This window comes from Pseudoalteromonas sp. NZS37 (genome assembly GCF_015864265.1).
Lineage (GTDB): Bacteria > Pseudomonadota > Gammaproteobacteria > Enterobacterales > Alteromonadaceae > Pseudoalteromonas > Pseudoalteromonas arctica.
Window position 1 is genome coordinate 1 of record NZ_JADYXL010000011.1, and the last position, 57,671, is coordinate 57,671.

The window sequence follows — 57,671 nt, forward strand, 5'->3', positions numbered from 1 at the left end:
TCCCTATTAAAAATAAGTAAGTGGCGTCCCCAAGGGGATTCGAACCCCTGTTACCGCCGTGAAAGGGCGGTGTCCTAGGCCTCTAGACGATGGGGACACATAAATGTGTCACTAGGACAGTTGATAAGTTTAACTCACATCATGAGCTTTAAGGTAATTGCGTTTAATACAAGTAAAGACTCGAGCTTTAATTGTGACGCTATTTTCTCGGTAAAACCGCCTTTAACTAATAAAAGTTAAGTGGCGTCCCCAAGGGGATTCGAACCCCTGTTACCGCCGTGAAAGGGCGGTGTCCTAGGCCTCTAGACGATGGGGACACAGAAAACTGCTACCCTAGGACAAAACACTAATTTTTGGTGGAGCCATGCGGGATCGAACCGCAGACCTCTTCACTGCCAGCGAAGCGCTCTCCCAGCTGAGCTATGGCCCCAACTTAATCAATACCCGCCGTGATAAACACATCGTGTATCGCTTAGTGCGGGGCGCATTCTATGCACCACCCAAAATAAAGTCAACAGTTTTTTACCTAGCTTTATTTAAATGGTTTAATTTTCAACAAACTGGCTATCAAGCGTGCTAAAAAATACAATTTGAATAAGATTCTAGCCCTACTGCTTATAATAACATCACTATATCGCAGCGAATACTTAACAACACCCTACTCCCCTATTTAATGCAACAAAATTGCATCAAAGCAAAGGTATACATTTATATGCAAATTGAACTTATCTAAAAACTACCAATTAAGGCCCCGCCAATCGCCTTAATCTTTTAAAAGTTACAATTGCTTATAATAACCAAAACTTAAATGTGGATTTGAGAGTGCCCACTGCCTTTACTTGCTTAATAACCAGCGTAACTCGTACTCAAAAACTCGATTATTGTTTGAAGAACATTTTTTAAAGAGCATTGTAGCTTCGTAATGCTATGTACAAAACTTTAGGGCGTGTTGATCTTTGGTGGGTGAATTTGCAGCAGTATGTTTGGTTTTTAGGCAAGGCAGAGCCTATGTAGTTTGGTTATTACCCATGAATAGGCGATAACGCCGCATAAAGTCCAAACATACGCTGCCCTTTGGGTTCAATCCACAAAGGTCAACACGCACTAGTTATATGTGATCTATTTAGTCTTAATCCGAAGGCTATTAGTGAAGTATGAGTATTTACGATTTGGCTAGGTTGGCTTATAAAAATAAAGTAAGTACAAAAATAGAGTTTAGAATGCTGAAAATAGCATTTGTTTTGGGGAGTTTAGATTAAATTCATTTTTAAAGGACCGCTCTATTCACTAAATAACTCGCCCTAATATTAATCCATCTTGCTCATAATCATAAAAACGACTCCAGTAAAAAAAACAATAAGTATCGTGAAGCTAAATTTAAGATTAATAAAATACAATTCCCTACTCACTTTTAGGAGCTTATTAGGTGCTTAATTGAACTGCAATATCAAATTTGATGATAAAATAGACTTCAACCATATCCTATTGTTTATAAAACCTTCATTCAGCACATTTTTATCATTCAAGTGTTGACACATTTCCAACTCTATCTATAATAGCGCCCCACAACAACGCAGCAATGCAATGTTGTTTAGATGTGGGTGATTAGCTCAGTTGGGAGAGCATCGCCCTTACAAGGCGAGGGTCACTGGTTCAAGTCCAGTATCACCCACCACTTTTTAGTTAAAGTGTTCACATCTAAATTCTATATGGGTCATAAGCTCAGTTAGAGAATAGAGAGCATTACCGCTACTTACAAGTAACGGCAAAGTTCACTGGTTAAAGTCCAGTACTATTTATTTAATAGTAGCGTTTTAATTTATATGTGGGTGATTAGCTCAGTTGGGAGAGCATCGCCCTTACAAGGCGAGGGTCACTGGTTCAAGTCCAGTATCACCCACCACATATAAAACCTATTACTATATTAATAGTCGTGTTTTAAAATTGTAATATGGGTCGTTAGCTCAGTTACAAGAAAAGAGAGCATCACCGCCTTTTATAAAAGATGGCGAAGTTCACTGGTTAAAGTCCAGTACTATCTATATCGGTAGTAGCATGTAATATGGGTCGTTAGCTCAGTTGGGAGAGCATCGCCCTTACAAGGCGAGGGTCACTGGTTCAAGTCCAGTACGACCCACCATTCTTAGAATGGTGCATATTACAAGAAAATCTAAATGGGTCGTTAGCTCAGTTAGAAAAAAGAGAACATTACCGCTATTTACAAGTAACGGCGAGGTTCACTGGTTAAAGTCCAGTACTATTTATTTCAATAGTAGCGTTTTAATTTATATGTGGGTGATTAGCTCAGTTGGGAGAGCATCGCCCTTACAAGGCGAGGGTCACTGGTTCAAGTCCAGTATCACCCACCACATATAAAGCCTATTATTATGTTAATAGTCGCGTTTTAAAATTTAATATGGGTCGTTAGCTCAGTTGGGAGAGCATCGCCCTTACAAGGCGAGGGTCACTGGTTCAAGTCCAGTACGACCCACCATTCCTAGAATGGTGCATATTAAAATGTAATTTGGGTGATTAGCTCAGTTGGGAGAGCATCGCCCTTACAAGGCGAGGGTCACTGGTTCAAGTCCAGTATCACCCACCAAATTACATCAAGCGGTTTATTGATAATAAAGAATTAAATAACAAGCATACCTATTATATGTGGGTGATTAGCTCAGTTGGGAGAGCATCGCCCTTACAAGGCGAGGGTCACTGGTTCAAGTCCAGTATCACCCACCACATATAAGCACTTCTACATCATCTAATATTAATTCCTCTGATTATTTATCGTAAAAAGCCTATTTGGGTAATTAACTCAGTTGTAAGAAAAGAGAGCATCGCCTCCCTTTACAAATAATGGCGAGGATCACTGGTTCAAGTCCAGTATCACCCACCACATATAAATATCATTCAGTAGCTCTACTAGTAATAATTCCTCTTTCTTGCTTTAAATATATTTTATACTTTTATTCAAATCTAAGCTTCCATATCAAAGCACTCATCAAATATAGCGTTATCAATTTTACTTATTTAGTTTTTAATTATGTTATTCGGCTCAGTAGCTTCGTAGTTAGATAAACGTATTAGGCAAAGTTAAGTACCTAATAAATACAGCTATCATTTAAATTCCCTTGTAAGGAGTTAAACTGTTGATTATAGTCTGTGTTAAATACAATTACGCTTAAGCCAATGCCAACTAAGATCTATTCAAAAGCCAAAATACTTATAGTAGAGGAGCAGCCACTTGCTCAAAGCTATATGAAACAATCGTTAGAAAGGCTTGGCTTTCGGCAGTTGCGCTTTGCTGATCATGCAAATTCTGCAAAAGAGCAGTGTTTAAGTGAAGAATTTGATCTAATCGTTTGCTCATTCAACTTAAATAAACACCAAGATGGCTACCAGCTTTATGAAGAGCTACGTGTAAAGCAACTCATAAAAAGCTCGACAGGCTTTATTTTTATATCAGCAGAAACAAGTGGCTCACTCGTTCATAGTGTTCTTGAGCTGCAACCTGATGACTTTTTAGTTAAACCTTTTACAGTACAAGAGCTTAAAATACGCATTGAACGAATCTTAAAGCGTAAACACGACTTACAAACAGTGTATTCATTAATTGATGATGGTAACGATTCAAAAGCTATTAAGTTTATTGATACCGCTCTGGATAAAAAAAATAATAATTACAGCCCTATCCTACTTCGCTTAAAAGGTGATGCCTTACTTCGCTTAAAGCGCGCTCAAGATGCAAAAGACTTTTTTAAGTCTGTTCTCGACATTCAAAAATTTGCTTGGGCAAAAGTAGGCTTAGTAGAAGCACTTATAGCGAATAACGAACATATTTTGGCGCAGCGAATGCTTAAAACAATGTTAGAGCGCCAAGAAACTCGTTTAGTAGCCCTTGATTTGTTGGGCAGATTAGAAATAAAGCTAAATCAATTTGAGCTAGCACAAAGCTTTTTAAGCCAAGCTGCAGAAATTGCACCGCGAAATATCACACGCCAAAAATCGCTAAGTAATGTGTCGCTAATTAATCACGACTACGAAAAAAGCTATTTAACTCAAAAAGATATAGCCACCTTTGCAAAACACTCAATACACGACCACCCCGATGTATATTTGAATGCAGCACGTGCAGGTATCGACTTTGCGCTAACGACTGATCAAACCGATCAAATTCAACGAATTTCTAGGCAAACCAATCAGTACATTAATGATTTAAAAAAACAGTTTCCTAATAATACAAATCAAGCTCAAATTGATGTACTTAATGCACGACTCCATTACTTAAAAGACGAGCATCAAAAAGCGAAAAAGCTAATTGAACAACTTGATGATGACGATACTCATATCCGATCGGTTGATGGCGCACTTGATAAAGCAAAAGCATTTCATGAACTGGGGTTTCATCAAAAGGCGCAAACCTTATTCACACAAATAATTAGCCACTGTGAAAGACATCCCGCAGTTAGCGACACAACTTACTTACGTTATATTCAGCAGCAACAAAGTGAGCGACGCGATATTAAAATGGGTCCAAAAGAGCTTAACAACCATGCCGTTAGTCAATTTAATAAAGGCCAATTAAATACTGCGTTGGAAGCTTTTACACAAGCGTTTAGAGTCATGCCTCGTAATCAAAGTATCGCACTTAATTTATTACAGTGCCTATTTGATTCAACTAAGCAATCTGGCAGCTCATTTAATATGGATCTTGCTAGAAGGTGCTACGCCCTTCTTGATAAAACTAAATTACAAGCAGATCAGACGCAGCGTTTAGATAAGATTTTGCACATAGCAAAAGAAATGAATTTAGATATTCAAAGCGCTAGTAAATAAAATATTAGAGCTTTTTCATTGATGCGGCATTAACGCAATAACGTAAACCCGTTGGTAATGGACCATCTGGAAAAATATGGCCTAAGTGCGAATCGCACACGTTACAAACCACCTCTATGCGCTCCACACCATGACTTGTATCGCTTACATAGCCAATCGCTTCAATTGTCGCAGGTTGCGTAAATGACGGCCAACCAGTACCACTATCAAACTTCTCATCAGCATCAAACAATAGATTATCACAGCAAATACACACATACTTGCCAGGTTCGAGTAATGTACAACTACCCGAGCTACCTGGGCGCTCTGTTCCCTTTTTACGTGTTACGTAATATTCATCTTCTGATAGTTGCATCCGCCACTGCTCGTCAGTTTTGACTACTTTTTTACTTGGGGTAGGATTGCCATTGGTGGCAAAGTTAATAACATCATTCCACTTCAACATAATAGCCTCATTGAATAGTTGATTAGCTATACTTTATAAAGTCATAAAAAGTACGGCTAATTATTACGTTATTTAATACACTAAAGATCAGCTAAGGAGTGTTGACCGTTTAAGACTAAAACTCGTTCAATCTTAAAGGTAATTTTCTTAGCTAAAGGTAATATTTTGTTTTTCTGAGTCGGTAAGTATTCGTTTAATAAAACTATCTAGCTCTGCTTTTTTTACAGGTAAACTAACACTCATTTGGCGCTCGTTATTACTGTAAATTATTAGCTCATCATCTTTTGTCGTTATACGTTCAATACTCTCAATAACTAACCAATCTGGACCGTGCTTTTTATCAAAAAATCCCATCAAACTAAAAAGTAATAAGTGTTGGGCGTCTCGCTGAATAAAATCCTCCAACCTGTTTCTTGATTTAAATAAAGGCGTTAACCTATAAACGCTTGAGCAAAAAACAAATACCCATAACCCAAATAACGCTTTAAACCACATAAACTCTAAAAGCTCAGTGCTAATCATTAAAATAATAAGCACAAAGCCTATTATCGATATAGCTATCGCTATTTTTTTATTTACGGCGTCCACAACTAATCCCTTTTAAGTCGCTTTTTTTCTTCTGATGCCTTTTCTGTCGGCTCAGGCCAATCATTAAAGAAAACAGTTAAATAGCGGCTTTTCACCAAATACCATAATACCCATAAAACAATCATCATTTGTACTGCTAAAAATGATGAAAATCGATAATGGCTATGCGCTGCTTGAACACTTAACCATGTTAAATCAACAACTGCACATAAAATAAGAGGCCAGCGCATATGTCGCCATATTCTTGCTAACCTGTTGCTTGCACTGTGTGAATCTCGTGGTCTGCGTAAACAAAATAAAATAGTCGGTATTATTGCAATACTTCCAATCGTTATTGCGATAAAAAAATCATTTTTATTTTTAAAAAATAACGACATTAAATCTAGTTCAGGCCTGCGGCTTAAAGCCGCAATAACCCAAATAAAATAACTACGTAATAGCACAAGCACACTTAAATGAAATGCAATAGGCGTACGGTAACTTCCGTACTTATCCCAGTATTCTGGCCCATATCGGCTCATTGTCATTTTCCTAACCGTTATGCTTTATAAGCAACTCAATTAATTCATCTTCAGTTAGTATGTCTATGCCTAGGTCTTGTGCTTTTGTTAGTTTTGAACCTGCTTTTTCACCCGCCACTAACGCATCTGTTTTAGCCGATACGCTACCAGACACCTTGGCACCAAGTTGTTGTAATCGTGCTTTTGCATCATTGCGATTAAGTGTATTAAGCGTACCTGTAAGTACATATGTAAGCCCAGCGAGCGGCTGTTCTTCCTCAGAAGGTGCGCTCAACGCTGGCCAGTTTACACCTTGATCTATCAGCGCATTAACAACTGCTAAATTATGCTCTTCATCAAAAAAGCCACGAACATGAGCAGCTACTATTTCGCCTACATCACTTACTTGCGTTAAACTATCAATGCTGGCATTTATTACATTTTCAAGGGTTAGAAAGTGATTAGCTAAATTTTGTGCTGTCGCCTCCCCGGCTTCTCGAATACCTAATGAATATAAAAACTTAGCAAGCGTAGTGCCTTTAGCCTCTTCAAGTGCTGTTACTAAGTTTTTAGCTGACTTAGGTCCCATACGTTCAAGTGACTCAAAATGCCCCTGTTTTAAAATAAACAAATCAGCAGGCGTTTTTATAAGTTCTCTATCGACTAACTGATCAACAATCTTATCGCCAAGACCATCTATATCCAGCGCTTTGCGCGAAGCAAAGTGCTTAATAGCTTGCTTACGCTGTGCAGGACATACAAGTCCACCCGTACAACGGGCTACAGCTTCGCCTTCAACCTTTTCAACATGAGAATCACAGATTGGGCAAGTCGTCGGGAATTCAATATCTCTGGCATCATCAGGTCTGCGTTCAAGTACAACTTGAGTTATTTGTGGGATTACGTCTCCAGCACGGCGAATAATAACTGTATCGCCTACTTTTACGCCTAAACGTGCAACTTCATCACTGTTATGAAGCGTTGCATTTGATACGGTAACGCCACCCACAAAAACAGGCTTCAAACGTGCAACAGGTGTAATGGCGCCAGTACGACCGACTTGAAAATCAACATCAAGTAGTTGGGTTATTTCCTCTTGCGCCGGAAACTTATACGCAATAGCCCAACGAGGAGCACGTGCCACAAAGCCTAAACGCTCTTGTAAGGTCTTTTTATTTATTTTTATTACTACGCCATCAATTTCATATTTAAGCTCACCACGGCGCGTTAAAATATCGCTGTAGTACTCGAGCGCGGCTTTTGGACCTTCAACTAATTTTGTTTCTGGGCACAAAGGTAGCCCCCAATCAGTCAGCTTTTCTAATTGCTGATAGTGATCCTCAGGAATGCTGCCATCAGCAACAAGCCCGGTGCTGTACGCATAAAACATGAGTGGGCGTTTAGCGGTAATTTTAGAGTCGAGTTGACGCAAACTCCCCGCCGCTGCATTACGCGGGTTAACAAATACTTTTTCACCGCGTTTTTCTGCTTCAGTATTCAATTTATTAAAGCCAGCGCTGTCCATAAATACTTCGCCGCGAACTTCAAGCTCTTTTGGGTAATCACCACGTAGCTTGAGCGGTACATTACGAATGGTTTTAACATTTTGAGTAATGTTTTCACCGGTAAAACCATCACCTCGAGTAGCCGCTTGTACAAGCACACCATCGCGATAAATAATTGATACAGCTAAACCATCAAGTTTTGGTTCACAACAAAAAGTAAGCTCATCAGTACTCATTAAACGCTCTTTTATACGGCGATTAAACGCAGTGAATTCTTCTTCACTAAAGGCGTTATCAAGCGATAACATGGGTACTTGGTGCGCTACTTGTTCAAATTTACTAAGTGCTGCACCGCCTACTTTTTGTGTAGGTGAGTCGGCGGTTAAAAATTCAGGATGCTCGGTTTCAAGTGCGCTTAGTTCGCGTAATAACCTATCGTATTCAGAATCAGGAATACTGGGGGTGTCGAGCACATAATAATTATAGTTGTGTTGCTCTAATGTAGTACGAAGATGATTAACTTGCTCACTAATGCTGCTAGACATTTAAACCTCAATAAACATAAAAAAAGCCACTTTGACGATTCACCGTCCAGTGGCTTATAAAAATATAATGTATGCGTTATTTACGCTGAAAAAGAACGAACCTGCTCAACATATTGTCTTACGCGATCTACTGTCATTTCATTTCGCTCAGCATCTAAAATTTGCGCACCAAATTCATCCGCTAACTTTTTAGCTGCGCTGTGCAACATATTAAATGCAGCTAGACCATCGCCGTCGCACGGTAACGTCATAAATAAGCTTACCCCTGCGGTACTAAACTGTTCCATATTATCAATATCAAACGTACCTGGGTTGTACATATTTACTAATCTAAATAAAACAGGGCCTTGACCAGCCGGATCTAAATGGCGATTAAAAAAGCCTTCCTCAGAATATTTAAAACCTAAAGTGTTAACTGCTGGCAATAATTTACTGCCCTGCATACTAAGCTCTTCCGGCATTTGAATATGTACAATAACAAAGTCAGACATTTGGGCAGGTGCTTCTTCAGCGCTTTGCTCTTTTGCGTCTAGGTCATCAACTATTTCTAGGTCATCTTCAATCGGCACTTCAGGCACGCTTGTATCTATTTGCGGCTCATTTGCATCAAAGTTAAGCTCACCAAACTGTGGCTCATCACGTTCGTTTTGCATTAGCTCTTTTGGTTCAGCCTCAGTTCGAAACGGTTTAGATGAAGCTGATGCGCTTTCTTGTAATGGTTCAACCCGCTCGTTATCAGATACTTCTGGGCGGTCTTTTTTTCTCACAGACCACAATCCATGTATTAATAAACCACCAATGACAACTACACTGATAATGATTAAAACCCATCTTAATTGTTCGGCCATCCCCTCACCTTTTATTATTTGATATGCCTAAAACCTGTATATTAATTAAAAATAATACACTTGTTATAAAAATTTATGCATGTGCAAGTTGCACAGCCTGCTCTATATCTACAGCAACCATACGCGATACGCCAGGTTCTGCCATAGTAACACCTGTTAATCTACCAGCCATTTCCATCGCAATTTTATTATGACTAATATAAATAAACTGCACTGATTGTGACATTTCTTCAACCAAACGGCAAAAACGCACAACGTTGGCATCATCTAATGGTGCATCTACTTCGTCCAGCATACAGAAAGGAGCTGGATTGAGCCTGAATATAGAAAACACTAATGATAATGCGGTCAGCGCTTTTTCTCCACCACTTAACAAATGAATTGTTGAATTTTTCTTACCCGGTGGTCGTGCCATTATACTAACACCACTTTCGAGTAAATCGTCACTGGTTAATTCTAAATACGCACTACCACCACCAAAAACCTTAGGAAATAGCTCTGCAAAGTCTTCGTTAACTTGATCGAACGTCGCTTTAAAGCGTGTTTTGGTCTCACTATCAATTTTACGAATTGCACCTTCAAGGGTACTTAACGCTTTTGTTAAATCATCTAATTGATTATCAAGATAGTCACTACGAGCTTTAGCTAAATCAAACTCTTCTATTGCCGCTAAGTTTACTGCACCTAATTTATCTAACTGATTAGTAAATCCGGTTAACTGATTTTGCGCTGCACTTAAATTCAATGAATCAGGTAATTCATCAAGTATTGCTTTTAAGCTTTGCTTTAGCTCTTCTAATGGTTCGAGCGCAACTTGCGCTTTTATTAGTAAGCTTTGCTCTTCAATTGTTAGCTTTTGATGCTGCTCTTGCAAGCCCACCAGCTCACCTTGTGAGTTTTTAAGACTTGCTTGCTTGGTGTTTAAACTTTCTTTAGCGTGAGATAATTCTTTTTGTAGCACTACCAGTGCCTGCTCGCCTTTTTGATGCTGCGCTAAAAACTGCGTTATTTTATCGCTAAGCTCTTGCTCTGGGATCAGCAGCTCTTCTATTTCATTGAGTAGTTCTTGCGCACCTTCAGATGCACTAACGTGCTCCTGCTCTGCATGGCTCAATTTGGTTTGGCTTAACTGCCATTCACTGCGTGCCTTTTGCTCTGAGAGCGTTGCCTTATGCGCTTGCGTTTTATATTGCTCAAGCATGCTTAATGCTTCGCTATAACTTTTATCACTTTGTGAGCGCAGGCTATTTGCAGCGTCTACCTCATCCGCTAAGTTAAGTTGCTGCTCATTTAACACTTCAAATTGCTCTGTTTGCTCATCAAGCACGTTATTTAATTGCAAAAGCGCAGTGGTTAATTGCTGTTTTTGTTTCTGTAGCTTTTCTAGTTGAAGCTTAAAGTGCGCTACTTGCTGTTTGAGCATATCGCTGCGTGTACCGGCTACTGCTATATTTTGCGCAAGCTCATGTATGGCTTCTTTTAGCTCGCTTTGCTCGTTAATTAACTTTACTTGCTCGGCTGTATGCTCATCACGAGTGCGTGTTACTTGTTTTAGCTCATCCTCGGCATCAATTAACTGCTGAGCTTTATCCTGCAATTGCTTATGTTTTAAAAGTAATGAGTTTTCGGCATTTCGATCAGCACTTACATGCCAGTTACGACCATATAAAGCACCGTTTTTATCCATAACGGCTGTATAATAAGCATCTTTTAACAGCGTTAGATCACCGCTCTCGCTATAAGCAATGCGCGTTAAATGATCTGGGTACACGCCGCTTGTTATGAATGCCGCTAAGCTATTTTCAGCAATGTGCTTACCACTAATTGGCCACACACTATTATCAGCTTGCTGCTCACTTACGTTTAAGTGCTCTAGCGATTTAAGTGCTTGCTCTATTAAGGGCTCAAAGCCTTCTTTAACACTTAGCTGATTAAACAAACCATTAGTACTTTCACTTTCTTCATCAAACCCTAATGTACTTTTAAGCCCCGTTATACTGGCTTTTAACTCATTTATTGTTTGAGTAAGCGTCGAATATTGCTTTTGTGAGTTATTAACACGCTCATTTTGCACTTCAAGCTGAGCACTGCACTGCGTGTGCGCTGTTTGTTTAGCGGCAAGTTCTTGGGTTAATGTTTGTGTTTGCTGTGTTTGCTGCGTTAATTGTTGTTCTACATCGCTACTTTGTAAGTCAGTAAGCTGCGCATTTAACTGATCAATTTGCTCGTTAACGTGGCTTATTTGCTGCTGAGTTTGTTTAATGTGACTGCTATGCAGTTGCGCATTATTATTAAGTTGCTGCTGTTGCTCACACAAAGTTTGCCAGTGTGTATTGTGGCGCTGCTTCAGTGCTAATAATTCCTCAAGCTCATGCGTTAACTTCCTTACTTGCTCTTCGCACATTAACGCGTTTTCACTTGCCTCTTGCAGGGTTTCATTTAGTTGCTCGCACACAATTTGCTGCTGCGTTTTAACTTCAGTGCTATGGGTTTGGCGTTGCTGTAATTTAATTAAATTTTGTTTAAGCGTTTGAGTTTGTTGCTTTACATTTATTTGCTGTTGCTCAGCGCGGGTAAGCTCGGTGTGTATTACATGTTGCTGATGTTGTGCATCGCTTAGTTTATCTTGCTGAGCTTGTACTTGCCCTTCTAAGCTTGCAAGTACATCGTCATGCCCTGAGTTAGCAGTTTTAAAAAACGAAATTTGATCGTTCAGTTTTTTAATTAGAGTACTTTTTTCAAGTTGTTGCTGATGTAACTTTTGCCATTTTAAAACCGCAATTTGCCCTTTTAACGTTCGCTCTTGCGCTTTTAACTCGCGGTATTTTTTTGCATCAACCGACTGCACAGCCAATTTATCTAACTGGCTTTGCAGCTCTTTACGCACATCTAACAAACGCTCAAGGTTTTCGCGGGTGCTTTTAATGCGTGTTTGTGTTTCGCGGCGGCGCTCTTTGTATTTAGAAACACCAGCAGCTTCTTCTAAAAATACGCGTAATTCTTGTGGTTTACTTTCTATTAAGCGCGAGATCATCCCTTGCTCAATAATTGCGTAACTACGCGGACCAAGACCTGTACCTAAAAATATATCGGTAATATCACGCTTACGGCATTTACTGCCATTTAAAAAGTACAGCGATAGCCCGTCGCGCGTTACTAAGCGTTTAATGGCAATTTGGTTTCTGTCGGCAAATGTGTTTGAAGGACTACCTTTATCGTTATCAAAAACAAGCTCTACAGAAGCTTGTGATATGGCTTTACGATTAGTTGAGCCATTAAAAATAACGTCGGTCATGGCATCGCCACGCAGGTTTTTAGCAGAGCTTTCACCTAGCACCCATCGTACTGCATCAATAACGTTAGATTTGCCACAGCCATTAGGGCCTACAACACACGTCATTTGATCAGGAAATGGAATTTTAGTGGGCTCTACAAACGATTTAAAGCCCGCTAATTTAATAGTGCTTAAGCGCATCTTATTGTTATTACCAATTTATTATTGTTATTTGTCATAAACAATTTAACCCATAATTTACTAATAGATTAAGCTTGTCGTTTAAAGTTATCTAAAATAATACCGGTCGCCATTGCAACATTAAGTGACTCTGCACCACCAAAAGCGGGAATGGTTATTTTATTGGTCACTAACTTTGCACATGTCTCGCGTATACCATGCGACTCACTGCCCATTAGCAAAACGCCTGAGCCCGTAAATTGGGTTTTATGTACACTTTGTCCATCTAAAAAAGCACCGTAAACAGGTAAATTTAAAGACTGTAAGTAATCAGGTAAATCTACTTGGCTTACCGATACCCTTACAAACGAGCCCATTGTGGCGCTAATTGTTTTAGGGTTGTAAGCGTCTGCGCTGTCGGTGCTAGTTACTATATGTTTAATACCGTACCAATCGGCTACTCTAATTATAGTGCCTAAATTACCAGGGTCTGATACGCCATCAAGCGCGAGTATTAAGCCATTTGCTTGTGGTAAAGCCGCCTTTGGCATATCAACAATAGCAATGGCTGCATTATTGCTAACTAATGTGCTCGCTTTAGTGAGGGTTTCTTCATCCGCTTCAATAAAATTAGCGTGCTGATACTCACTTTGGTACGCATTTATAAATTCGTTTGTAGCAAAAATATTAACCGCATTTAATGGGCTGTTTAATAACTCAAGTACGTTTTTTTCACCTTGTACAAGGTATTGATTATATTGCTTTCGGTACTTTTTTTGGCCAAGTTGGCGAATAAGTTTGAGTTGGTTTTTTGAAATCATAACAGCCCCATAAAATTGTCCATCAAGTATAACAGATTTCGTTATAACATCTGAACTCGAAAGCAGCGAATGGGGTTAATTTATCTTGCTGGCACTTCTTTCAAAGGTCAGATTAATGCGAATAAACATCCCTTTTATCGCTTCTAATTGATTTGAATCACCAACAGATGCGGCTAATTCGTTATAAAGATTATCAGACGCTTGCTTAAAGTTTTCATCAAACTTACCTTTGGTAGCCAGCATAAATGCATCAGCCAACGTGCGTTGCCACTCATTTAAGTATTTTAGCTTTGTGTCACCAGCAAGGTTTTCGCAAATTGAGTTTAATCGCACTGAAGCATGCCCTAAGTTTAGACCGGTAAGAGCCATATCGGTAATAGCGCGTGAGTGTGAGCCCTGATCGTAATTAGTTAAGCGGATTAACCTATCTGCCATGCGGCGGTTGTACCAAATACTCGGAGTTTGATGGGTATTTATTTCGAGTAAATCTTTATAGGTAGCCTTAAAAACACGATGAACAAGTAACTGAACACTTGGTCCTGTAAATAACTGAAAAATCCAAAATAAAATACTCACGCCAGCAAAAATAGCGATTGCAGAGCTGAGTGTATAATCAATTGAAAATGCTAGGCTCATATCCATGCTGGGTCTAACCAAAATAGTAAATGGAATACAAAACCCTAAGCCGTATGGCAGCGTTTGTTGATCAGCGAGTAACAGCAAACCCAAAAAATACGGACCAGCTAATACAAGCAATAATATTTCTAATTGCCCTCCACTTTGCGACAGTAAATTTAACGCATAAAAAATAGTTACAAAAGTGGCAACAATTATACCTGCCAATAAACGTTTAATTACAACCTGTAAAATAGCCAAGGGTATTCTCGCCAGCATTATCGAAAATATGACCGGTAATATCATAATTAATAATGCAGCTGAAGAACCAGTATTAATCCAAATAAATGCGCCGATAGAAAACACCAAAGCAGTTCTAAATCCAACAATAATGCCAGCTAATGGGTCACGATATGTAAGCATACTGGGTGCATTTAATAATGTTTTATCGCGTTGTTCTAAAGCTCTGTATGCGCGTAGTAAAATTGTTAAGTCGGCTGCGACTTCTAAGCTCACATTGAGCATGTGAGATTCAAATGGCGAATCACACACCGTATTTGCTCTATAGTCGGTTAGCTCTTTACGCAGTGTTTTAACTTGTTCGGCGCAGTAATCAAAATCGTCAGATTCTTTAATTTGCGCGAATACGTGTTTAAGTTTACTTATTAATTTGTCTAATGTGGGAGTAATAAGGTCTGCGTGGTTTCGTTGCAGGCGACCAATTATTTGAATTGAAGCCAGTAAAGAAAGCACTTTTTGCGACAATTGATTTGCAGCACGTGAGCGTCCTGGACCTTTTGGTCCTTCGTACCTTACTGCGCTGGAGTCTTCGTTTATAGATCCTAATGTTGCCATAATGCCATCAATTTGCTGATGGCGATTTTCGTGCGAGCCTTTAGAATCAAGCTCAGTTACTAAATAATCTAACGTTTGGTTTATAACCGATCGAGCTTGTACTTGCAGTAAGTGTTTAACTTTTACAGGCCAAAACAAATGGCTCACAAGGCCTGCACATATTGAGCCTATTACTATTTCACTCACGCGCGCTTGTGCAATATCAAATATGCTTTGACTGCTTACCATTGCCGGAGTAACCATGACTAAAAGTACAATAATAGCGGCTGTTACACCTGCCATAGCAAACGCATAAACAAAGTTTGCTTGGCGTACCATTGCCGATAACGCAGAGTTTACCCCCAACCATAATGCAAGTGCACCGAGCGCTAAATAAGGGTAGAGAATTAGCTGAGTTAAAAGCAATATGCCAAATAAACCACCCACTATGGTGCCTATTATTTGGCAAATTGCTTTTTCAATAACTAATCCGCTTTGCGGGCGTAATTGCAAAAATATAGCCGAGACTAACGCCCAATAAGGTCTTTCAAGATTAAGCCACATAGCAATAGTAAGCGCCATTACCATGGCTATAACGCCCTTAGTCGCAAAAATAATTGCCTGTTTTTTAGGAAAAAACAAATTTTGTAATACAACGCCCACTGTCTTCCCCTTAACGTGTAGCGAGATGTATTGTGGCGGTCATTCCTGCGCTTAACTGTGTATCTTCGGGCAATGAATCTAATTTAATATCAACAGGAATACGTTGCGATAAACGTACCCAATTAAATGTTTGTTGTACTTGTGGTAAAAGCTGTCCGTTACTTTGTGTATTCGTATTTGCAATTGCTTTACCTACACTCACTACATGCCCCGTTAATTGCTTACCACCGCTTAGAAGCGCTATTTTAGCTTTTTGATCAGGATAAATAAGCGGTATTTTACTCTCTTCAAAGTAACCTGTTACGTAAAACGAATCTAACCGCACAATAGCAAACACAGGGGTGCCTTGAGCTACATAGTTACCTTGGCGTAAATTCAGATTAATTATTTGCCCCGATGCAGGTGCAACAATTTTAGTTCTATCAACATTTAATTGCGCAATTGTTTGCTCTGTTTTAGCTAGGTTATAATTTGCCTCAGCAATTTTAGTATTGATACGTGTTGATTCTAGCGTTTCTTCACTTATTGCCTGTTGAGTGTTTAGCTCAACACGTCTTTCGTATTTATGTTTAGCAAGCTCCCATGTATATAGCGTATTTTCTGTATTGGCTTTACTTTTATCAAGCGCTGCTTGGTAACGCTTTTGATCGACATTAAAAAGTACTTCGCCTTTTTGTACGTTTTGACCATCTTTAATGTTTAAAGCAGTCACCCAACCCGATACGTCTGGAGCAACTGTAACTATGTCTGCTCGAATGCGACCATCGCGCGTCCAAGGAGTATGCATGTAGTCAGTCCATACCCAACGCCCAGCAAAAACCGCAGCTATAACAACCAAGATAGTAAAAGTAATACGCAGATATTTAATCATTCAATTTATCTTCCACTTAGTAAATAGACGGCCAGTGCCAAGTAACAAACAAATAGTGACACTTCAAACCAAGCCACTTTCCAAATACGGTCATGCCAATCTAGTCGATGCAAAGCAAAACGAGTCAGCGCTGTTAAAATAAACGCAATTGGGAAATAAACAATCAGCGGGCTAAATTCTAATCCCCCTAGCACGACTGCTTGAAACATAATAAATATCCTAATGTTATTTAAAGCGGTGATAAAAGCTGTAAAACCTAAATAAATTTACATCCCTACTACTCTTACAATCTATTATTTTGGCATATAAATCAATTAGCTTAATTGTACGTAGGTGTGCTTAATACATAATTAATGCCATTACATTTAAGCAGCATTAACTATGTATAGTAGCTAAATCGTATATTAAAAAGCTAAAGATCCCAGTTACCAGCCAAATAAATAAAACCAGCGAGGTTTATTTATAAAAAAGTATTAGAGTATTTAACTCAATACTTAAAACGCCTATTTATAGCTGTTTACAGAAGGGTGAGATAATTATAAACATTGAATTTTGCACTAAAAATGGGTAAATTAACAAAAAAACAACATGGATATAATTTTAATGGAATCAATACACCCTACCCCATCTGAAACAACCCCACCAATAAATGAGCCTGCTGAACCAATTTTTAGCGGAAAAGTGCAGTTTAGTGGTAAAGGCGGTGAGTTTTTTGGAATTTGGATCGTAAATATATTACTTAGCGTTATTACGCTTGGCATATACTCAGCATGGGCTAAAGTACGTACGCATCGCTATTTTTACGGCCACACCCGTATAAATGGTCATAGCTTTGACTACCTAGCAACGCCAATACAAATTTTAAAAGGTCGGATTTTAGCGGTTATTGTATTTTTTATTTATACATTTTCTATTAGCTTTATGCCTATTTTAGGCCTGTTTATTGCTCTTGGTTTTATCTTTTTAATGCCATGGATTATTAACCAAGGTTTACGTTTTAATCTGCGTATGACCCGCCATCGTAATGTTCGCTTTGCTTTTAAAGGCAGCTATGGCGAAGCCTTTGTTAACTTTATACTTTTACCTATTGCCAGCATATTTACGCTTTATTTATTAATGCCTTACGTTATAAAACGTATTGATAGCTATATCCATAGCAATATTAGTTATGGCGACAAACCGCTTACTGTAAATCTAAAAGGCGAAACCTATTACTTAACAGCGCTTATTTGCTTTGTAGTGAGCTCTATCACCATGGTGGTATTTATGGGGATTTTAGGATTATTTGGCCTCAACTTAGTAGATATTGAAAATCAACAAAATTTAGAAAACTCTGCAGCTATGGTTATGCTTCCTATCTTTATGATGATTGCCTATGTGCTAATGATTGCCATTGTTTCTGCTGTATGGCACGCCGCTATTAGAAATCACATTTTTGATAACAGCTATTTTGAAGGCGTTGCTACATTTAAATCAGAGCTAAAACCAATTCCTTTCGCTGTTTTACTATTAACTAATATGTTGGCTATTGTATTTTCTTTAGGCCTTGCATACCCATGGACAAAAGTACGTACATCAAAAATGCTCGCTGATGTAACTAACGTCACTATTTATCCTGGTGCATTAAACCTAATTGATACCGCGCAAGAACAGCAATCATCATTTGCTGAGGAAGCTGCAAACGTATTTGATATTGACCTTTCTCTAACTTAAGAGCTCACTATGCATGTAAAGGGACATTTTTTCCCCATCGCATCGAGTAACTATCAAGTGTGTGTTGCAACTATTAGCGACACACACATTGAAGTTATCAACGATGAACACGTTATAGCTCGCCACGCAATCTCAAGTCTAAAATTAAGTTCGGGGATGGCAGGACTTGCCGACGAACTAAACTTTGAAGATGGCAGTCGTTTTATTCCTCAAGATGTAAGTTACAGATGGCCATTTAAAGAAAATAACCATCACATAATGGAGCGCCTTGAAAAAAGTAAATGGGCAATTTTAGCTGCAGTCATATTTACACCGCTTTTTATGTGGTTAGTACTTTATAAAGCGGTACCGGCCATTGCTGTTTACAGTGTTGATACCTTGCCACGAAATGTTGTGGAACAAATGGGGGAGCAAAGCTTTACACTAATTAAAAAGATTGCGCTTGACCCAAGCGAGCTGCCCGCAGAGCAACAAGCTAAAGTACAAGCGCATTTTACAAGTATGCTTAATGCGTTATCGCTTGATCAATCGATTTATAGATTATCGTTTTATAAATCAGACAGCTTTGGTGCTAACGCGTTTGCACTACCCCATGGTCGTATCGTGGTCACAGATGATTTAGCAAATTTACTTGCCGATAAACCCAATGCACTAAAAGCGGTATTGCTACACGAGATGGGCCATGTAGTCCACCAGCATAGCGTACGTATTACAGCACAATCTGCCGCAAGTACGATTGTGCTAGCGGTTGTATTTGGTGATTTAGAAGGGGTTGCAGAGGTTGCATTAGGTACGGGTGCATCGTTTGCTCAGCAAGGGTTTTCACGAGATATGGAACGCGAGGCAGATACCTTTGCACTCATTCAATTAGAGTCGCTTGGGTATTCGAGTAATGATTTTGCTGATGCAATAGAAGCGCTGCAAGAAAGCCATACCAGCGAAAACGAACACCTAGAAAAAGTAAATGACTTTTTAGAGTACTTATCTAGCCACCCAAGTGCACAAGAGCGTATTGACAATGCTAGGAAATAATCGCGGTTATATTCAACTTGCTCGCTACATAGTGAGTTTAAGTTGGATATATCATGGCTTTTTTCCAAAGCTTTATCATATAGCACCTCTTGAAAAATTAATGACTGGCAGTGCTGGTTTTTCAGCAGAAGTGTCTGACTTAATTACACGTTCGGCGGGTGTTGGCGAAATTATATTTGGATTGTGTTTATTTGTGTTTTATAAAAATAAACACCTAGTAATTTTAAATATTTTAGCATTAATTGGCCTTTTACTCGCTGTAGTTGCAATGCAGCCACAATTACTTATTGAAGCATTTAACCCTGTTACTACTAACCTGCCTCTTATTGGGCTAAGCGTTATTTGGTTAAAGGAAATTAAGCTGCTGAATAATCGATACCTCTAACTAAAAAAGGGTATGCCTGCGCATACCCTTTTTTGTAGTATTTAATTTGTAAAATTAGTACTTATTTTTATGCGTCCACAAATGCAGTAATTCGCTCGCAATGGTTGCTGCGGCAATAGCGGTAAGCTCACTTTGGTCGTACGAAGGTGATACTTCTACCACATCCATACCTACCATGTTTATGCCTTTTAGCGCACGCAGTACTTTAAGTACTTTATCTGACGTTAAACCACCGCACACAGGAGTGCCTGTACCAGGCGCAAACGCAGGGTCTAAACAATCAATATCAAACGTTAAGTAAACAGGTAGGTCACCTACTCGTTCAAGTATTTGCGCTGCAATATCATTTGCATGTAAATCGTTGGCTTGCATTGCATCAATCACAGCAAACTCATGTTTGCTTTGATCAAAGTCGGTACGAATACCTATTTGTATACTGTGTTCAACATCAATTAGCCCTTCCATTGGCGCATGATAAAACATAGTGCCGTGATCAAATCGCGAGCCGTTGCTATAGGTATCTGTGTGCGCATCAAAGTGCACTAACGCCATTTTGCCATGTATTTTTGCGTGAGCGCGTAACAGCGGAAGCGTCACAAAGTGATCGCCCCCTAAACCTAATAGCGTTTTACCTTGGCGAAGTATTTGCTCAGCAGCCATTTCAAGTTGCGCAGTAAAATATTCAGGGTCGCCAACAGGGTAAGTAAAATCCCCTGCGTCTGCCACTTTTAAGCGCTCAAACAACGGGAACGTCCACGGGTACTTAGTGTCTTCCCATGCTAAATGAACCGACGCACGACGAATCGCATCAGGACCTAAACGTGCACCAGGGCGACCCGATGTCGCTAAATCAAACGGTAAGCCTAAAACGACTACGTCTGCATCAATTGCATTAATATTTTGCACCATAGGACGACGTAAAAACGTCATCCCATTTGAGTACAATGAGTGATCTGCGTGACCAAACAAAGTCGACATTGCTTATAACTCTTCTAAATAAGTGTAGCCATCAAGGCCGCTTTGCAACTCGTCTAAAACGCTTTGCTGTTCGTGTTTTTCAATTTTAGTGCTTACTAACTGCTCGTATGATTGCTGAAAACTTTCAACATCTAAATGTACATAGCGCATCATATCGGCAACAGTGTCACCTTGGTTTATCTCGGTAATACTTGCAACGCCTTGCTCATCCATATTAACAATTGCGCTGTGCGTATCGCCAAACAAGTTATGCATGTCACCTAAAATTTCTTGATAAGCACCCACCAAGAAAAAGCCCATTAAATAAGGTTTATCAGCGCTAAACTCTGGTACAGGTAGTGTGCTTTCAATGCCTTGTCCATCTACGTAATGCTCAAGTGCACCGTCTGAATCACAGGTTATATCAAGTAATACAGCACGTTTTTTTGGTGCTTCAGTTAAGCCACTTAATGGCAATACCGGAAACACTTGATCAATGCCCCATGCATCTGGAAGCGATTGAAATAACGAGAAGTTTACAAAAAACTTATCGGCTAAACGTACGTTTAACTCGTCAATAATAGGACGATGAAAACGGTTTTTGTTATCCATGTGCTTGTTAAGTTCATAACAAATACGAATATTAATTTGTTCAGCCCACGCACGTTGCGATAAGTCTAATAAACCGAGTGCAAATTGGTTATGCGCTTCAGCTAAGTCACCTTGGCTGTCGTGATAAATTTCAATTAATGCACGGTCATCCGTCAAATCAGTTAACTGTACAAACGATGCCCACATATTTTTTAATAAAAGTGGTGCATCTGCCGCTGGCGCTACTAATTCTTCTGGCGTGTAACTTTCAGTACCAATAACATTGGAAATAAGCACAGCATGATGCGCTGTAAGCGCACGACCCGACTCAGAAATAATAGTCGGCATTGGTTGCTCATATTGCTTACATGTATCACCAATGGTGTACACAATGTTATTTGCATACTCAGCCAAACTGTAATTCATAGAGTTATGCGATTGGCTACGTGTGCCGTCGTAATCAACAGCTAAGCCACCACCTACATCAAGGCAGTCAATTTCTGCGCCTAATTTGCGTAACTCACAGTAAAAACGCGCAGCTTCGCTTACACCTAAACGTACGTCACGAATGTTCGCCATTTGCGACCCTAAGTGAAAATGTACTAGCTGTAATAAATCAAGCTGGTTTGCGTCTTTTAAACGATTAACTACATGTAAAACTTGCGATGCAGATAAACCAAATTTTGATTTTTCGCCGCCACTCGCTTGCCATTTACCTTTACCTTGCGACGCTAAACGTACACGAATACCAATGCGTGGTTTTACGTTAAGCTCTTTTGCTTGGCTAAGTACCATGTCTAGCTCAGAAAGCTTTTCAAGTACGATATACACTTTATGACCTAGCTTTTCGCCAATAAGTGCTAAACGTACGTATTCTTTATCTTTGTAGCCATTACATACAATAACAGCGCTGGTTTTTTCAGCCAGTGCTAATACCGTAAGTAGTTCAGGCTTGCTGCCTGCTTCTAAACCAAGTTGCTTTTTTTCTACTTGTGCTTGGCTTGCTACTATTTCTTCAACCACTTCACGTTGTTGGTTTACTTTTATTGGGTAAACTAATAAGTAGTCTTTAGGGTAACCATAGTTTTCAATCGCTGTATTAAATGCGCCGCATAAGCTGTGTACACGATGGTGTAAAATTTGCGGAAAACGAACTAAAGCAGGTAAGCTTAAACCTTTATCTTGTAGTTGCTTTGCGATATCTGTTAATGCAATAGTTTGCTCTGGTGCATGAGCCTTGGGCGCAACATACACATCACCTTGATCATTAATACCAAAAAAACCTTGGCTCCAATGACGAACATTGTAGCTCGTACGAGCTTGTTCTAGTGATGTTGTTTCTTTCATTTATCTTTCTCTTTTATTTAATTAATGCCGACTCGGCTAGTGCCGCGCATTAAAAGAAAAATAGACATTCAAGTCCAACAAGTATTTTTACTCGTAACGAGTGATTTTTAATGTTGATAAAACGACCAATCACGTATTGCTCTCTAGCGTATATAAAATAGGACTTTGATGATTATTAAAGATAAGAAAAGCTGTAAAAAATGGCTGTTTTTAAATGACTCATTATAAATTTTATTAGCAAAAATGAGTTGGCTCATTCACTAAAATTAATCTTGAGTTACTTTTTTATAGAATTTACTTTTGATGGATTAGAGCAAGGCATTCTCAACACCTCAATTACTTACAGTTTAGCCAACGTGTTGTGACCAAGTAATACCCATGTATTTTTAATTTAATATAATTTGCACTTCTAAAACGCTCAGCATAACATCCACCAGCTTCAATAGTTGCTTGGCGCATATGTAGCGTTAGGTACTACCTGTCGTAGTGAAGTTGTTATATTTTATTGGCAGTTTGAAAATAATCGAGGTAGGACTTTAAATGGCACTAGGGTGTGTTTATCTTTGGAGGTAGAAATTGCAGCTGTGCCTTTGGTTTTTAGCCAAGGCAGGGCCTATATGTGTTTCCCCCTATAAATAGGCGCTTTTTATTTATTGAGTATGAGCCAGCTATGCACTTTTTGGTGCGAACATAATTATAGCCATACCTAGCAGTGCAACTAAACCACCAATAATATCCCACATAGTAAGCTTTACGCCATCAACAACCCATAACCATAATAGCGCAACACAAATATATACGCCGCCATAAGCTGCATACACGCGCCCTGCTGCAGTAGGATGTAAAGATAGCAACCATGCAAATAGTGCCAAACTTAAAGCCGCAGGAATTAAAAGTAAAATACTTTTATCTTGCTTAAGCCAAAGGTAAGGCAAATAACAACCCACTATTTCTGCTAAGGCTGTAATAGTAAAAAGTGCGATTGTTTTTAGTTCAAACATAATGCTCCACGCTAAGATAACAAGCATAACAATCTATATAAATTGTTATGCTTAGTATTCGTTATGAATCTGCGTTGTTATTCGCTAAGCGCCATAGTGGCAAGCTTCATTGTGCTTTCAAACGACTTAGTGCCCGCTATAAATAAGCCATTGTGACAGAACACAGCGTCATCAATACCGGTTTCATCTACAAACGCTTGATCAGATAAACCTGACCATGCTTTAGGAAGCGGTTTTCTATCTTCAAACGAGCCAGGCTCAACGGGTACTGTTTGTAATATCCATTGCCCAGAATGCGATGGGTAAACCATGTATAGCGCATCGCTTGATAAGATATGCACTGTTTTTTTCCACGGTGTGTATTTTTCAAGCACTATAACTCTGGCATCTTCTGCATTTTCAATTGCTTTAGCAACAATCGCCTTTGCATTTACACTACCGTGAGCTGAGGCGATAAAACGAATGAGCATGCGAGCTGCAAATTCAACAGCTTCATCAAAACAGGTATCAAAGTTACTCTCTTCTTCCCACGTAGGGTTAAACATTGAGATTGTTTGGCTCAAGCTTATTCCCTTTGATACACCTTCAACATGACCACAATCAATGGCATCAATGGTTGAAACTAAGCCCGAATCGACTCTGTCAGCCACGGCTTGGTTATCATCACACAGCGCTAAGCCGTATTTTTTCCACACTAAACCAAATGATGAAAAAGGAATGCCATTTTCTCGCTCGCCTGCACCACCGCGTTGATGATGATCAAAGCGATTAGTTTCAGGATCGTATTCGCCACCTACATCAATTACAAAGTCGGCACTCTCTATAAGCGCTTTATCGCGAGTACGTACCAGTTTAAACGTTGGCAAAACATGTTTAAGTACCGCAATACTAAAAACGTCATCTGCATGAAAATTACCATTGTGGGTTACTACTGTTATTTCGCTCATTTGTTTATTGCTACTTTTAGAAAAGATAAAAATTCTCGCTTTGTAAGTTAGTCACTAATTATCGAGGCAGATTTTATACGAAGACAGGTGTTAAAAACAGTGAAGTATTTTTTGCATCACTATAAAAGCTGCTTTTATAGTTAATAGTTTGAGTATGACTTTTATTACAAGGTAATAATGAGGCCAGATATTTACGACATATTAAGCTTTAACATGTCGTAGCGTTAATAAGCTTATTGGCTAAGCCCTAACTCCATAAATACACTTTGTGGATTATCTACATATGAGCCAAAACTGCTACAGCGTTTAAAGCCTAAATTTTCATATAAATTGATTGATTTTATTTGTTTTGGACCTGTTTCTAAACGTATTAACGGGATTTGCTTTTCGCCAGCTTGATGTAATAAAATCTGCATAATGCGTCTTGATAGCCCTTTACCACGATGACTTGGTTTTACATATAAACGTCTTATTTCGCCATAAGGCTGAGTATCAAATTTCTCTACAATCGCACCACAGGCAATAATACCTTCATCAGTTTTTAAACCAATAGCATACACATTAGGTAAGGTTAATTCGTTTAACTCCAGAGACTGCGCTGTAGCAACAGGGTATAAAGAATTTATAAGTCGGTCTATATCGTCAAATACATTTACTACATCGGGATCATTAGGGTTCAAATCGACTAACTGCATAAAGCTTCCATTCATTGTTATAAGTTTATTAAGCTTTAAATAATATATTCAAGCGGGCATAGCTTAGCATTGTTTAACCAAAAAATCTTTAGTCCTTATTTAGCATATAGTTTGGGGAATTTTAGCAGCTAGAAAAAGTAAAATGACTTTGCATATGGGGAGTTTTTGTTAGGTTATTACCAATTAGTAAATATTGGCCTTTAGGTAATTAAGCTCTAAGAGCATTTCGTACCAATTTGCTCAATTAAATGATCTATTTTGAGATAAGAAAATCGTGTCGATAACAAGGCAGAATTTTTTAACACAGTTACCACCAGATTTAATCCCTCTAATTGATTAAGTATTATTGCGGATTGCTATTAGCACTATGCCATTTTAAATAACGTTCTTTATCCATCGGCTTTGCAACTAAGTAGCCTTGCATAGTGTCAATATTCATTTTTTTAAGTAAGTCATACTGCTCTGTTGTTTCTACGCCTTCTGCAACGACCACTAAGTTTAAGCTTTTTCCTAAACTGATAATTGTTTGCGCGATATTAAAGCCAATCTCATTATCTAAAATTTTATCAATAAAGCTTTTATCTATTTTTAATTCTTTAACAGGAAACGCACTTAAGTAAGCTAAGCAAGAGTATCCAGTTCCAAAATCGTCAATCGAAAATAAAAAGCCAGCCGCAATGAGCTCTTTCATTTGCCTAATTGTATAATCTATATCACTAGAGAGCATTGACTCGGTTATTTCTAACTTAATTTGTAATGCTCGAATATCAAATTCATTGATAGTGTTGAACAGCTCACCTTTTAAATTTGATGAATTGAACTGACTTTGACTAATATTAATTGAAACACTAAACGAGTCGTCAATGATAGCGCTTGCTTTAAGCTCATTAATTAAAATACATATATCATGCAAAACAATATTTTGTAGTTTTTGAATAAGTCCGTATTGCTCTGCAATAGGTATAAATTCGTTTGCTGTTATCAGCCCTCTTTGAGGATGGTTCCACCTAATAAGTGCTTCAGCACCTACAACATCACCCTGCGTATTAACTTGTGGCTGAAAGTAAGCACAAAACTCATTAGACGCAATTGCTCTCACTATGTCGGTTTCTAGCTCTGTTTGCTTTTCAAGTAGTGTTTGCAAGGCTGGGTCGTAAAAGCTGCTGCTATTACCCCCTTTATTTTTAGAACAATACATAGCAGTATCTGCAAATTTTAATATATTGTCAGCCTGTGCGTTTACGCTATCAATTAGGCAAATGCCGATGCTACAGCTTACTTGAAATGCAAGGTTGCCCACTTCAAACTTATCATGAAAAGCTCTTTGAATTTCTTTAGCAACGGCTTTACATTCTAGAATTGCCTGCTTTGTATTTTGGCCTATGTGTTTAAGCAAAATAATAAATTCATCACCACCCGCTCTGGCCAGTGTATCTGAGCCTTTTATTATTGCGCTTAACCTTTTTGATAATTCCACAAGTACTTCATCACCCGCACTGTGCCCAAGTGAATCATTAATACGCTTAAAGTTATCTAGGTCTAAAAATAATAATGCCCCTATATTTTTGTTACGCTTAACACTCTCTACACATCGGCTTAATTTGTCGCTAAGCATCCTTCTATTTGGAAGATTAGTTAATGGATCGTAAAAGGCGAGCTTATGAACTTCTTGCTCAGCCTTTTTCTTTATTGAAATATCTCTGGCCATCCACACTACATGTCTTTTTGTAGGACTACTGGGATTGTAATGATCTAGAGCGGCAGCTCGTCCCTCAAAAACTATGCCCCCTTTGGGAACATTTAATTCATATTCAAATATTTGCATCTCGTTAGTCGAGAGTGTTGTTTCGATGACATCCATTATCATCTTCGCATCTTTTTGAGGAAGTAGGTCTTTAACATTTTCGCCAATAAGATCCGTGGTCGAATCAAGCAGTAACTCATTAGAGGTACCATAAACATCGGTATATGTGCCATCCTCACTTAAAATGAGGATGAGATCAGGCATTACTTTGGTGAAGGCTTTAAATTTTTCATTACTGTGCTGTAAATTAAAGACAAGCTGTTTTGCCTTCTCAAATTCGTTACTTTTCTCAAGAGCAATACTTGAAAAGTGCACAAAAAAATCTATTAATTCTAAATCTTGCTCTGATGGGGTTTTAGGGGTGCTGTGATAAATAGCAAAGGTGCCTAACAAATCAGCTTGAGTTGAAAGAATAGGTGTTGACCAACATGACTTAAGATCAAACTTTAGCGCTAAATCTTTAAAGTCCTCCCAAAGCGGTGAGGTTTCAATATTTTCTACAATTGTGCGCGATTTCGAAAATGCAGCAGTACCACATGAACCTACTTTTGGCCCTATGTGAACTCCATTAAGCAAACTACAGTACTCTGGGTGAATATTAGGGGCTGCGCAATGAAAAAGCTGCTGGCCTTTAACTGATAAAATAGAACACCTAGCAGACTCATCATTAATAATCTGCTCTATTGATAAACAAATTTCAGTAAGCACCTCATTTAAAGGTACCCCTAATGCAATTTTAGATAAAATGCCTTGCTGGTGAGATAATAACTTTTTTAACCTATCCGTACCCATTTTCACTTGCTCGCATTATTTATACATATTGATACAACAAAAAGCCTCTGGCAGATGCTTTTTTCTACGTAGTAAAGTTCAGTATAGTCATGATTAGTAAGTTCATTCTTTTATTAATAAAAAACTAACCGGGTCTACATTGATTAATCATAATTGCATATTACTAAACACCTGTAGTTACTATATAACCAAAACCGCAACATTAAAGCTAACACTTTGTTACTTAAAATTACTGTTCAAAATTATTAAGCTATTTATACTATAACTAATGGTAAATATTTTTTGAGGTTACAGTGCAGATCACACAAGGTATGGAATATTTTTTTTCGGGATTTAAATTAATTAGCCAAAAAGGGTTAAAGCGCTTTGTACTTATCCCGCTTTTAATTAATGTTCTGCTATTTGGTAGTTCGTTGTTTTTCTTATTTGGATGGCTAAGTGATAGCTTTAGCTACATCAGTAACATGCTACCAGAATGGTTAAGCTGGCTTGAATGGCTAATGTGGCCAATTGCTGTATTAGTCGTATTATTTAGCTACAGTATGCTATTTACTATAATCACTAATTTTATTGCAGCCCCATTCAATGCTTTATTAAGCGAAAAAGTTGAGCTTTATTTAACGGGTCAAAAAATTAACGATGATGGTTTTTCCGAATTAGTTAAAGATGTACCTAGAATGCTTGCCCGTGAGTGGACGAAGTTGTGCTATTACCTTCCTCGCGCTATTGGTTTTTTCATACTACTTTGGGTTTTACCTGTCATTGGCCAAATACTATGGGTTTTGTTTACTTGTTGGATGTACGCGGTGCAGTATGAAGACTATGCGTTTGATAACCATAAAATTGGCTTTAAGCAGATGAAAGACGATTTAAAATCTAAGCAAGGTTTATCATACGGGTTTGGTTTTGCTGTTATGTTATTAACGGCTATACCCTTTGTAAACTTAATAGTTATGCCTGTAGCTGTGTGTGGTGCAACACGTTTGTGGGTCGATAATTATCGACCAAAATACCGTAGTTAATTAAGAGGTTGCTGATTTTTCAATATTCAAAGGTCACGGCACCCGAGATAAAAAAGCACCTAAGGTGCTTTTTCAATCTATTTTTAAAGCAATAAACTCAAGCGATGCACGCCTTGGTAATGCGACACTTTGTTTATCTACTTCTTCAAATTTTTTAATCAAAATACTAAAGCGCTGATTGTTAAAATTAACGGCTGTAACTTCACCAATTTTTATACTGTAGTTTTGCTGCTGATCAAACAGCTTTAGTGTTCGCCCTTTTATACGCTCTACGAATAAGTAAGGTGTTTGGTCTGGCATCTTTAAACGGATAACATTGATTTTACTTAACTCATGTACCGCCACCCAATTTTGACTCTGCATTAACGTATTATAACTACTAATGCCTTCAGGCTGATAAACAACATCTTGGTTTATAACGCATGTCTTACAGCCCTTTACTGATTCAACTCGCCAGTCAATAGCTATATTTTTGTAATATAAATTGTCATTTTTTAGTAACCATTCACGTGCATTGTTAGTATCGCTACACGCTATTAGTAAGCTTAAAAAACTACTACAAACAATAAACTTAATACTTAACCCTAGTTTCATATTAATGCTCTTTAATTGCTTTTAACTCAGCAATAATTGCACTACTTGGCTGCGCTTCTTTTATATAACTGGGCAGCGTTTCAATATTAGTAGGTGAGCTTTGTAAATTATACACCTTACTATTATTAGTATTTGGCACGCCAAATCGATTACCTGCACTTTGCATATAAAACTGCAAATTAAGCATGCTCCACTCATTTACATCACTAAGTATTGATATTGTATTATCTTGGTTAGTATCAAAGCTGGTTAAGCTTTCGGTGTTAATTGCATTACAGTTAAAATCAACAGGTAGTGAGCCATTTCGATTTAGCCCCTGTGCTTCAAGTATTGTGCTCTCATTTAAATCTGCTGAACTACCACTTGAATAATCAATAATAAAATCATCTGTAGAGCCTAAATGACTATTAGTATTTGGTGTAATATCGCAGCTAGCATTGCCGGGATAAAAACGCTCATAATAACGATCGCCTTCGTTATTACCTATTGTTGATAAACCCGCTAATTGATATAAATAATTCATAGAGCTTAAATGATTAGGCTTAAAGTTAACCTCTTCATCGCCACCATGGTATAAGCCTAAGTTATGGCCTAGCTCATGAAAGATAGTTGATGCTTGATAATTATAAGTTACATTGGTTGCTATTTGCGTATCGAGCGTTAAGCCCCAGCCCCCCATAGTTACCATTAAATCATTACCGCTGATCTCAGCAATACCCGATCCACTAATACTGCCATCTTCATTTCCACTACTTGCCATTAATAAGTAATGAAAAATGGGTCTGCGGGTTATATCGGTATATTCCATTTTATAAGCAAACAAATTAGGGCTACTTAAATCGTACTCAAACGGAGTATAACTATTAAAAGGGACAACATTTCCGCCACCTAAATCAAAGTTTTGCGGCGCAATATCGCTATTTTGATCAAATAAGTCACCTACATCAAAATGAACGGTATAGCCTTTACTTGCAAATACACTAACAATTTTTTCAAGTGCAGTTCGATGAGGCGTTATTCCAACATCACTACTATCCATATAATCTATTTCAATAAATATATCTTTTTGTGAAGTACGCGCTCCCCATTCATATAAAGGCAGCCCACCAAATGTTGCCCCCTCTACCTCTGCGCAATCTGGAATACCGTCTTCATCATCATCTATTGAGCAAGATATATCGTTAGGCCCTGCCGGAGTATTGAATACTGAGTAGTTCCAGTCTGTATTTTGGTTGGTATCGGTTGCGCCGAGCGTACGCTTTAAGCTGGCGCTCTGCTCTGGCAGTATTTGTGCAGCATTTTCGCCTTGCCACTGCGAGGCTGTTACAGGCTCTTGGGTTGAATTTCCAAACTTAACAAAGTCGATAGTTTGTGTACCCGCACTATTAAGTAATTCTGCAAAACCATTTATGTACCAATAAGGCCTAATTTGATCATTCGCGCTACCAACAAGTACAAGCTTAGTGTTATTTAATGACGCACTTGCTAAAAAATCATCGCCAAAGCGGCTTTGTAAAATAATATAGGCGCCATTTAAAAGCTCTTTATTAGGCAGCGCAAATACTTGCTCATCACTCAACGTACTATCAGACATATTAATACTGCGAGCTTTAAGAGAGTAGTCTTGTAAATTTACTGTCGCACCGGTGCCGTTATAAAGTTCAATCCAAGGTAAGTCATTACTAAATTGCACAGATGAAAGCTCTGTTATTTTTATATCTTGGCTAGAAGTTGTAAACGAGGTGGCAGTTTGCGCCAAAATAGTTGTGCTATCAAAATTAGCTAAATCAGCTGTAACACGAACAATATATTGAGTGTCTTCATCAAAGCTTGCGCTTAAATTTACAGTATGAAAATAAGTACTTGTGTCGCTGGTAGTACCCGACAAACTTTCAATAGTTAAGGCCAAGCAAGTAGTAAAATTATCTGCTGATACTTGTACGCTTCCAGTACAAGTACCACTACTAGAGTTAACGGCTAAAGTACTCACGAGCATAATATCTGAAAATGTAATGCTAACAGGGCTATCTACAAATACTGGTTCATTACTATTTTGGGGCGTTACATTACTAATTGTAGCGGGCGTTGAATCAACAACGGTAACATTCAATACAAATTCAGTTGTGTCTTTTGTATCAGTCGCCGTTAACGTATAGCTTTGTGGAGTGATACTGTTTGCAGGAGGTGTGTAACTAAAACGTAAGGCTTGGTCATCAATAACACTGATTTGCGCTCCATTTAAATCATCACCAAAGTCAATCTGTACGCTATCGTTATCTGCGTCGCTAACCACTAAGCTAAATTCTGTGGCTTGGTTATATTGCACATTTATATTTACATCATCGGCAGTCGGTGGGTTATTTGGGGCTAATATTAAAACTATTTTCTGGGCGTTATTTGTAGCGTTATCGTCATCGGTAACAGTTACTACAAACGTTACATTGGTATTTTGCGCAACAGTGGGCGCATTAAAGCTAATACTTGTTTCTGTTTGGGTAAGTTCAACTACAGGGCCACTTGTTTGCTGCCAGGTTATGCTATTAATACTGCCATCGCTGTCCTGTGCATCTGCAACTAGGGTTACACTGTCATCTTTTTCAGCTTCATCTGGGCCTGTAACAATGACTGTTGGCGCGCTATTTACTTGATTAATTAAAACCGTTTTACTCGCTTGAGCGCTTTTACCGGCATTATCTGTTACGGTTACGCTAAAGCCTAGCGTTGTATTTTCAGATACATTAGGGGCAGTAAAACTAAGTACACCATCTGATTGGCTAAAATCAACATTATCTCCCGCAGACTGAATCCAACTAATAGTGCTTATGGTTCCATCTGTATCTTGAGCGTTAGCAACTAAGCTTACTTGTGTGTTAGCAAGTGCACTACTTGGGCCTGTAATATTAACTGTAGGTGCATTATTTTGATAAGTGATAGTGCCTGAAAATACTTGTTGTGCAGTAGCACCTGAATTATCAGTAACAGTAACTGAAAAACTAAAGGTCGTGTCAGTGGTTACACTCGGTGCAGTAGCTGTAAGCGTATTGCCATTAACAATAAATGTAAATTCAGGACCACTAAGTTGTTGCCATTGATAATTGGCTATTTGCCCGTCACTATCACTTGCAAGCGCAGTAATAGTAAACGATTGGTTAGAGACAATAACGTTACTACTAACAGAGAGCGTAACACTGGGCGCAGCGTTACCAGAGGGCGTAGTTGAATCACTACCTTCTCCGCCGCCGCCACAACCTGTGATTAAAAGTGATAAAAAAAGTAAACTTAGCCATTTATTAATATTGTTTTTTACCACTTTTAGCCTCTACATATTAACTATACAAATTTTGTGGCACCTTAGTAACGTTTAAATGAACGGTTATTTCCTCACGATCATGATAGAGATGTTTAGCTTGTAACTCGTAATTAATGCTATGTTTCTCAAGCTCTTTTCTTATCATCGAAAGACATTCATAAACACTATCAAAGCGTTTTTTCATAGGTAGTTTTAAGTTAAATATAAACTCTTTTGCGTATGCATTTACTGCCCAGTCAATCATTAGCGTAGTCACTTTGGTTGGTTTTTCCACCATATCGCACACTAACCAAGTAATATTTCTTTTTTCTGGGCGATATTTAAAACCATCTGCTCTAAAATGTTTAACTTGACCCGTTTGCATTAAATCGTCATTCATTGGGCCGTTATCAATAGCACTTACAAACATACCTCGGCGTACAAGCTGATAAGTCCAACCACCCGGGCATGCACCTAAATCAACACTGCGCATACCTGCTGCCACGCGTGATTCACGTTGTTGCTCAGGAATAAATACATTAAACGCTTCGTCGAGTTTTAACGTTGAACGACTCGGTGCATCGCTTGGCATACGAAGGCGTAAAATACCCATGAAAAATGGAGAATTATTAAAGCTATACGAGTAACCAACATAAGCCGTATTGTTTGTTAAAAACATGACATGCATTACTGGGCGGTTTGCTTTTGGCTCACGCAGTACTGTATTTTGTTTTTCGAGGGCTTTTTTAAGCGGCGTTGATATTTTTTTACAGAACGTTAAAAGCTCTTTGCCTTCATTTGTATCTGGCGTTTCTACGCGCAGTTCTGAGCACAATGTAAAATCTTTAGCAGCTTCAACTACTGCACTTACACGGTCCTCTACTGGCATGTTTTCAAGTAATGTACCGGCAAACCATTGGCGTGCAAACACCATATTTTTAAAATCGACTTTTTTGATTATTTCGTCGCTGTGATGCGCTTCAAAACATTCGTAAACAACATAACCTGTATTTGGCTTTGCTTTTACATACCCTGCAAAACCCTGCTCTGCAGCATGAAACGTTATTTCAGCAGCGGCATCGCTTTCAAAACCACTACGACAATAAATCACAACACTAGACATATTAACCCTTAAACTCTTTAAAACTTAAATCGTGCAACTTGCACTAAAATAACAATCCAACCAATAATAAAGCACAATCCACCAAGCGGTGTTATCGGCCCTAGCCACTTCATATCTGTTAGAGCGAGTAAATATAAACTGCCACTAAAAAGTAGTGTGCCCGTTATAAAAAAGCCACCAGCCCAACTCAGGTTTATGCCCCATTTAATTAAAATAGCCACCGCAATAAGTGCAAGGCCATGCACCATTTGATACTCAGCAGCTGTTTTAAAAACCCCTAATGAATACTCCGATAAACGGCTTTTTAAACCATGGGCAGCAAATGCACCTAACATAACCGAGAGCATACAAAAAATACTGCCGGCCATTAAAAATAATTTAATCATCTAATCCCCTAATCGAGTCTTAACACATCTCTACTTGTTGCTTAATAAATTCAACGGCACTTAACGCTGCTGTTTCTCTATTTTGCAGTTCAGTTACGCCACTTTTTTTACGTGGTTTTAATGAATGATCGCCATCAGTCAGCCATGTGAGTAAAGGCTGTTTTGGCATTTCCATAGTAAGCAGTTCTTCACGTGTACCAAATGTATCTCGCTCACCCTGTAATACTAAAAAAGGGCAAACAATATCAGCAAAATGATCGGTGCGTAACTTTTCTGGCTTACCCGGCGGATGAAATGGATAACCAAATGCAATAACACCCGAAAGTCTTTGCTCTGTGCTACACGCAAGCATTGATGCCATGCGTCCGCCCATCGATTTACCGCCTATAAATAACGGTAAATCTGGCTGCGCCTGACCAAGCACTTGCTCATAATAAGTAAGTAGCTTTGGCGCTCGCTCTGGAGGCCTACGTTTATTAGTTTGTTTAGCAATTTGCATATATTCAAAATCAAATAAACCAACATCAACACCTTGCTCGCTTATTAATTTTGCCATATGTTGCATAAAGTCAGAATCGCTACCGGCACCTGCACCATGCGCAAATATAAACTGTGCAATTGCAGGTTGTGCGGTGCTTTTAAACCATTCAATCATTATTAATACTCATGTTCTTGTTCATGCTCTACTAAGCTCAGCATCCACTCTTTAAACGAAACTATTTTACCAAGCTCTGTTTGCGATTCGCGAAGCACTAAGTAATATGCATTTTTACTTTCTAGACTGTGATTAAACGGAATAACCAAACGCCCTGCATCTATGTCGGGTTTAGCTAATACACTATTACCAATTGCCACACCTTGCCCATGTACTGCAGCTTGTAACACCATTGATGAGTGACTAAATATAGGTCCTTGATTTACCTGAATGTTACGCACGCCTGCAGTTTTCATCCACGTTTTCCAGTTTTTGCGTGTGGTATCATGCAATAAGGTGTGATGCGCTAAATCACTAGGTTGATCAAGCGGCTTTAATCCGCTTAATAACATAGGACTACAAAGTGGTACTAAATATTCGGTATGAAGTTTGTACGCTTGTACGCCATTCCAATGACCTCTTCCATAGTAAATAGCAATATCTACGTCATCAGTCAGTGAGTTTTCATCTTGATCTTGTGCTTTTATTCGCACGTCTATCTCTGGGTGTAACTCATTAAACAAACTCAAACGAGGCACTAACCACTGAATAGCAAAACTTGGTGTTAGACTAACTGTTAATGAGCCCTTAGCACCACGGGCTAATAGCTTTTCAGTTGCATCAATAAGCTGAGTAAAAATCTCTTTTATATCTAAAAAATAGCCTTGGCCTTCTTCAGTTAATAATAATGAGCGGTTTTTACGTAAAAACAACTTTAAACCTAAATGCTCTTCAAGTGTTTTTATTTGATGACTTACTGCCGCCTGCGTTACATAGAGCTCTTCTGCAGCCTTAGTAAAACTTAAATGACGCGCAGCCGCTTCAAAGGCTTTTAATGCGTTTAATGGAGGTACCCGTCTTGACATAATAACCAAGCTTAGAATTAGTTTTTCTTATGCGTGAGATTATATACATCATATAAGTTTGTGTATATTAAAGGCATAAAAAAAGCGACCTGAGTCGCTTTTTAATAAACATCATGCTTAATTATAAATCGCTTGCACTTGTATCAAGTGGGGCAAAGCTTTTAATTAAATCATCAACCGCTTTCATTTGCGTTAAGTATCCTTCTAACTTACTAAGCGCTAGCGCACATGGGCCATCGCATTTAGCTTCGTTAGGGTTTGGATGCGCCTCAATAAATAAACCTGCAATACCTAGCGCCATACCGCTGCGTGCAAGCTCTGCTGCTTGTGCTCGACGACCATCAGCAGAGTCAGCTCGGCCACCAGGGCGCTGAAGTGCATGTGTTGCATCAAAAATAACAGGCGCCATTGCTTTCATGTCATCCATACCCAGCATATCAACCACTAGGTTGTTGTAACCAAAGCTAGAACCACGCTCACAAAGTGCGATGTTATTATTACCCGCTTCATTAAATTTAGTAATGATGTGGCGCATTTCATGTGGCGCTAAAAACTGTGGTTTTTTCACGTTAATAATTGCACCTGTTTTAGCCATCGCCACAACTAAATCTGTTTGACGTGCTAAAAAGGCTGGTAACTGAATTACATCAACAACTTCAGCAACAGGTGCTGCTTGATGCGGTTCATGTACATCAGTAATAAGCGGTATGTTGAAAGTCTTTTTAATCTCTTCAAATATTTTTAAACCTTCTTCCATACCAGGACCACGGTACGAATTGATTGAAGAACGGTTAGCCTTATCAAATGACGCTTTAAATACATAAGGAATATTGAGTTTCGTCGTAACTTCTACGTAATGCTCTGCAACACGCATAGCTAAATCGCGAGATTCTAATACGTTAATACCACCAAACAATACAAACGGTTTGTTGTTTGCTAGTTCAATTTCATTAATTTTAATAATTTGGTCTTTCATTTAAATTCCTTACGGTGCAACTGCTTGCATCATTAATCCACAAATATAAGCCATATAAGTACCCACACCATAGCCCAGTACAGCTAACAGGACACCAACAGGCGCAAGCGAAGGGTGAAATGCTGATGCTACAACAGGTGCAGACGCTGCACCGCCCACATTAGCCTGCGAGCCCACTGCCATATAAAATAACGGTGCTTTAATTAGTTTAGCTACTACTAACATTATGCTTGCATGCACTAACATCCAAATGGCACCAACTAAAAATAACCCTGGGTTATTAAAAATAGCGGTTACATTCATATGCAAACCAATCGATGCAACTAAAATATACAAAAAGCTAGAGGCTACTTTTGAAGCGCCAAACGCTTCTATTTGTCTAACTTTAGTAAACGATAAGCCTATGCCAATCGTTGTTGATATAACAATTAGCCAAAAGAATTTACTGTTTAAGCTGTATTCTTTTGCCCACTCATAAGTCGTGCCAAAGTACGGACCTAAAAAGTCAGCACAAAAATGCGCTAAACCGGTTATACCAAATGCAATTGCAAGCAGCGTCATGTAATCGTTAAGAGTAGGAATACGGGCATGTTCAGCGTGATAGGCTTCAACACGTTTTTTTAAATCTTCAATTGCGCTTGTATCAGCACCCGTAGCTGCATCAATCTTTTTATGGTTTGCTGCCATTAACAATAAAACAGCCATCCAAATATTCGCGACTATTACATCTACTGTAATCATTACAGAAAATATATCACCACCCACTTCAAACATCTCTTTCATTGAGGCTTGGTTAGCACCACCGCCAATCCAGCTACCCGCAACGGTTGTCATACCGCGCCATACTGCATCGGGCCCATGACCACCAACAATACTTGGATCAAATGCACTCACGACTAAAATAGCTAATGGCCCACCAATAACAATACCGAGTGTACCCACTAAAAACATAATGAGGGCTTTCGGGCCTAAATTAATAATAGCTTTTAAATCAATACTAATGGTAAGCAGTATTAAACAAGCAGGCAATAAGTAGCGCGAAGCCACATAATAAACATTGGATTTATTACCATCTACAATACCAAAGGTATTTAATAGTGAAGGTAAAAAGTAACACAGTAGTAAAGCAGGTACGTATTTATAAAATCGTTTTAAAGCTGGACGCTCACTGTTTGAGGTTTTAAAAATAAACCCCAAAATAATAGCAAGCAAACCAAGCACAACGGCATCATTTGTAATTAATGCGCTTTGAGTTTCAACCATAATTATTCCTATTCTTAATGGTGCGTTTTATTATTATCTTCTAGTTCTTCTATTTGGTGTTGAATTATCTCTATTGCAGGATCATCCGGACACTCATCGACAAAAAACTGTAAATCATCACGTGCCATTTTAGGGCAACCGAGCTGATTTAATAAGTAACCTCTGTCGCGTCTCTCATACGGGTCGTCGCCTATTAGCTCCATTAGCATCTCTACACAGGTCAAAGCATGACCAAATTTGTTTTCGCTAATGAAAGACCATTTTTGCTGAGCTAAAAATAGCTTATATACTTCGTCATCAAAAATTAACTCTAAAGGTTCTTGTTCTTGCCCATCATCTTCATCTGCGTTTTCAGGGATGATATACCAGCTTTGTTGCCCGCTGCTTGGCTCAATTATGTAGCCCTCTTCATCACTTATCGCCACATGAACACCAACATCACCCAGCGTAAGACTAAGATTTGCATCAAAGTTAGCTTGTTGTAAAAAGTGACAAAGTATAATTGCAAGCGTTGTTGGTGAGCCACTACGCATAGAAAGCGTATAGCTTAATGTATTTAATTTGTATTCTGGCACTTTTAAGCCTGAGGCACTAAATAGCCAATCGCTGTAAAACATATCTAATAATTTTTCGAAGCGATCGTGCTCATCACTCACTTTTAAACACAGCGCTGAAATTTGCTGTTCAAAGTCAGTTAAAGTTTCATAACATGGTGTTAAATCTATCTGAGGGTCCCATTTTGACTCTGCTTTAATACAGCGGTAAATCGCTGGAGGTGTAAATTCATCGTAAGCATCATCAAGATAAGATTCATCGTGTTCGTCAAACCCGAGGGTAGTCATTAATACTGCAACATTTTAGAAAACGAAGGCGTAGTTTACCTAACTTTAAAGCTATATACCAATATAGAGATGTTTTTGAATATTTTCTGAGAGGGAGTCGTATTTGAGCTTTATAAAACAACTATAAAGCTCAAATAGTCAGGTATTACTTAAAGCAAAAAAGCTGATTTAGACGTCGCTAAATAACCTATCGCTAAAATAACAGCAGTGTTAACTAAAACGTAAGCAACTTTAGCCGTCATTTTAGTTTGTCTGGCGCTTTTAGCCCCAATACCAATATATATAACCACTAAAACTATTTTTTCTAATAGCCAATATTGTTCAAACGGGTTAATTTTAGCCATAAATATAAGCGTAAGTGCAGACACTAATAGCAAAGTATCTATACTATGACTACCAATCATTACCGCTTTATTTTTTGCTAATTTACCACTGCCCATTCGCGAAAATGCGCGAACATAAAATAAAATCACACTCAACATCGCAATTGCCATGTGTGAATGCTTTACTGCTAAATAATCCATATGCCCCTGTACTTCTGTTTTATAAAAATTTAATCAGGAAAACGGTTAAGAACCGCTTCTAACTCATCAAGCTTCTCGTTAAATACTTCAACCAATTTTGGTTCAAAGTGTGTGCCTTTTTGAGCGTTAATTTCATCAACTACGTTTTGCAGTGTCCAAGGTTCTTTATAGCATCGTTTATGGCGAAGTGCATCGTATACATCAGCAAGTGCAACTATACGACCAAATACATTAATTGCGTTTCCGCTTAAACCTTGTGGGTAACCAGAGCCATCCCATTTTTCATGATGCTCTTTTGCAATAATTGCGCCTGCACTAACAATCTCATGCGGCGAGTCTTTTAAAATAGTATAGCCTTTATCAGTATGGGTTTTCATCACTTCCCATTCTTGGGCGTCTAACTTTGCTGGTTTATTTAATACCGCATCAGGAATGCCCACTTTGCCTACATCATGAAGAGGCGACGCCAACCTTACTAAATCAGCATCATGCTTAGATAAGCCATACCCTTGTGCCAATATATGACAAATATGTGCTACACGCTTAACATGATTACCCGTTTCTGTTGAGCGTTGCTCTACCGCTTCACTTAACCTGTAAACAAGCTCTTGTTGCGTTGCTTCTATTTCAGACTGAAGTTGTACATTTTCAAACGCAAGTTGCACGTTTTGAGAAAAAATCTTAATTAAATGGCGCTGAGTATCCGTTAAATCCTTTGGAATACCTGATATAAATAGCATCGAATTATGATTGTACTCACTGCTACAATACGCAAATAAGTAGTTATCTTTATAAATAATGCTTTTTTCATTAAGCGCCTGATGACATGCACTTAACTGTTCAGCTTGTAATACCTCATCGAGCTCTTTACCTTCACTTTTTTCAAAGTCACCGGTACCCGAGCAAACAATTAATTTTTTATTATTTTGTGCTTCAGGATTTTGCGCAACTAAAGTAGTTGCATACATAGCTTGATCAGCAATACCGAGTAAAGAAGTTAACTGCTGCATAACGCCTTCAATAAAGTGCTCTATTGAATGCGCTGAAAAAATATCACGGGACGCTATAATTATTTTCTCAAGCCCTTCGCGTGACTGCTCAATCGAAATAATATCCCGATACGAACGCAGGCTAGACATAATAACAGTAAATAACTTTTGAGCCGTTAGCTCTGTTTTAGATTTGTAATCGTTAATATCATAATTAATAATTACTTGTCGTTCAGGTGCTTGACCAGGTTGACCCGTTCTTAAAATAATTCGAATATGATTATTTTTAGCTTCTTCACGAATAAACTTAGCAACTTGCAAACCGGCATCATCGGTCTCCATTACTACATCAAGTAGTACAATGGCTGCATCTGGATGCTCTTTCACAAGCTCTTTTGCTTCAGCACCTGAGTACGCACTAATAAATTCTAGGCGTTTATTTTGAAACTCAAAATCACTCAACGCTAGTTTTGTAACAGCATGAACTTCAGGTTCATCATCAACGATTAATACTTTCCAGGTACCGAGTTCAATCTCATTGATTGCTTCTTCTGGCTCATCTGAAAATAAAAAATCACCCATCATAGTCGAAATTCCTTCATGGCATTATTTAACGCACTAGCAGGCAATTATTATTCTTTAGGGCCACTGTGCAAACGTTACACGGTCATTATCACCAAAGTCTTTCACTGTTTTAATATTCACAAATGCCATTTTTTTGAAAAAATGACGAACAGCTTCACCTTGCTCAAAACCGTGTTCTATTAAAAGATAGCCACTAGATAACAAATAGTCACGTGATTGTGTAATTATTTGTTTAATATCAGACATTCCACAATCATCAGCCACTAATGCCGACAAAGGCTCAAAGCGCACATCGCCCTGATTTAAATGTATATCACTGCTTTCAATATAAGGCGGGTTAGTGACAATTAGGTTGAATTTCTCACCATGTAACTCGCTAAACCAGTTGCTTTGCTTAACGTGTACATTATTAATTGCCAATCGCTGCTGGTTACGTGTAGCCAGTGCAACTGCATCGCTTACTCTATCTACTGCAATAATTTGCCAATTAGGCATTTCACTACCCAATGCCAGTGCTATTGCACCAGTACCCGTGCCTAAATCAAGCACTTTAGCTGTAGCAGGTACAGCCACTTCAAGTGCTTGTTCTACTAACGTTTCGGTATCTGGTCGAGGTATTAAAGTTGTTGCGTTAACTTCAAGCGATAAGCTCCAAAATTCACGTTGCCCCGTAATATGTGCAACAGGTTCACCGTTTAAACGTCTTTGGCAAAAGGTATTAAATTGCTGTTGTTGTTCGGCATTAAGCGCATGCTCTGGCCAAGTAAAAAGGTAACTGTGAGGTTTTTGAAGAATATGTAGAAGTAAAACTTGTGCGTCTAATTTAGCACTTTCGCTGCTAGGTGCTAATAAATTAGCGCCTGCAGCAATAGCTTGTTCAAGAGTTTGGCTCACGATTACTCGTCGCCCATAGCCGCTAATAAGTCAGCTTGATGTTCTTGCATTAATGGGTCAATAACGCAGCTTAAATCACCCGCTACCACTTCATTCAAGCGATAAAGTGTTAAGTTAATACGGTGATCGGTAATACGACCTTGTGGGTAGTTATAAGTACGGATACGTTCAGAACGATCGCCACTACCTACTAAGTCACGACGTTCAGATGCTTCTGCCGCATGGCGCTTTTCATCTTCAGCCTGTTGCAAACGTGCTGCAAGTACCGACATCGCTTTAGCACGGTTTTTATGCTGTGAACGCTGATCCTGACACTCAACCACAACACCGGTAGGTATATGTGTAAGTCGAATAGCAGAATCTGTTTTATTAACGTGCTGACCACCTGCGCCTGATGCACGAAATGTATCAACTTTTAAATCTGCGGTATTAATTTGTATCGCTTCTGCCTCTGGTACTTCCGCCATTACCGCAACAGTACACGCAGAGGTATGAACTCGCCCTTGTGACTCAGTTTCTGGCACACGTTGTACGCGGTGTACACCTGATTCAAACTTTAATTGACCGTAAACGCCTTCGCCACTAATATTTGCAATAACTTCTTTGTAACCACCGTGCTCACCTTCATTGGTGCTCACAACTTCTACTTTCCATTTTTTAGTTTCTGCATAGCGGCTGTACATACGAAATAAGTCGCCAGCAAAAATAGCCGCTTCATCACCGCCTGTTCCAGCGCGTACTTCAACAAACACGTTGTTATTATCTCGCGGATCTTTTGGCAACATTAATACTTGAATTTGATCTTCAATTACCAAAATTTGTGCTTTAGCTTCTTTATATTCTTCTTGCGCCATTTCACGCATTTCAGGATCAGAATCTTTAAGCATTTCTTCTGCACTGGCTAAATCATCTTGCGTTTCTTTGTAAGTTAAAAACGTTTTTACAATCTCTTCAAGCTCAGAGTATTCTTTTGAAAGCCCACGAAAACGATTTTGATCACTAATGACCGACGGGTCGCTTAGTAGCGCTTGTACTTCTTCGTAACGCTCTACTAAGGTTTCTAATTTATTATAAACAGACTCTTTCATTTAACGGTTATTCCTGATCAATACCTAACATTTTTTTCAACTGGTTTAGCTGCGCCACTTCACCTTTTTTCGCTGCGTCTTGTATTGCACGGGTAGGCGCGTGCATTAAGCGATTGGTTAATTTATTGGCGAGCTCTAATATAATTTTTTCTGCATCTTTACCTGTATTTAGCTGACTAACAGCACGCTCTACAAGTTCTGACTTAATTGTTTGTACATCATTTCGATAATGGCGGATTAAATCTACCGAATCGAGTGAGCGCATCCACATTGCAAATTCTTTGGTGCGTTCAGTAATAATTATTTGCGCTTGCTGTGCAGCTTGCTCACGCGCTGCCATATTCTCGCTTACAATGGTTTGTAAGTCATCAACGGAATATAAATAGGCAGCATCTAGCTCACCTACTTGGCTTTCTATATCGCGCGGAACCGCAATATCTATAAATAGCATAGGCTTGTGACGGCGCTGCTTAAGCGCTTGCTCAACCACCCCTTTACCAATAATAGGTAAAGTACTGGCGGTAGAACTAATGACTATATCGGCTTCATGTAAACGTTCTGGTAACTGTGCAAGTGCGATAACATCTGCCGACACTTCATCAGCAAGGCTGCGAGCACGTTCAATTGTTCTATTAGCTACCGTTATTTTTTTAGGCTCATTTTGATATAAATGTTTAGCAACCAGTTCAATGGTTTCACCAGCACCAATCAATAACACATTGGTTTGATCAAGCTTGCCATAAATATGTTTTGCTAAATTAACAGCCGCAAATGCAACCGACACGGCACTTGCGCCTATATTTGTTTCAGTGCGAACTTGTTTTGCTACCGAAAAGGTTTTTTGAAACAACCTATCAAAAGTAACCCCTATTGCATCGTGGGTTTTAGCACTAAAAAACGATTGCTTTATTTGCCCTAAAATTTGCGGCTCGCCTAACACAAGAGAATCCAACCCACACGCTACGCGCATTAAGTGGTTAATGGCGTCATTACCTTCATGGCAGTATATATTGCTGCTCAGTTCATGTTCATCCAAACCATGGAAACTGGCAAGCCACGTTAACAGTGTTTGGGAATTTTGCTGAGCGAGGCTACAATAGATCTCGGTTCGATTACAGGTAGACACAATAACCGCTTCATTAAAGTCGGCATGGCCACTTAATTGTTGCAACGCCTCTGAAATTTGCTCAGGCGAAAAAGCCACTTTTTCACGTAATTCTACGGATGCGGTTTTGTGATTTATACCTAGTGCTATTATGGTCATATTTGCCAAATATTGCTGAGCCCTACTTCAAAGGCGGTAATTTTACCAAAAATCAGCGGAATATGGAAAGTAAGGAACAACATTTGATTCGACAATATTTGATTTTATTCATGTTTTTTTTATTATTAGGTGGCTGTGCCCATCAAATTGATACAAAAACAACACTTTATGATGATTGGAAACCACGTTTAGCTGCTCAAAAAACTTGGCAGGTCGAGGGTAAACTCGCGTTTATAAGCCCAGAAGAGCGTCAATCTGCAAACTTAAATTGGCAGCAAACAACAAATTCCAATAATTTAATACTGACTACTTTTATTGGTACGCGTATTTTGTCGCTTAAACAAACAGTAAATGGTGCTGAATTAGAGTTTGACGGCGATGAGTACTTTGATACTAATGCTGCAGAGCTTTTAAAGCGTTTAACGGGTTTTACACTCCCTGTTGATAACGCCGATAACTGGCTTAAGGGCACCATTGACGATCAAAGTTTAGTCGTTGATGAACTAGGCCGCGCAAAGCAAGTATTATGGTTTGATAATGCAGGCAAGAAATGGCAAATAGATTACGGCACTTACGTACAAAACGCAGGTTACTGGTTACCTACTAAACTGACGTTAAAGCACCAACAAATAAAAATAAAAATTCAACTCTACGATTGGCAGTTTAAATAAGTATGAATAACAAAACCTCTTTTTCACTTATTGCTCCGGCAAAACTCAATTTATTTTTACATATTAATGCTCGCCGAGAAGATGGCTATCATGAACTAGAAACCTTATTTACTTTTTTAAATTTTGGTGATGAGTTGCATTTTGAGCTAACAACAGACGGTGGTATTTCTGTCGGTGGTGATACTAAAGACATACCCCTAAATGATAATCTCATCTATAAAGCGGCTTTATTATTACAAACACACTGTAAAACCTCTTTAGGTGTAAAAATAAATTTAATTAAACGCTTACCGATGGGCGGAGGTGTTGGAGGTGGTTCATCCGACGCTGCAAGTACTTTATTAGCCCTAAATAAATTATGGAAATTAGAACTAAATTTAGAAATCCTAGCCCAATTAGGACTTAAATTAGGGGCTGATGTTCCGGTGTTCATACAAGGGCAAAGCGCCATAGCGCATGGTATTGGTGAGAAATTACACCAGGTAAAACTTGAACAAAAATGGTACTGCGTTGTACACCCAAATCAACATGTAAGTACCGCAAAAATATTTACACATCCAGATTTAAAACGCGACACACCAAAAATAATAGGCGATTGGAAACACCATACTTTAACCAACGATTGTGAGCCTTTAGTTAAAAAGCTTTGCCCCGAGGTTGAAAAAACCCTCCAGTGGTTGCTAAAATACGCACCGTCGAAGATGACCGGAACAGGTTCATGTTGTTTTGTCGAATTTGCTAGTCAAGTTCAAGCACAAGATGTACTTGAAAATCTCCCCCATACTTGGCAGGGTTTTGTGGCTTCAAGCGCAAATGTCTCACCTGCTCATACGGAGTTAACCGCCATATTCGATCAATGAAGTAACGTACAAGTAATCATAAGTTAACTCGCAGTGGTATTTATCATTGCCCGTTAGTCCAAATATTCAGTGCCTGAGGAACCCTACCGTGCCTGACATGAAGCTCTTCGCTGGTAACGCAACACCTGAGTTAGCTCAAAAAGTTGCAAAACGTTTATATATTGAATTAGGCGATGCTGTTGTTGGCCGTTTTAGCGACGGTGAGATCAGTGTTCAAATAAATGAAAATGTTCGTGGCTCGGACGTTTTTATCTTGCAATCAACCTGTGCCCCTACAAACGATAACCTAATGGAACTTATCGTTATGGTTGATGCTCTACGTCGTGCATCTGCAGGTCGTATTACTGCCGTCATTCCTTATTTTGGTTATGCGCGCCAAGACCGTCGTGTACGTTCTGCCCGTGTTCCAATTACCGCTAAAGTTGTTGCCGATTTCTTATCAAGTGTGGGTGTTGACCGTGTTCTTACGGTTGATTTACACGCTGAACAAATCCAAGGCTTCTTTGATGTACCAGTAGACAACGTATTTGGCAGCCCTGTATTACTTGAAGATATGAAAGAACGCGACTTTGAAGACGTCGTTGTTGTATCTCCAGATATTGGTGGTGTTGTACGCGCACGTGCAATTGCAAAACTACTAAACGATACCGATTTAGCAATCATTGACAAACGCCGCCCTCAAGCAAACGTTTCTCAAGTAATGCACATTATTGGTGACGTTGAAGGTCGTGATTGTATTATCGTAGATGATATGATTGATACCGGTGGTACATTATGTAAAGCCGCAGAAGCACTTAAAGAACATGGCGCTAAGCGCGTATTTGCATACGCAACGCACCCTATTCTTTCAGGTAAAGCAGCAGAAAACTTACGTGACTCGATGATTGACGAAGTAATTGTAACTGACTCAATTCCGCTATCTGACGAGCTTAAAGCCCTTGATAAAATTAAGGTACTTACGCTTGCTGACATGTTAGCAGAGACTATTCGTCGTATTAGTAACGAAGAATCTATCTCAGCGATGTTTGAACACTAAAATTAAACATTCCTGAGTATAAAAGCGCCTTTTGGCGCTTTTTTTGTAAGCGATGTTTATTTTGTCTGGGCGTGGTGGTATGATAGCGCGCCTTTTGGCTAGGGACCTTGGTCGCAAAGGCCCTACACATTTTAATAACTGGAGACATCATGTCTAACAAAACTTATACATATAACGCTGAACTTCGCGTAGAAACTGGTACTGGTGCGAGCCGCCGCCTACGTCGCGAAGACAAAGTTCCTGCAATCCTTTACGGAGCTGACAAAGAAGCTTTATCTCTTACTTTTGCTCATAAAGATATGATCAAAGCACAAGAAGACGAAGGTTTTTACACGCATATCCTTACGCTTAACGTAGATGGCGAAGCTGTTGAAGTAATCTTAAAAGATATCCAACGCCACCCATTCAAGCCTAAGCTTACTCACCTTGATTTCCAACGTGTAGATGCTACTCATAAATTTCAAACTAAAGTTCCTCTTCACTTCATCGGTGAAGATATTGTAACTAAAGCTGGCGCAACTGTTGTTCACCAGTTAACTGAAGTTGAAATTACGTGTCTTCCAAAAGCACTTCCAGAATTCATTGAAGTAGATGTTTCTAAGTTTGTTGTTGGCGATTCTGTTCATATTTCTGACCTTACTTTCCCTAAAGGCGTTAGCTCTGTAGATTTAGGTAAAGGCGAAGGCTATGATCAGTCTATCCTGACTATCAAAGCAAACAAAGCAGCTCCAGTTGAAGACGACGCTGCAGCAGCAGAATAATTTTTAAGGTCTCGCAACCTTGAATTCTATTCAAATGCTTGTGGGCCTGGCTAATCCAGGCCCCGAATACGCAAACACACGCCACAATGCAGGTGCTTGGTTCATCGAGCAAATCGCTGCACGCTACAACTGCACCCTAAAATACGATCCTAAATATCACGGCCTTACAGGCAAAGTGATCATTCAAGGCCAAGAATTCAAATTATTGATCCCCACTACTTACATGAATTTAAGTGGTAAAGCGGTCGGTAGTTTAGCTAATTTTTTCAAAATTCCTGTCGAGGACATTTTAGTTGCCCATGACGAATTGGATTTAGACCCAGGCGTTGCCAAGTTAAAAAAAGGCGGCGGGCATGGCGGTCATAATGGTTTAAAAGACATTATTGCAAAAATGGCAAATCAAAAAGACTTTATGCGCTTGCGCATTGGTGTAGGTCATCCGGGGCATCGTGAAATGGTTATTGGTTGGGTGCTTGGAAAAGCGGCCAAAGCAGACCAAGAAAAAATGGATGCTGCTGTTGATGAAGCAGTTCGTTGCATGGAAATACTTGCAAAAGATGGTGTGTTAAAAGCACAAAACAGACTACATTCGTTTAAACCCTAGTAACTTGGGTCCAAGTACACCGTTTAAACGAATTCTAAACAAGGTATCTTACTATGGGTTTTAAATGTGGCATCGTTGGCTTGCCTAACGTTGGTAAATCAACGCTTTTCAATGCACTAACTAAAGCGGGTATTGAAGCCGCTAACTTTCCTTTTTGTACCATTGAGCCTAATACAGGTGTGGTACCTGTGCCAGATCCTCGTCTAGACGAACTTGCTAAAATAGTTAATCCTCAACGAGTTCTTACCACCAGTATGGAATTTGTAGACATTGCTGGCTTAGTAAAAGGCGCATCTAAAGGTGAAGGCCTTGGTAACCAGTTTTTAGCTAACATTCGTGAAACCGATGCAATTGGCCACGTAGTTCGCTGTTTTGAAGATGAAAACATCATCCACGTAGCAGGCACTATTGACCCTGCTGACGATATTGACGTAATCAACACTGAGTTAGTACTTGCTGATATGGATAGCGCTGAAAAAGCCCTTTTCCGTAATTCAAAAAAAGCAAAAGGTGGCGATAAAGACGCTAAAGAGCAAAATGCTGTACTTGAAAAAGTAAAAGTGCATCTTGACGAAGGCTTAACTTTACGTGGTCTAGCACTAACTAAAGAAGAAAAAGCAGCAATCAGCTCTATTAACTTCTTAACGATTAAACCAACAATGTATATTGCAAACGTTGCTGAAGATGGTTTTGAAAATAACCCATACCTTGACCGCGTACGCGCTATTGCCGCAGCTGAAGATGCGATTGTTGTTCCTGTATGTGCCGCTATCGAGTCTGAGCTTTCAGAACTAGATGACGAAGACAAGCTAGAGTTTATGGCTGATCTTGGTCTAAAAGAGCCAGGTCTTAACCTTGTTATTCGTGGTGGTTATGAATTACTACAATTACAAACTTATTTCACAGCTGGCGTAAAAGAAGTACGCGCATGGACAATCCCTGTAGGTGCAACAGCACCACAAGCAGCGGGTAAAATCCATACCGACTTCGAGCGTGGCTTTATCCGTGCGCAAACTATTGCTTTTGACGACTTTGTTGCCTTTAAAGGTGAGAGTGGCGCAAAAGAAGCAGGTAAGATGCGTCAAGAAGGTAAAGAGTACATTGTTAAAGATGGCGATGTAATGAACTTCTTGTTCAACGTATAAGTACAAATTAAACCAATTTCACTTGGTAATAATTTTTAAAGGCTCGTTTTTACGAGCCTTTTTTGTATTTAAGCATTATAAAAATAATAATTAGCCTCAACTAGTCTATCTTTGTAATATCGCTTAATTAAAGAAGTACAGGGTTAATTAAGATTCCGCGCCTTAAAGGCAGCTAAAAAAACAGCATTTTTATTAAATTTTAGCCTGTTAGCTTAATTTTCCTGCAAACAAACACAGTTAAGTGTTTTTTTGCAAAAAAGGTGTTGACGAATTTGGGTCATATCAGCATAATACGCCCCGCACTCAGCGATGAAGTGCTAACAAAAAAAGATGGCTAAGTAGCTCAGCTGGTTAGAGCACATCACTCATAATGATGGGGTCACAGGTTCAAATCCCGTCTTAGCCACCATTATTTTTTTGTTGCTCAATGAAGAGTTTAAAATAACTACCTTGTGTGCGGGAGTGGCGGAATTGGTAGACGCGCTGGATTTAGGTTCCAGTATCTTAGGATGTGAGAGTTCAAGTCTCTCCTTCCGCACCATAATTCTTGATAAGAATTAAAACTATCAATTGTTATTGTTGGGATATCGCCAAGCGGTAAGGCACCAGGTTTTGATCCTGGCATTCCCAGGTTCAAATCCTGGTATCCCAGCCAACAATGGCTAAGTAGCTCAGCTGGTTAGAGCACATCACTCATAATGATGGGGTCACAGGTTCAAATCCCGTCTTAGCCACCATTTCTTCTTTTAGAAATGGCTCTGCAAGAGTTAAATTGCAGCTCAATGAAGAGTTTAAAATAACTACCTGTACTTTATTGTACAAACGATGCGGGAGTGGCGGAATTGGTAGACGCGCTGGATTTAGGTTCCAGTAACTTCGGTTGTGAGAGTTCAAGTCTCTCTTTCCGCACCATTTCTTGATAAGAAATAAAATTATCATTAATTCTTTGTTGGGATATCGCCAAGCGGTAAGGCACCAGGTTTTGATCCTGGCATTCCCAGGTTCAAATCCTGGTATCCCAGCCAACTTCTTCTACCAAGGAAAGTTGGATAAAAGAATTGCTCTAGCTTAGAGTTTAAATTGGCAAATTGTTGATGCGGGAGTGGCGGAATTGGTAGACGCGCTGGATTTAGGTTCCAGTAACTTCGGTTGTGAGAGTTCAAGTCTCTCTTTCCGCACCATGTTCTTATAAGAACTAAAATTATAAAGAATTCTTTGTTGGGATATCGCCAAGCGGTAAGGCACCAGGTTTTGATCCTGGCATTCCCAGGTTCAAATCCTGGTATCCCAGCCAACTTCTTCTACCAAGGAAAGTTGGATAAAAGAATTGCTCTAGCTTAGAGTTTAAATTAGCAACTTAGTGATGCGGGAGTGGCGGAATTGGTAGACGCGCTGGATTTAGGTTCCAGTAACTTAGGTTGTGAGAGTTCAAGTCTCTCCTTCCGCACCATGTTCTTATTAAGAACTAAAACTAATTCAAATTTATAGTTGGGATATCGCCAAGCGGTAAGGCACCAGGTTTTGATCCTGGCATTCCCAGGTTCAAATCCTGGTATCCCAGCCAATTTGACTCCCCTGTCTAAAACTTCTCAATACTCATTAAATTCAACTTACTTTTTCTGCACTTAAATAAACATTTATGAATTCATCTATATTTATTGGTTTGCTATATAAATACCCTTGTAAATAATCACAGTTAAGACTCAACAACGCCTGTTCTACCTCTTTAGTTTCTATTCCTTCAGCAACTACATCGCAATTTAATCGACTCGCTAAAAACAATGTAGATTCTACAATGGCGTAATCAGGTGAGTTAGTAAGCATATCTTTGACAAACGACTGATCAATTTTTATTTGATTAATTGGCAGCTCTCTTAATAACGACAGTGACGAAAAGCCAGTACCAAAGTCATCAACACTAAATTTAAACCCGCGCATACTCAACTGTTGCATCATTTTTCTAGCAGCCGGTATATTTGTCATCATTGCACCTTCTGTAATCTCAAAAATTAACGAGTCGCTTAATGTAGGGTCGGTTGCGAGTAAACTAATTATAAAATCGTAAAACTCGCTGCTTTCAATATCTTTCGTTGATAAATTGACATGTATAGTACCGGTGAAACCAAATAGCTTGAGCTTTCTAATATGATTAACGGCTTCTTGTACAACCCATTTCGATAAAGGAAAAATAAGCCCTGTACGCTCAGCTACGGTTATAAACTTTTCTGGACTAATAAAGCTACCATCATCTTGCGGCCATCGGATAAGCGCTTCTAGGCCATGTAATTGCAGATCTTTAGAGTCCATTATGGGTTGTAAATAAAGCTCAAACTCATCTTTATGTAATGCCACTTTAATTTTGGCTGATAAATCAAAAAAGTCCTCAGCTCGTTTCCCTATTGCAGATGAGTAATTTACCAAAGGTTGAAATGTTTTTTTAGCTTCATGCAGTGCCAAGTCAGCTTTTTTTAATAGCTGATCGGGCAATCGGCTATCATCAGGAAAACGGCTTACGCCTATACTTAATTGTATTTTAACCATTTGCTCATTCGTACAAAACGGACTTTTGACGGCTGAGTTTATAATGTTTACACAATAATTCATGCTTTCATCTGTATCGGTATGCAATAAAAAAGCAAACTCATCGCCACCTATTCGATATAACTTAGCAATGCCGCATAATTCTTTATTTAGTTTATTGGCAAATGCAGCCAAGAGTTGGTCACCACACTGATGCCCAAACGCATCATTAATTTGTTTAAAGTTATTTAAGTCGATATAAAATAGTGAAAATGGGGAAGGATATTCAACTTGTTTACTTAAAGATTTAAAAAATTTATCGCGGTTAGGTAGAGTTGTTAAGTTATCGTGTTCAGTTTGATATTTTTGATACTGCGTTGCTTGCTCTATTTTAAGAATACTTTTTAAGCTCAGTTTAATAACTAAAAAAACAAACCCACCACCGCCAAGTAACAACATAGCCACCATATTCATAACGACGGGTGCAATGTCGTGATTTGAAAAATAATAAAGTACCCACCAATACCCTATAATAAAAAAAATAATAGCGCATAGCAGTACACTCCATGCTCTTTGCGATGTTTTTTTACAAACTTTAACGGTTGTTTTTAAGCTAGCAACAAGCAGTAGCGCACCTAAAATAATTATTACTGTAAAAAAATTATCCACACACAGGCTCTTTAAAGTTATTAAACTGCGATTTAATGATGTAACACCAGTTAAATTAAAACCGTGTTCAATATAGCCGAGTCACTATTTGCTGACTTAAAAACAGGCATAAAAAAAGGCTCATAAATGAGCCTTTCTAATATCTACTTTAAATTTAGCCTAAATCACCACTAATTGCGTATTTTAAAACCCAGTTTTTTATTGGCCCCGTATTATTAGCCATTTTTAAAAACTGGCTACGTGCCCATTTAAGTGGCGTAATTTGATTAGAAAACCCAAAGTAACACGCGTCCATCATGCTCATCATTAATAAATTAGCCCTGCGGCGAGCTCGCTCGTATTCTTTAAGTTTTAGTGGGCAACCTATATCTCCTGCTTCGTTTAAAACCTCAGCAAGTGCCACTACGTCCTGAAAACCTAAATTAACGCCCTGCCCTGCAAGTGGGTTAATTGTATGCGCTGCATCGCCCACTAAAACCATGCGCCCTTGCGAATAATTATTAGCATGTTGGCGAGTAAGCGGAAATACTGCATGGGTTTGTATTTCAAAGTCTCCAGCAAGTTCTGGGAATTTATTCAGTATGTGCGTTTTTAACTGAGTTGGGCTTAGCCCTTTAAATGCTTGCAATGTATTTGCATCGTCGTACCAAATTAAATTAGCGTACGGTGCCTGCATTGGTAAAAATGCTAACGGCCCACTTGGTGTAAACTGTTGCCATGTTTTAATTTGTTGCGGTGCATCGAGTTTAATTAACACCCCCATGCAATGCTGTTGGTACTGCCAACCCGTAATACCAATATTCGCCTTATCGCGCAGCTGCGATTGCCCACCATCGGCGGCAATTACTAAATCAGCCGTATAGGTTTGATCACCATACACAAGCGTAATTAAATCATCCGTTTGCTCTATTTTAGTTACCGGCAATGATTGCTCAATAACCTCAATCTTATAATGCCCAAATTGCTGCCACAAGCTTGCTTGAATTAAACTATTTTCAATCAAGTGGCCTAAATGTGTCGTGTTTATGTCGGCGCAATCAAATAATAAATTGTCACCACCGCGCTCAAAAGCCTCTAATTGTTGATAAGGTGCTATGCGGTTTTGCCTTAAAAGAGGCATTGCCCCTAATTCATCAAGTAAATTTTCTGAAAAACGATTAATAGCAGACACTCTAATATCCACCTTATCGCTACTAAGAATGTGCGATGGGTCTATTAGGTGTTTTTCAATTATGCGCACGCCAAAGCCTTGCTGAGCCAGCTTTATCGCCATAGCCGCGCCAACCATGCCCCCGCCAACCACTATCACATTATTTTTAGTCATGTTTTTCATCATTTTATTATTACTTGAGTCTGTTTTGATTGTATCAAAATTAATTTGTTTTATACCAGAGGATATCCCTAACAGCACATTAAACTCGCCCCGTATTGATTTGAGATCACAAACATGAAAACTATACTTGGATCTGGGCGGGTATCCAGCTAAAATACGCCTCCTTTAAGTGAGCATGCTTGCTCCTTAATCCTGTTTCTAGCACATTTTTGTGCCACTATCGAATTGAACACGAGGCAATATTTCAATGAGCAAAAAGCTGCATATTAAAACCTGGGGTTGTCAGATGAACGAATACGACTCTCAGAAAATGGCTGAACTTTTAGATGCCACCAACGGCTACCAGCTAACTGATGATGCAACAGATGCCGACGTAATCTTACTTAACACCTGTTCAATTCGTGAAAAAGCACAAGAGAAAGTATTTCACCAGTTAGGTCGCTGGAAGTTGTTAAAAGACGACAAGCCAGACTTAATAATTGGTGTAGGTGGTTGTGTTGCCTCACAAGAAGGTGACTCTATTCGCCAACGCGCACCATTTGTAGATGTTATTTTTGGCCCGCAAACATTGCATCGTTTACCAGAAATGATTAAACAAGTGCAAGGCAACAAAGGCTCATCGGTTGTTGATATTTCATTCCCAGAGATTGAAAAGTTTGACCGCCTGCCAGAGCCAAAAGCGGATGGCCCATCTGCGTTTGTATCAATTATGGAAGGCTGTTCTAAGTACTGTACTTTTTGTGTTGTACCGTATACTCGCGGCGAAGAAGTTAGCCGCCCAGTAGATGACGTACTACTTGAAATTGCACAACTTGCTGAGCAAAACGTACGTGAAGTAAACCTACTAGGCCAAAACGTAAACGCATACCGCGGCGACACACACGATGGCGAAATATGTTATTTCTCAGATTTAATTCGTCTTATTGCCGCTATTGATGGTATTGACCGTATTCGTTACACCACATCGCACCCGGTAGAATTTACGCCAGACATCATTGACGTTTACGCTGATGTACCAGAGCTTGTAGATCACTTACACCTACCAGTACAAAGTGGTTCAGACCGTATATTAAACCTAATGAAACGTGGCCATACGGCAATTGAATACAAATCGACAATTCGTAAGTTACGCAAAATTCGTCCTAACTTAAGCATGTCGTCAGATTTCATTATTGGTTTCCCAGGCGAAAGTAAAGAAGACTTTGAAGCAACCATGAAGCTTATTAGCGACATTGGTTTTGATATGAGCTTTAGCTTTATTTACAGTGCACGCCCAGGTACGCCAGCGGCAGATTTACCAGATGACGTAACAGAGCAAGAGAAAAAAGAACGCTTATACTTACTACAAAACCGTATTACACAAATGGCGCAGCAAATTAGCCGTCAAATGTTCGATACAGAGCAACGTATACTTGTTGAAGGTCCTTCTAAAAAGAACCCAATGGAATTACGTGGCCGTACCGAAAATAACCGTGTAGTAAATTTTGTTGGCCCGCACACAGTGATCGGACAGTTTGTTGACGTACGTATTACCGAAGCACTACCTAACTCTTTACGTGGTGACTTAATTCGTACAGAATCAGAAATGAACTTACGACGTGAAATCGCTCCTTCAGCTATTTTAACTAAAGCTGCAGCAGCAGAGCCAAAACCAGACACTGTTAACGAAATTGGCGTAGCTTCTTTCGTTCCTTAGTCACACTATTAGCGCCAGTTAACGCTGGCGCAGTACTATAGGAAGCAATTTTGAGTAATCAGTTAAAAACATTAGAGATTTATTTAGAACCTGCCGATAACAAACGCCTTTCTTCTTTATGTGGCCCGTTTGACGAAAACATCAAACAAATTGAACGCCACCTGGCTGTTGAAATAATTCACCGCGACAACTTTTTTAAAGTAACCGGTAAACTACACAACTGCGCCGGCGCTGTAGAAATCTTAAAAAACCTTTATGTTGATACTCAGCCAGTTCGTGGTGTTTTAGGCGAAATAGAACCCGAAGCCGTTCATTTAGCTATTACCGAATCAAAAGCCCTAGAGCAAGACGCATCAAGCAGCGCTTACGGCAAAGAAATGGTGATTAAAACGCGTCGTGGTGTGATTAAACCACGTAACGATAACCAAGGTGTTTATGTGGCTAATATTTTAAACCACGACATTACCTTTGGTATAGGCCCTGCTGGTACTGGTAAAACCTACCTTGCAGTTGCTGCCGCCGTTGACGCCCTTGAGCGCCAAGAAATACGCCGTATATTATTAACGCGTCCTGCTGTAGAAGCGGGCGAAAAGCTTGGCTTTTTACCCGGTGATTTAAGTCAAAAAATAGACCCGTACCTGCGCCCTCTTTACGACGCTCTTTTTGAAATGCTAGGTTTTGAAAAAGTAGAAAAGCTCATCGAAAAAAATATCATTGAAGTCGCCCCGCTTGCTTACATGCGCGGACGTACTTTAAACGATGCCTTTATTATTTTAGATGAAAGCCAAAATACCACCGCCGAGCAAATGAAAATGTTTTTAACCCGTATAGGGTTTAACTCAAAAGCGGTTATTACAGGCGATATAACACAGGTCGATTTACCTCGTGGAACACGTTCAGGCCTTCGCCATGCAATGGAAGTACTTGATGGCGTAAACGAAATTAGCTTTAACTACTTTAAAGCCCAAGACGTAGTACGCCACCCTGTTGTAGCACGCATAGTTGAAGCCTACGAGCGAAACGACGAAAGCGAGCGACTAAAGCGCATTGAAAAGCAAAATGCAAAAGACGCACTTGCTGCTCTTCAACAGCCTACTACTAAAGAGTAATACTTTGACAACCGAACTTGATTTACAAATAGCCTGTGAGTTTGACAACCTCCCAAGCGAAGAGCAATTTGCACTGTGGGCCGACAAAGCCCTTAGCCAATACCGTGACGAGTCAGAACTCAGTATCGTTATTAGCGACGAAGCGCAATCGCAACAACTTAATAACGACTATCGCGGTAAAAATAAACCGACCAACGTACTGTCGTTCGAATTTGAAGCACCACCAGGAATAGATATTCCCTTGGTTGGTGATTTAATTATTTGCCCAGCCATTGTATTAGCTGAAGCAATTGAGCAAGAGAAGTCATTTCATGACCACTTTGCTCACATGGTTATTCACGGATGCTTGCATTTGCTTGGATTTGACCATATAAAGAGTGACGATGCTTTAGAGATGGAAAGCATCGAAAAGCAATTACTTGCAGAGCTAAACATAGCAGACCCATACCGGGACGATATTTAAATTAACGGAGCAATTAGACGCAATGAGCGACGGTAACTCGCAATCTAGCCAGGGTTCTTCTGGCAAAACGTGGTTGGGCAGAATAGCCCAAATGTTGCAAGGGGAACCCCAGAATAGAGAAGAGCTGGTCGAAGTTATTGCCGATGCGCAAGAACGAGACGTAATCGATCCTGAAACAAAAGAGATGATAGAAGGTGTGCTTGGCGTGTCTGAGCTTAAAGTGCGAGACATAATGGTTCCGCGCTCACAAATGATCACTCTTGAGATCGACAGCCCGCTTGAAGAGCTAATTCCAATGATGGTTGACTCAACTCACTCACGTTTTCCTGTGGTGATTGAAGACAAAGACCATGTAGAAGGTTTTTTACTCGCTAAAGATTTATTGCCACTGATCTTAAATAAAGACGAGCATTTACCATCAATACGCGATTATTTACGCCCAGCAATGGTAGTACCTGAGAGCAAACGTGTTGATACATTGCTAAACGAATTCCGTCAGCAACGCTACCATATGGCTGTTGTTATTGACGAATACGGCGGCGTATCGGGCTTGGTAACGATTGAAGATATTCTTGAAATAATTGTTGGCGAAATCGAAGATGAGCACGACGAAGAA

47 protein-coding genes and 21 tRNA genes (1 of these 68 running past the window's edge) are annotated in these 57,671 nt (G+C 39.2%); 33 read left to right on the plus strand and 35 right to left on the minus strand.

Annotated elements, in window-relative coordinates; genetic code table 11:
* Positions 1 to 21 precede the first annotated feature (21 nt).
* From I6F47_RS17120 to I6F47_RS17130, 3 genes are all read right to left on the minus strand, one after another.
* Positions 22 to 97, minus strand: a tRNA-Glu gene (locus tag I6F47_RS17120).
* A 144-nt stretch (positions 98 to 241) separates the two neighbouring features.
* Positions 242 to 317 (minus strand) — tRNA-Glu (locus tag I6F47_RS17125).
* Positions 318 to 354: 37 nt separating this feature from the next.
* Positions 355 to 430: transfer RNA gene (locus I6F47_RS17130), tRNA-Ala, on the minus strand.
* A gap of 1,169 nt (positions 431 to 1,599) precedes the next feature.
* On the opposite strand from I6F47_RS17130, the gene I6F47_RS17135 reads away from it, so the two are divergent.
* From I6F47_RS17135 to I6F47_RS17175, 9 genes are all read left to right on the plus strand, one after another.
* Positions 1,600 to 1,675: transfer RNA gene (locus I6F47_RS17135), tRNA-Val, on the plus strand.
* A gap of 152 nt (positions 1,676 to 1,827) precedes the next feature.
* Positions 1,828 to 1,903 (plus strand) — tRNA-Val (locus tag I6F47_RS17140).
* A gap of 161 nt (positions 1,904 to 2,064) precedes the next feature.
* Positions 2,065 to 2,140: transfer RNA gene (locus I6F47_RS17145), tRNA-Val, on the plus strand.
* Positions 2,141 to 2,293: 153 nt separating this feature from the next.
* A tRNA-Val gene (locus tag I6F47_RS17150) sits at positions 2,294 to 2,369 on the plus strand.
* Between the two features lie 49 nt (positions 2,370 to 2,418).
* A tRNA-Val gene (locus tag I6F47_RS17155) sits at positions 2,419 to 2,494 on the plus strand.
* 32 nt (positions 2,495 to 2,526) lie between these two features.
* Positions 2,527 to 2,602 (plus strand) — tRNA-Val (locus I6F47_RS17160).
* Between the two features lie 61 nt (positions 2,603 to 2,663).
* Positions 2,664 to 2,739 (plus strand) — tRNA-Val (locus I6F47_RS17165).
* Positions 2,740 to 2,804: 65 nt separating this feature from the next.
* Positions 2,805 to 2,896 (plus strand) — tRNA-OTHER (locus I6F47_RS17170).
* Positions 2,897 to 3,189: 293 nt separating this feature from the next.
* The gene (locus tag I6F47_RS17175; protein WP_024591593.1) at positions 3,190 to 4,836 is read left to right on the plus strand and encodes a tetratricopeptide repeat-containing response regulator; all 1,647 of its coding nucleotides are present in this window, start codon (positions 3,190 to 3,192) and stop codon (positions 4,834 to 4,836) included.
* A 4-nt stretch (positions 4,837 to 4,840) separates the two neighbouring features.
* Here I6F47_RS17175 and msrB read toward each other — a convergent pair whose 3' ends face one another.
* The 10 genes from msrB to I6F47_RS17225 all read right to left on the minus strand — a co-directional run bounded on the left by msrB (position 4,841) and on the right by I6F47_RS17225 (position 16,734).
* Positions 4,841 to 5,281 carry a peptide-methionine (R)-S-oxide reductase MsrB gene (msrB, locus tag I6F47_RS17180; RefSeq protein ID WP_197184255.1) on the minus strand — a complete coding sequence of 147 codons (441 nt, stop codon included), beginning with the start codon at positions 5,279 to 5,281 and terminating at the stop codon, positions 4,841 to 4,843.
* Positions 5,282 to 5,428: 147 nt separating this feature from the next.
* The gene (locus I6F47_RS17185) at positions 5,429 to 5,869 is read right to left on the minus strand and encodes a hypothetical protein (RefSeq protein ID WP_007584019.1); all 441 of its coding nucleotides are present in this window, start codon (positions 5,867 to 5,869) and stop codon (positions 5,429 to 5,431) included.
* A 2-nt stretch (positions 5,870 to 5,871) separates the two neighbouring features.
* Positions 5,872 to 6,390 (minus strand): DUF2919 domain-containing protein, encoded by a 519-nt coding sequence (locus I6F47_RS17190; RefSeq protein WP_007584017.1) that lies wholly within the window; start codon positions 6,388 to 6,390, stop codon positions 5,872 to 5,874.
* Between the two features lie 10 nt (positions 6,391 to 6,400).
* Positions 6,401 to 8,419, minus strand: coding sequence for an NAD-dependent DNA ligase LigA (ligA, locus tag I6F47_RS17195; protein ID WP_197184256.1), 2,019 nt, complete (start codon positions 8,417 to 8,419; stop codon positions 6,401 to 6,403).
* A gap of 80 nt (positions 8,420 to 8,499) precedes the next feature.
* A complete protein-coding gene (gene zipA / locus I6F47_RS17200) occupies positions 8,500 to 9,267 on the minus strand; it encodes a cell division protein ZipA (RefSeq protein WP_197184257.1) in 768 nt (255 codons plus the stop codon).
* A 73-nt stretch (positions 9,268 to 9,340) separates the two neighbouring features.
* Positions 9,341 to 12,742, minus strand: coding sequence for a chromosome segregation SMC family protein (locus I6F47_RS17205; RefSeq protein ID WP_197184258.1), 3,402 nt, complete (start codon positions 12,740 to 12,742; stop codon positions 9,341 to 9,343).
* A gap of 68 nt (positions 12,743 to 12,810) precedes the next feature.
* Complete coding sequence (locus tag I6F47_RS17210) at positions 12,811 to 13,542, minus strand: RNA methyltransferase (RefSeq protein WP_024591598.1); 732 nt, start codon at positions 13,540 to 13,542, stop codon at positions 12,811 to 12,813.
* 75 nt (positions 13,543 to 13,617) lie between these two features.
* Positions 13,618 to 15,654, minus strand: a complete 2,037-nt coding sequence (locus tag I6F47_RS17215; protein WP_197184259.1) for an FUSC family protein — start codon at positions 15,652 to 15,654, stop codon at positions 13,618 to 13,620.
* Positions 15,655 to 15,664: 10 nt separating this feature from the next.
* The gene (locus tag I6F47_RS17220) at positions 15,665 to 16,525 is read right to left on the minus strand and encodes an efflux RND transporter periplasmic adaptor subunit (protein ID WP_197184260.1); all 861 of its coding nucleotides are present in this window, start codon (positions 16,523 to 16,525) and stop codon (positions 15,665 to 15,667) included.
* A gap of 5 nt (positions 16,526 to 16,530) precedes the next feature.
* On the minus strand, positions 16,531 to 16,734 hold the full coding sequence (locus I6F47_RS17225; RefSeq protein WP_008171772.1) for a DUF1656 domain-containing protein: 204 nt from the start codon (positions 16,732 to 16,734) through the stop codon (positions 16,531 to 16,533).
* 394 nt (positions 16,735 to 17,128) lie between these two features.
* Between I6F47_RS17225 and I6F47_RS17230 the strand changes: the two genes are divergently transcribed.
* The 3 genes from I6F47_RS17230 to I6F47_RS17240 are packed head-to-tail and all read left to right on the plus strand — an operon-like array spanning position 17,129 to position 19,655.
* Positions 17,129 to 18,238, plus strand: coding sequence for a YjgN family protein (locus I6F47_RS17230; RefSeq protein ID WP_101216160.1), 1,110 nt, complete (start codon positions 17,129 to 17,131; stop codon positions 18,236 to 18,238).
* A gap of 9 nt (positions 18,239 to 18,247) precedes the next feature.
* Positions 18,248 to 19,270, plus strand: coding sequence for a M48 family metallopeptidase (locus tag I6F47_RS17235; RefSeq protein ID WP_024591602.1), 1,023 nt, complete (start codon positions 18,248 to 18,250; stop codon positions 19,268 to 19,270).
* Positions 19,257 to 19,655: a DoxX-like family protein gene (locus I6F47_RS17240; RefSeq protein ID WP_101164108.1), complete on the plus strand. Its 399-nt coding sequence runs from the start codon at positions 19,257 to 19,259 to the stop codon at positions 19,653 to 19,655. Before I6F47_RS17235 ends, I6F47_RS17240 begins: the two co-directional genes overlap by 14 nt.
* A 54-nt stretch (positions 19,656 to 19,709) precedes the next feature.
* Here I6F47_RS17240 and speB read toward each other — a convergent pair whose 3' ends face one another.
* The 6 genes from speB to I6F47_RS17270 all read right to left on the minus strand — a co-directional run bounded on the left by speB (position 19,710) and on the right by I6F47_RS17270 (position 27,789).
* Positions 19,710 to 20,633 carry an agmatinase gene (speB, locus tag I6F47_RS17245; RefSeq protein WP_007583987.1) on the minus strand — a complete coding sequence of 308 codons (924 nt, stop codon included), beginning with the start codon at positions 20,631 to 20,633 and terminating at the stop codon, positions 19,710 to 19,712.
* 3 nt (positions 20,634 to 20,636) lie between these two features.
* The gene (speA, locus tag I6F47_RS17250; protein WP_024593856.1) at positions 20,637 to 22,550 is read right to left on the minus strand and encodes a biosynthetic arginine decarboxylase; all 1,914 of its coding nucleotides are present in this window, start codon (positions 22,548 to 22,550) and stop codon (positions 20,637 to 20,639) included.
* A gap of 668 nt (positions 22,551 to 23,218) precedes the next feature.
* Positions 23,219 to 23,551, minus strand: a complete 333-nt coding sequence (locus I6F47_RS17255) for a YnfA family protein (protein WP_007378102.1) — start codon at positions 23,549 to 23,551, stop codon at positions 23,219 to 23,221.
* A 77-nt stretch (positions 23,552 to 23,628) separates the two neighbouring features.
* Complete coding sequence (locus tag I6F47_RS17260; protein ID WP_007583983.1) at positions 23,629 to 24,498, minus strand: MYG1 family protein; 870 nt, start codon at positions 24,496 to 24,498, stop codon at positions 23,629 to 23,631.
* 233 nt (positions 24,499 to 24,731) lie between these two features.
* On the minus strand, positions 24,732 to 25,193 hold the full coding sequence (locus tag I6F47_RS17265) for a GNAT family N-acetyltransferase (protein WP_007583982.1): 462 nt from the start codon (positions 25,191 to 25,193) through the stop codon (positions 24,732 to 24,734).
* A gap of 343 nt (positions 25,194 to 25,536) precedes the next feature.
* The gene (locus tag I6F47_RS17270; RefSeq protein ID WP_197184283.1) at positions 25,537 to 27,789 is read right to left on the minus strand and encodes a sensor domain-containing phosphodiesterase; all 2,253 of its coding nucleotides are present in this window, start codon (positions 27,787 to 27,789) and stop codon (positions 25,537 to 25,539) included.
* Positions 27,790 to 28,100: 311 nt separating this feature from the next.
* On the opposite strand from I6F47_RS17270, the gene cysZ reads away from it, so the two are divergent.
* A complete protein-coding gene (gene cysZ / locus I6F47_RS17275) occupies positions 28,101 to 28,811 on the plus strand; it encodes a sulfate transporter CysZ (protein ID WP_010554723.1) in 711 nt (236 codons plus the stop codon).
* Between the two features lie 72 nt (positions 28,812 to 28,883).
* On the opposite strand, the gene I6F47_RS17280 is transcribed toward cysZ, so the two are convergent.
* From I6F47_RS17280 to hemA, 14 genes are all read right to left on the minus strand, one after another.
* Positions 28,884 to 29,405: a hypothetical protein gene (locus I6F47_RS17280; RefSeq protein WP_197112243.1), complete on the minus strand. Its 522-nt coding sequence runs from the start codon at positions 29,403 to 29,405 to the stop codon at positions 28,884 to 28,886.
* 1 nt (position 29,406) lies between these two features.
* The gene (locus I6F47_RS17285) at positions 29,407 to 32,715 is read right to left on the minus strand and encodes a PKD domain-containing protein (protein WP_197184261.1); all 3,309 of its coding nucleotides are present in this window, start codon (positions 32,713 to 32,715) and stop codon (positions 29,407 to 29,409) included.
* Positions 32,716 to 32,731: 16 nt separating this feature from the next.
* A complete protein-coding gene (gene rlmM, locus I6F47_RS17290) occupies positions 32,732 to 33,817 on the minus strand; it encodes a 23S rRNA (cytidine(2498)-2'-O)-methyltransferase RlmM (RefSeq protein WP_007583974.1) in 1,086 nt (361 codons plus the stop codon).
* A 17-nt stretch (positions 33,818 to 33,834) separates the two neighbouring features.
* Entirely contained in the window at positions 33,835 to 34,203 is a 369-nt protein-coding gene (locus I6F47_RS17295) for a DUF423 domain-containing protein (protein ID WP_007583972.1), read from the minus strand.
* Positions 34,204 to 34,222: 19 nt separating this feature from the next.
* Complete coding sequence (locus I6F47_RS17300) at positions 34,223 to 34,858, minus strand: alpha/beta family hydrolase (protein WP_165725707.1); 636 nt, start codon at positions 34,856 to 34,858, stop codon at positions 34,223 to 34,225.
* A gap of 2 nt (positions 34,859 to 34,860) precedes the next feature.
* Positions 34,861 to 35,763 (minus strand): transcriptional regulator GcvA, encoded by a 903-nt coding sequence (locus I6F47_RS17305; protein WP_002958561.1) that lies wholly within the window; start codon positions 35,761 to 35,763, stop codon positions 34,861 to 34,863.
* Positions 35,764 to 35,884: 121 nt separating this feature from the next.
* The gene (gene kdsA, locus I6F47_RS17310; protein ID WP_007583968.1) at positions 35,885 to 36,739 is read right to left on the minus strand and encodes a 3-deoxy-8-phosphooctulonate synthase; all 855 of its coding nucleotides are present in this window, start codon (positions 36,737 to 36,739) and stop codon (positions 35,885 to 35,887) included.
* A gap of 9 nt (positions 36,740 to 36,748) precedes the next feature.
* Entirely contained in the window at positions 36,749 to 38,002 is a 1,254-nt protein-coding gene (locus tag I6F47_RS17315) for a DUF819 family protein (RefSeq protein WP_007583967.1), read from the minus strand.
* 14 nt (positions 38,003 to 38,016) lie between these two features.
* Positions 38,017 to 38,844: a tetratricopeptide repeat protein gene (locus I6F47_RS17320; RefSeq protein ID WP_007583966.1), complete on the minus strand. Its 828-nt coding sequence runs from the start codon at positions 38,842 to 38,844 to the stop codon at positions 38,017 to 38,019.
* Between the two features lie 149 nt (positions 38,845 to 38,993).
* Complete coding sequence (locus I6F47_RS17325) at positions 38,994 to 39,368, minus strand: SirB2 family protein (RefSeq protein WP_007583965.1); 375 nt, start codon at positions 39,366 to 39,368, stop codon at positions 38,994 to 38,996.
* Positions 39,369 to 39,397: 29 nt separating this feature from the next.
* Entirely contained in the window at positions 39,398 to 40,942 is a 1,545-nt protein-coding gene (locus tag I6F47_RS17330) for a response regulator (RefSeq protein ID WP_007583964.1), read from the minus strand.
* Between the two features lie 54 nt (positions 40,943 to 40,996).
* The gene (gene prmC / locus I6F47_RS17335; RefSeq protein WP_010554719.1) at positions 40,997 to 41,836 is read right to left on the minus strand and encodes a peptide chain release factor N(5)-glutamine methyltransferase; all 840 of its coding nucleotides are present in this window, start codon (positions 41,834 to 41,836) and stop codon (positions 40,997 to 40,999) included.
* A 2-nt stretch (positions 41,837 to 41,838) separates the two neighbouring features.
* Positions 41,839 to 42,924, minus strand: coding sequence for a peptide chain release factor 1 (gene prfA / locus I6F47_RS17340; RefSeq protein WP_007583962.1), 1,086 nt, complete (start codon positions 42,922 to 42,924; stop codon positions 41,839 to 41,841).
* Between the two features lie 7 nt (positions 42,925 to 42,931).
* Positions 42,932 to 44,188, minus strand: a complete 1,257-nt coding sequence (hemA, locus tag I6F47_RS17345; RefSeq protein WP_010554718.1) for a glutamyl-tRNA reductase — start codon at positions 44,186 to 44,188, stop codon at positions 42,932 to 42,934.
* An 83-nt stretch (positions 44,189 to 44,271) separates the two neighbouring features.
* On the opposite strand from hemA, the gene lolB reads away from it, so the two are divergent.
* From lolB to I6F47_RS17425, 16 genes are all read left to right on the plus strand, one after another.
* Positions 44,272 to 44,859, plus strand: a complete 588-nt coding sequence (lolB, locus tag I6F47_RS17350) for a lipoprotein insertase outer membrane protein LolB (protein ID WP_197184262.1) — start codon at positions 44,272 to 44,274, stop codon at positions 44,857 to 44,859.
* Positions 44,860 to 44,861: 2 nt separating this feature from the next.
* Positions 44,862 to 45,719 (plus strand): 4-(cytidine 5'-diphospho)-2-C-methyl-D-erythritol kinase, encoded by an 858-nt coding sequence (gene ispE / locus I6F47_RS17355; RefSeq protein ID WP_010554716.1) that lies wholly within the window; start codon positions 44,862 to 44,864, stop codon positions 45,717 to 45,719.
* 88 nt (positions 45,720 to 45,807) lie between these two features.
* Positions 45,808 to 46,755 (plus strand): ribose-phosphate pyrophosphokinase, encoded by a 948-nt coding sequence (locus tag I6F47_RS17360; protein WP_007583957.1) that lies wholly within the window; start codon positions 45,808 to 45,810, stop codon positions 46,753 to 46,755.
* 149 nt (positions 46,756 to 46,904) lie between these two features.
* Positions 46,905 to 47,516: a 50S ribosomal protein L25/general stress protein Ctc gene (locus tag I6F47_RS17365; RefSeq protein WP_007583956.1), complete on the plus strand. Its 612-nt coding sequence runs from the start codon at positions 46,905 to 46,907 to the stop codon at positions 47,514 to 47,516.
* A gap of 19 nt (positions 47,517 to 47,535) precedes the next feature.
* The gene (gene pth, locus I6F47_RS17370) at positions 47,536 to 48,120 is read left to right on the plus strand and encodes an aminoacyl-tRNA hydrolase (RefSeq protein ID WP_331458562.1); all 585 of its coding nucleotides are present in this window, start codon (positions 47,536 to 47,538) and stop codon (positions 48,118 to 48,120) included.
* Between the two features lie 53 nt (positions 48,121 to 48,173).
* Positions 48,174 to 49,265, plus strand: coding sequence for a redox-regulated ATPase YchF (gene ychF / locus I6F47_RS17375; protein ID WP_197184263.1), 1,092 nt, complete (start codon positions 48,174 to 48,176; stop codon positions 49,263 to 49,265).
* A 332-nt stretch (positions 49,266 to 49,597) separates the two neighbouring features.
* Positions 49,598 to 49,674, plus strand: a tRNA-Met gene (locus I6F47_RS17380).
* A gap of 47 nt (positions 49,675 to 49,721) precedes the next feature.
* A tRNA-Leu gene (locus I6F47_RS17385) sits at positions 49,722 to 49,806 on the plus strand.
* Between the two features lie 39 nt (positions 49,807 to 49,845).
* Positions 49,846 to 49,920, plus strand: a tRNA-Gln gene (locus I6F47_RS17390).
* A gap of 5 nt (positions 49,921 to 49,925) precedes the next feature.
* Positions 49,926 to 50,002 (plus strand) — tRNA-Met (locus tag I6F47_RS17395).
* A gap of 90 nt (positions 50,003 to 50,092) precedes the next feature.
* Positions 50,093 to 50,177 (plus strand) — tRNA-Leu (locus I6F47_RS17400).
* A 38-nt stretch (positions 50,178 to 50,215) separates the two neighbouring features.
* Positions 50,216 to 50,290 (plus strand) — tRNA-Gln (locus tag I6F47_RS17405).
* 71 nt (positions 50,291 to 50,361) lie between these two features.
* Positions 50,362 to 50,446: transfer RNA gene (locus I6F47_RS17410), tRNA-Leu, on the plus strand.
* Positions 50,447 to 50,484: 38 nt separating this feature from the next.
* A tRNA-Gln gene (locus I6F47_RS17415) sits at positions 50,485 to 50,559 on the plus strand.
* A gap of 71 nt (positions 50,560 to 50,630) precedes the next feature.
* Positions 50,631 to 50,715, plus strand: a tRNA-Leu gene (locus I6F47_RS17420).
* Positions 50,716 to 50,754: 39 nt separating this feature from the next.
* Positions 50,755 to 50,829: transfer RNA gene (locus I6F47_RS17425), tRNA-Gln, on the plus strand.
* Between the two features lie 41 nt (positions 50,830 to 50,870).
* On the opposite strand, the gene I6F47_RS17430 is transcribed toward I6F47_RS17425, so the two are convergent.
* Positions 50,871 to 52,454, minus strand: coding sequence for a putative bifunctional diguanylate cyclase/phosphodiesterase (locus I6F47_RS17430; protein ID WP_197184264.1), 1,584 nt, complete (start codon positions 52,452 to 52,454; stop codon positions 50,871 to 50,873).
* A gap of 154 nt (positions 52,455 to 52,608) precedes the next feature.
* Entirely contained in the window at positions 52,609 to 53,865 is a 1,257-nt protein-coding gene (locus I6F47_RS17435) for an FAD-dependent monooxygenase (RefSeq protein WP_197117985.1), read from the minus strand.
* A 169-nt stretch (positions 53,866 to 54,034) separates the two neighbouring features.
* Between I6F47_RS17435 and miaB the strand changes: the two genes are divergently transcribed.
* The 4 genes in view from miaB to corC are tightly spaced (at most 50 nt apart) and all read left to right on the plus strand, a layout consistent with a single transcriptional unit that may run on beyond the window.
* Entirely contained in the window at positions 54,035 to 55,483 is a 1,449-nt protein-coding gene (miaB, locus tag I6F47_RS17440) for a tRNA (N6-isopentenyl adenosine(37)-C2)-methylthiotransferase MiaB (protein WP_101216148.1), read from the plus strand.
* 50 nt (positions 55,484 to 55,533) lie between these two features.
* Entirely contained in the window at positions 55,534 to 56,592 is a 1,059-nt protein-coding gene (locus tag I6F47_RS17445) for a PhoH family protein (protein WP_007585598.1), read from the plus strand.
* A gap of 4 nt (positions 56,593 to 56,596) precedes the next feature.
* The gene (ybeY, locus tag I6F47_RS17450; RefSeq protein ID WP_002958542.1) at positions 56,597 to 57,055 is read left to right on the plus strand and encodes an rRNA maturation RNase YbeY; all 459 of its coding nucleotides are present in this window, start codon (positions 56,597 to 56,599) and stop codon (positions 57,053 to 57,055) included.
* A gap of 22 nt (positions 57,056 to 57,077) precedes the next feature.
* A protein-coding gene (gene corC, locus I6F47_RS17455; RefSeq protein ID WP_007585597.1) for a CNNM family magnesium/cobalt transport protein CorC crosses the window boundary here: on the plus strand, positions 57,078 to 57,671 show its 5' portion. It continues 291 nt past the right edge of the window; only the first 594 of its 885 coding nucleotides appear in the window; it begins with the start codon at positions 57,078 to 57,080; its stop codon lies beyond the right edge, outside the window.

What these genes read in the sequence shown, in the direction of transcription:
- ispE (WP_010554716.1), top strand. Translation starts at nt 44,862, where the DNA reads ATGAATAACAAAACCTCTTTTTCACTTATTGCTCCGGCAAAACTCAAT.
- ligA (WP_197184256.1), bottom strand. Translation starts at nt 8,419, where the DNA reads ATGTCTAGCAGCATTAGTGAGCAAGTTAATCATCTTCGTACTACATTA.
- I6F47_RS17225 (WP_008171772.1), bottom strand. Translation starts at nt 16,734, where the DNA reads ATGTTTCAAGCAGTCGTGCTAGGGGGATTAGAATTTAGCCCGCTGATT.
- I6F47_RS17330 (WP_007583964.1), bottom strand. Translation starts at nt 40,942, where the DNA reads ATGATGGGTGATTTTTTATTTTCAGATGAGCCAGAAGAAGCAATCAAT.
- miaB (WP_101216148.1), top strand. Translation starts at nt 54,035, where the DNA reads ATGAGCAAAAAGCTGCATATTAAAACCTGGGGTTGTCAGATGAACGAA.
- rlmM (WP_007583974.1), bottom strand. Translation starts at nt 33,817, where the DNA reads ATGTCTAGTGTTGTGATTTATTGTCGTAGTGGTTTTGAAAGCGATGCC.
- cysZ (WP_010554723.1), top strand. Translation starts at nt 28,101, where the DNA reads ATGGAATATTTTTTTTCGGGATTTAAATTAATTAGCCAAAAAGGGTTA.
- prfA (WP_007583962.1), bottom strand. Translation starts at nt 42,924, where the DNA reads ATGAAAGAGTCTGTTTATAATAAATTAGAAACCTTAGTAGAGCGTTAC.
- I6F47_RS17295 (WP_007583972.1), bottom strand. Translation starts at nt 34,203, where the DNA reads ATGATTAAATTATTTTTAATGGCCGGCAGTATTTTTTGTATGCTCTCG.
- I6F47_RS17205 (WP_197184258.1), bottom strand. Translation starts at nt 12,742, where the DNA reads ATGCGCTTAAGCACTATTAAATTAGCGGGCTTTAAATCGTTTGTAGAG.
- I6F47_RS17270 (WP_197184283.1), bottom strand. Translation starts at nt 27,789, where the DNA reads ATGGGTACGGATAGGTTAAAAAAGTTATTATCTCACCAGCAAGGCATT.
- I6F47_RS17255 (WP_007378102.1), bottom strand. Translation starts at nt 23,551, where the DNA reads ATGTTTGAACTAAAAACAATCGCACTTTTTACTATTACAGCCTTAGCA.
- I6F47_RS17325 (WP_007583965.1), bottom strand. Translation starts at nt 39,368, where the DNA reads ATGGATTATTTAGCAGTAAAGCATTCACACATGGCAATTGCGATGTTG.
- I6F47_RS17190 (WP_007584017.1), bottom strand. Translation starts at nt 6,390, where the DNA reads ATGAGCCGATATGGGCCAGAATACTGGGATAAGTACGGAAGTTACCGT.
- speB (WP_007583987.1), bottom strand. Translation starts at nt 20,633, where the DNA reads ATGTCGACTTTGTTTGGTCACGCAGATCACTCATTGTACTCAAATGGG.
- ychF (WP_197184263.1), top strand. Translation starts at nt 48,174, where the DNA reads ATGGGTTTTAAATGTGGCATCGTTGGCTTGCCTAACGTTGGTAAATCA.
- I6F47_RS17365 (WP_007583956.1), top strand. Translation starts at nt 46,905, where the DNA reads ATGTCTAACAAAACTTATACATATAACGCTGAACTTCGCGTAGAAACT.
- I6F47_RS17280 (WP_197112243.1), bottom strand. Translation starts at nt 29,405, where the DNA reads ATGAAACTAGGGTTAAGTATTAAGTTTATTGTTTGTAGTAGTTTTTTA.
- hemA (WP_010554718.1), bottom strand. Translation starts at nt 44,188, where the DNA reads ATGACCATAATAGCACTAGGTATAAATCACAAAACCGCATCCGTAGAA.
- I6F47_RS17235 (WP_024591602.1), top strand. Translation starts at nt 18,248, where the DNA reads ATGCATGTAAAGGGACATTTTTTCCCCATCGCATCGAGTAACTATCAA.
- I6F47_RS17220 (WP_197184260.1), bottom strand. Translation starts at nt 16,525, where the DNA reads ATGATTAAATATCTGCGTATTACTTTTACTATCTTGGTTGTTATAGCT.
- speA (WP_024593856.1), bottom strand. Translation starts at nt 22,550, where the DNA reads ATGAAAGAAACAACATCACTAGAACAAGCTCGTACGAGCTACAATGTT.
- zipA (WP_197184257.1), bottom strand. Translation starts at nt 9,267, where the DNA reads ATGGCCGAACAATTAAGATGGGTTTTAATCATTATCAGTGTAGTTGTC.
- I6F47_RS17300 (WP_165725707.1), bottom strand. Translation starts at nt 34,858, where the DNA reads ATGATTGAATGGTTTAAAAGCACCGCACAACCTGCAATTGCACAGTTT.
- I6F47_RS17305 (WP_002958561.1), bottom strand. Translation starts at nt 35,763, where the DNA reads ATGTCAAGACGGGTACCTCCATTAAACGCATTAAAAGCCTTTGAAGCG.
- I6F47_RS17315 (WP_007583967.1), bottom strand. Translation starts at nt 38,002, where the DNA reads ATGGTTGAAACTCAAAGCGCATTAATTACAAATGATGCCGTTGTGCTT.
- I6F47_RS17265 (WP_007583982.1), bottom strand. Translation starts at nt 25,193, where the DNA reads ATGCAGTTAGTCGATTTGAACCCTAATGATCCCGATGTAGTAAATGTA.
- kdsA (WP_007583968.1), bottom strand. Translation starts at nt 36,739, where the DNA reads ATGAAAGACCAAATTATTAAAATTAATGAAATTGAACTAGCAAACAAC.
- I6F47_RS17175 (WP_024591593.1), top strand. Translation starts at nt 3,190, where the DNA reads ATGCCAACTAAGATCTATTCAAAAGCCAAAATACTTATAGTAGAGGAG.
- I6F47_RS17320 (WP_007583966.1), bottom strand. Translation starts at nt 38,844, where the DNA reads ATGACTACCCTCGGGTTTGACGAACACGATGAATCTTATCTTGATGAT.
- I6F47_RS17240 (WP_101164108.1), top strand. Translation starts at nt 19,257, where the DNA reads ATGCTAGGAAATAATCGCGGTTATATTCAACTTGCTCGCTACATAGTG.
- I6F47_RS17210 (WP_024591598.1), bottom strand. Translation starts at nt 13,542, where the DNA reads ATGATTTCAAAAAACCAACTCAAACTTATTCGCCAACTTGGCCAAAAA.
- msrB (WP_197184255.1), bottom strand. Translation starts at nt 5,281, where the DNA reads ATGTTGAAGTGGAATGATGTTATTAACTTTGCCACCAATGGCAATCCT.
- I6F47_RS17230 (WP_101216160.1), top strand. Translation starts at nt 17,129, where the DNA reads ATGGAATCAATACACCCTACCCCATCTGAAACAACCCCACCAATAAAT.
- I6F47_RS17260 (WP_007583983.1), bottom strand. Translation starts at nt 24,498, where the DNA reads ATGAGCGAAATAACAGTAGTAACCCACAATGGTAATTTTCATGCAGAT.